The sequence below is a fragment of the Mycetocola sp. Y791 genome, from assembly GCF_059445325.1.
In genome coordinates this window covers 678,481-735,506 of record NZ_JCAIUC010000002.1, presented here as the reverse complement: position 1 = coordinate 735,506, position 57,026 = coordinate 678,481, and the positions used below count along the sequence as shown (strand labels likewise).

The following is a 57,026-nucleotide window of genomic DNA, read 5'->3' as shown; positions in this document are numbered from 1 at the left end:
CGACGACGAGGCCGCGAAACCTGCCGGTATGACCGATGTAGAGACCGAGCGATATGGCGATGAGCGCCGCAATGACCACGGTGAGCGCCGTGTAGCCGAGATGTTCCGCGACACGGTTCGGGATGCCGTTTGCCCCGGTCCAGTGCGCCGGGTCCATGATCCACCGAATGGCATCGGCAAACAGGTTCATGCCGTTGCCGCCTTTACTGTGACACCGCCGGCGCCTCGCCGGGCCGCCTCATCGACACGGGCCCACGGCAGGAGTACCCGTCCGAGGAGCACGAGGAGCACGTCGAAGACGACGGCAATCAGCACGGTTCCGACGATTCCGGTGAGGATCTCGGTCGGAAAATTGCGCTGGTACCCATCGGTGAAGAGGTAACCGAGTCCGCTCATCCCCACCAGCGCGCCGAGGGTCACGAGACTGACGGTACTCGTCGACACCACCCGGAGACCCGCGAGAAGAACCGGACCGGCAAGAGGGAGCTCGACCTGCCAGAACCGGCGCCACGCACCAAAGCCGACAGCCGTGGACGACGAAATGACGTCCCGCGACACAGCCTCGAAGGCATCCGTCGCTGTCCTCACCATCAGGGCAATCGCGTAGATCGTCAGCGTGACGATGAGGTTGAGCGGATTGAGGATTTTCGTCCCGAGAAGAGTGGGCATCGCCACAATGAGCGCGAGCGATGGAATCGTATAGAGCAGCCCGCAGACGGTGAGGACGATGCCTCGCGACACTCTGAACCGGTAGGCGAACCAGCCGATCGGCACAGCAAGCAGAAACCCACAGATGATGGGCGCGATGCTCAGCAGCACGTGGGCGACCGTGAGACTCCAGATCTGCTCGAAGTTCGCGAACACCCACGTCATGGCTGGGTGCTCGACTCTCGCTCCGGATTCCTGAGGATGCCGGCGAGCCTGCCTGTGCCGTCGAAGACGACGTCCTTTCCGTCCACGGTTCGGATCGACAGTGACCGACGCCCCCGCTCCGCCCCGATGAACGTGTCGACGAACTCATCGGCCGGGTTGGCGAGGATCTCGTCCGGCGTCCCCATCTGCGCGATTCGCCCTCCGGTCTTGAGAATGACCACCTGGTCGCCCAGCAGGAACGCTTCGTCGATGTCGTGCGTGACGAAAACTATGGTCTTCGCGAGGTCGCTCTGAATCCGGAGCAATTCCTGCTGCAACTCGCTGCGCACGAGCGGGTCGACGGCGCCGAACGGCTCGTCCATCAGCAGGATGTTCGGGTTGGTCGCGAGGCCCCTCGCCACCCCGACCCGCTGCTGCTGGCCGCCCGAGAGCTGGGATGGGTAGCGGTGAGCAATCGCACGATCGAGACCGACCGTGTCCATGAGCACAAGCGCGGCCGCACGCGCTGCGCCCTTCTTCACACCGGAGAGCAGCGGAACTGTCGCGACGTTGTCGACGACCGTCCGGTGAGGGAGGAGCCCGGAGTTTTGCATCACGTAACCGATCCGCCGACGAAGGGCGACGGGTTCGAGCGTGGAAATGTCGTCGTCGTCGATATGAATGGCGCCGGCGCTGGGGTCGACCATCCGATTGATCATGCGGAGCAGCGTGGTTTTTCCGCAACCGGATGACCCCACGAAGACCGTGGTCGTGCGCGATGGAATCGTAATACTGAAGTCATCGACCGCGAGGGTTCCGTCAGGAAACCGCTTCGATACTCCGTCAAACCTGATCATGCCGTTGGACCCCCTGAGCGCACTGTGCCGTCGGTGACTCCGGTTCAGCGTATCCAGAACTGACCTGAGCACACCAGCTACTTATGACTGATGGCCCCGGAAACCGCGACAGGTTAAGGTGCTTCGCTGGCTCAGGCCGGCGTCTGCTGGTGCGCGGCAACCTGCCACGCACCGTCGCCGTAGAGATAGGTCGTTGTCATGCGCAACTGAACCGTCTCGTCGCCGCGGGTCGCGACGGCACGATACGCGAGGATCCCGCTGTGTTCCTCCAGCCGGATGAGAGCTGGTTCGTGGATTTCGTAGGAGTCCCATGGCGTGACACCGGCAAAGGCTTTGACCACATCGTCGCGACCGAACACCGCACCTTCAACGATCATGAGCGCATCGCGGGTCATTTCGCGTGCGTAGTGCTGGCCGCCATGTCCGGCCAGGATTGCTTTCCAGCCTTCGTGTTCTTCGCGGAGGAGAATGGCGGGCAAATCATCGGTGATCAGAGTCATGGCCTCACGCTACCCCCAGGCACCGCACCCGTGTCGAGGCTTAAGTCGCGCGGCCGGTCACAGCGTCGAAGCTCACGTGCTGCATGACCCAGGAGTGCATCGCGACAGCCGCGGCCGCCGACGCGTTAATCGACCTGGTCGACCCGAACTGGCTGATCTCGAGAACGGCATCCGACGCTTCGATCGCCTCGGGTGAAAGCCCTGGACCCTCCTGACCGAAGAGCATGACGCACCGCTCAGGAAGCGCGAACGTCTCGATGAGCACCGAGCCCGGCACGTTGTCGATGCCGATCACTGGCATGTTCTCACCCCGTGCCCACTCGACCAGCGCCGCAACATCCGGGTGATGCACGACGTGCTGGTAGCGATCGGTCACCATCGCACCCCGCTTGTTCCACCGTCGGCGACCGACGATGTGCACCGTGTCTGCGGCGAAGGCGTTCGCGGTACGAACGATCGATCCGATATTCATGTCGTGCTGCCAGTTTTCAATGGCGACGTGAAACGGATGCCTGTGCTCGTCGAGGTCAGCGACGATCGCGTCGAGCTTCCAGTACCGGTATCGGTCGATGACGTTGCGGGTATCGCCGTGCGCAAGCAGTTCAGCGTCGTAGTAATCCTCGACCGGCCACTCACCGCTCCACGGACCTACTCCGTTGGTGGACAGCTCGTGGGTAGGGGTGTTCGTCGTTTCGGGCACAAAGACAGGGTAGCCGGACCGCCTGAATGGGAGAGACTGAGGTATGGAGTCCCTGCCGAAAACCCCTCATGACCCGTCGCTTGTCCCTTCTGTGGAACTGGCCAGCCAGCTCGGGGTCGACCCGACGGTGGGGCTGACCTCCGACGAAGCGGCGCGGCGCCTCGCGGCAGACGGCCCCAACGAACTTCGCGGCAAGCCCCCTGTCCCCCTCTGGCGCAAACTGCTCGCCCAGTTCGAGGACCCGCTGATCTACCTGCTGCTCGCTGCAGTCGCCATTTCACTCGTCGCCTGGTTCGTCGAAGGAGCCCACGGCGTTCCGATCGACGCGGTCGTCATCTTCGCGATCGTTCTGCTCAACGCCATCCTCGGCTTCGCGCAGGAAGCCAGGGCCGAAGACGCCGTGGCTGCGCTCAGCACCATGACGGCAGCGACGTCGACAGTGCTTCGGGACGGCAAGCTCACGACGATTCCGTCGGCCGAACTCGTTCGCGGGGACATCCTCGTGCTCGGTGAGGGAGACGCCGTCGGCGCCGACGGTCGCCTGCTCTCGGCGAGCGGGCTGAGAATCGCTGAGGCATCGCTCACGGGTGAGAGCGAAGCGGTGACGAAACATCCGCAGCAGCTCACCGCTCCAGCCCCACTGGGCGACCGCATCAACATGGTGTTCAAGGGCACCGCCGTCACCCAGGGGGTCGGCAGGGCGGTCATCACCGGCACCGGCATGAACACGGAAGTCGGATCGATCGCCGACATGCTCGATGCCACCGTTGAGGAGCCGACGCCGCTGCAAAACGAGGTGGCGCGCATCGGCAGGGTTCTCGGCATCATCGTCATTGCGATCGCGATCATCGTGATGGGCACGATCATCATCGTGAACGGGGTGTCATCAATCAGTGACCTCGTCATCGTGCTCCTGCTCGGTGTCTCCCTCGCCGTTGCTGCGGTCCCCGAGGGACTCCCGGCGATCCTCAGCGTCGTACTCTCGATCGGTGTTCGCCGCATGGCGAAACGCAACGCGGTGGTCAAGCAGCTGAGTTCCGTCGAAGCGCTCGGATCGGCATCCGTCATCTGCACAGACAAAACCGGCACGCTGACCCGCAATGAGATGACGATCGAGCGCGTTGTCACGTCCTCGGGCTCTGTCGATGTCACCGGCGTCGGCTACCGCCCGCAGGGCGCTGTGTTGCACAACGGGGCTCCTCTGTCCGACCCCGCCCTGCGGTTCGAAACCGAACTCGTACTCGCTGCCGGCTCAATCGCCAACAACGCCCAGCTGGCCGAACGTAACGGCCAGTGGGAGATTCAGGGCGACCCCACCGAAGCGGCATTCCTCGTCGCCGCGGCCAAGCTCGATGACACAGCCACCCGGATCGACAGATACGAACGAACCGCTGAGATTCCCTTCACGTCCGACCGCAAGATGATGTCGGCGGTGTGCCGCGAAAAGACAGATGACTCTCCGGTCCTGTTCAGCAAGGGTGCACCGGACGTCCTGCTCGACCGGTGTACCCGGATTCAGTCCGGCACTGAGGTCGTCGAACTCACCGATGACCTCAGGCAGCGGGCACTGGATGACGTCGAGGCGCTCTCCGCCGAGGCCTTCCGAACGCTCGGCGTTGCCTACCGCTCGATATCGGACGACGATGAACTTGCCGACGACGCCGACGAATCGATCGAGCATGGACTCATCTATGCCGGGGTCGTGGGCATCATCGATCCCCCCAGGGATGAAGCGGGCCGCGCAATCGCCCAGGCCCACCGTGCCGGCATCCGCATCATCATGATCACGGGAGACCACCCGTCAACAGCGGCGCGCATCGCTGCCGATCTGGGGATCATCGCACCGGGTGAGCGCGCTGTGACGGGTACCGAACTCGACACCCTCGACGAGAACCAGCTCAGGGAAACGGTCCGTGAGGTCTCTGTGTACGCCCGGGTGGCCCCGCAGCACAAGCTCAGGCTCGTCGATGCACTCCAGGACGATGGCCAGATCGTCGCGATGACAGGGGACGGCGTGAACGACGCCCCCGCGCTCAAGTCGGCCGACATCGGCGTCGCCATGGGAATTACAGGGACCGAAGTAACCAAGGAAGCGGCGCGGATGATCCTCGCCGACGACAACTTCGCAACCATCGTGGCTGCGGTGCGCCAGGGCAGGGTGATCTTCGACAACATCCGGAAGTTCCTGCGCTACCTGCTCTCCTCCAACATGGGCGAGGTGCTCACGGTGTTCCTGGGCGTGCTCCTCGCCGGAGCGATCGGCCTGTCCGACGCCTCCAACGAGGCCATCGTCCTCCCCCTCCTCGCCACACAGATCCTCTGGATCAACCTGCTCACCGATTCAGGCCCAGCGCTCGCGATGGGCGTCGATCCCGAAATCGATGACGTCATGGCACGCAAACCGCGGAAACTCTCCGACCGCGCCATCGACGGGCGGATGTGGGGAGGAATCCTCTCTGTTGGACTCGTGATGGCCATCGTGACCCTGTTCACCATCGATCTGTTCCTGCCCGGCGGGTTCGTGCCCGGCGAAGATTCACTCGAGGTCGCCCGCACGGCGGGGTTCACCACCCTCGTGCTCGCCCAGTTGTTCAACGCCCTCAACGCCCGTTCCGAGGTGACCTCAGCGTTCCACGGCCTGTTCACCAACCCCTGGCTCTGGGGAGCGATCGCGCTCAGCCTCGTGCTGCAGATCGCCGTCGTCAACCTCCCGTTCCTGCAGGTCGCCTTCGGAACAGCACCGCTCGCCCTGCACCACTGGCTCATCTGTACCGCCCTCGCCTCCTGCGTGCTGTGGTTCGACGAAGTGCGGAAAATCGTTCTTCGCTCGCCCCTTTTCGGCACACCGAAATAGCATTAGGGTTTCGGTATGCCGAAACCTCTAGCCGACGTGCAGCCAGCCCTGCCCGCTGCGCCGAAGCCGGCAACACGACCTCGGCTCATCTGGTTGCTTGGCCCAGCGCTCGTGGCCGGTGTCGCCTACCTCGACCCCGGAAACGTCGCGAGCAACATGACGGCCGGAGCCGAGTACGGGTACCTGCTGGTGTGGGTGGTCGTCGTCGGCAACGTGATGGCCTGGCTCATCCAATACCTCTCCGCCAAGCTCGGCATCGTCACGGGCAAGAGCCTTCCGGAGGTGCTCGGGGAACGCATCAAGAACCGGCCGGGACGCATTGCGTACTGGGTTCAGGCCGAACTCGTCGCCATGGCGACCGACCTCGCCGAGATCATCGGTGGCGCGGTTGCCCTCTATCTCCTGTTCGACCTCCCCTTGCTGGTCGGCGGCATCATCACTGGCACCGTCTCGATGGTCATGCTCGCCGTGCAGTCCCGTCGTGGACCCCGTGCGTTCGAGGGCATCATCGTCAGCCTGCTCGTCATCATCGCCGTCGGATTCAGCGCTGGCGTGTTCATCTCCCCACCGGATGCCGGTGGCGTGGCCCGGGGGTTGGTCCCACGTTTCGACGGTGCGGGTTCTGTCCTGCTCGCCGCATCCATCCTCGGCGCAACGATCATGCCGCACGCTATCTACGCCCACTCGGCGCTCACCCGTGATCGTTTCGCAGTGCGCGAGGCCGGCCTGACCACGACGCGACTGCTCCGCGTGACCCGCTGGGATGTCTCCATCGCCATGCTCATCGCCGGCAGTGTCAACCTCGCGATCCTCCTGCTCGCGGCCACCAACCTCGCAGGCGTACCGGGAACCGACAGCCTCGAGGGAGCGCACGCCGCGCTCGAGACCTCGATCGGCCCCGTCGTCGCGACGCTGTTCGCCCTGGGACTGCTCGCCTCTGGCCTCGCGTCCACGTCGGTCGGAGCGTACGCGGGCGCCGAGATCATGCAGGGACTGTTGCGTGTCCGCATTCCGCTCCTCCTCCGGCGGCTCATCTCCCTCATTCCGGCGCTGCTGCTCCTCGGGTCAGGCTTCGACCCCACCCTCGCCCTCGTGCTGAGCCAGGTCGTGCTGTCGTTCGGAATTCCGTTCGCCCTTATTCCCCTGGTGGTCATCACGGCGAAGCGGCCGATCCTCGGTGGGTTCACCAACCGCTGGTTTACGACGACCGCTGGCACCGTGGCATCCGTGCTTCTCGTCAGCCTCAATGCCCTGCTGCTGTTCCTGCTCTTCACCGGTGCCGAATAGGGTGGGTTGCCATGAAGCTGTCCAAGTCGGTGATCGAGAACTATCTCAAGACTATCTACGCGCACACCGAGTGGCAGGCTGACCCGATCACACCATCGGTCCTCGCCGAACGGCTCGGCCTGGCACCGTCGACGGTCACCGAAATGGTCAAGAAACTCGCTGCGGCCGGACTCGTCACCCACGTTCGCTACGGTGCGATCACGCTCACCGATTCCGGGAGGCTCGAAGCCGTCGGCATCGTGCGGCGACACAGGCTCGTCGAGACCTGGCTCGTCCGCGAGATGGGCTACGGCTGGGATGAGGTGCACGACGAGGCCGAAATCCTCGAGCACGCCATCAGCGACCGTCTGCTCGAGAGCATCGACGCCAGGCTCGGTCACCCCGACCGCGACCCGCACGGAGACGCTATCCCGGCCACCGATGGCGTGGTGAGACGCGAGGATGCCGTGTTGATCGGCGCAGCAGAGACCGGTCACACCGGCGTCGTGCTTCGGATCAGCGATCGTGACCCCGCACTCCTGCGCACCCTCGACGCTGCCGGTGTCGACATCGGAACACCGGTAACGGTCGTAGACGGAGGTCTTGTCGCCGCCGACGTTCGAATCCCGCTCGACGGTGCCGCGACATCCGCCATCTGGGTAAGCGCCTGATCCCGGCCCCCTCAACAGGTCACAGCCCTACACTGAAAGCACGACCGAAGGAGCCGAATGACCCGTCGCGATGAAGTTGAATGCTGGTTGACCGATATGGATGGCGTGCTCGTCCACGAGAACCGTCCACTCCCCGGCGCCGCCGAGCTGCTTCAGCAGTGGCGCGACCAGGGCAAACCGTACCTGGTGCTCACCAACAACTCGATCTTCACCCCTCGGGACCTGAGCGCGCGTCTCCGCTCGTCGGGGCTGGAAGTGCCCGAGGAGTTCATCTGGACCTCGGCGCTCGCCACCGCCGCCTTCCTCAAGGACCAGATGCCGGGAGGCTCAGCCTTCGTCATCGGCGAAGCGGGCATCACGACGGCCCTGCACGAGGCGGGGTTCATCATGACCGAGACCGCTCCCGACTATGTCGTTGTCGGCGAGACCCGCAACTACTCCTTCGAGGCGATCACCAAGGCGATCCGGCTGATCAACAACGGCGCCAGGTTCATCGCGACGAACCCGGATGCCACCGGTCCGAGTGCGGACGGCCCCATGCCCGCAACGGGAGCAATCGCCGCGCTCATCACGAAGGCAACGGGCAAGGAGCCCTACATCGTCGGCAAGCCGAACCCGATGATGTTCCGTTCGGCCCTCAACAAGATCGGTGCACACTCCGAGAACACCGGCATGATCGGTGACCGCATGGACACCGACGTCGTTGCGGGAATCGAGGCCGGACTTCACACGATTCTGGTGTTGACCGGGATTTCGGACGAGAAGGAAATCGCACGGTACCCGTTCAGGCCGTCCGAGATCCTCGGCGGCGTTGTGGACCTGCTCGAGCACAATCCGGTCGAGTCAGAGGTCGTCTAGGTCGTCTGGTCGTCGAGGTCGGCTGGTCGTCTAGGTCGCTGGCTGTGCGATGGCGAGCGTTCCGGTGAGCGCCTCGCCGGTTGAACGGCTGATGAAGCAGTAGTAGTTGCGCTCCCCCTCGGCCCACTGCTCCTCGGTGACCGGGTAGGTGCCCTGCACCTGGAGGTCGGAGTATGCTCCCGCAGCCGCCGAGTCGAGGACGCCGGGCGCACTGCACCAGAGTGAGATCTCAGACGCGATCTCGGCTTCACCGGGGTATGCCGCTGCGGGATCGGATGTGACCGGGGCGGTGAACACCATCTGCGCTGTGTGTGCCGTCGCGCAATCCACGACCGCGAACTTCTCGGCCCACGGTGTTGTGTACGGCTCGAGGCACTCCCCGCCGAGGAGGCCGTTCCACTTGTGCTCGCCGGGTGCGACCGGGCCGACAGCTGCAACCGTTTCCGTGGGCGGGGTCGTGGGAGTGGGGGTTGGGGTCTCGGTCGGCGTGGCCGCGGTCGTCGTGGCCGCGGCTGCGGGGGTTGAGCCGGCGCTTCCGAAGAGACTCGGCAAGCTCGTACCGAGGAAGAACAGGGCGACGAGCACCAGGACGACGGCAATCCCGAGCGCCACCCACTTCACGACCGGAGGAAGTGCCGACATCCGCGATCGTCCTGAGCCGCGCTCTGGACGTTCCCGCTCGCGCGATGCCGGTTTCACGCCCGACGGCGGGACCAGCCCACCGAAGGTTTCCTGGCCGAACTCGGACATCGGTAGTCCCGCCGCCGAAACAGGACTGTTGTAAGCAGAAGCGGCGCTTGCCTTGTCGGCGGCGTCGGCGTCGGCGTTCGCCTTGTCGGCGGCGTCGGCGTCGGCGTTCGCCTTGTCGGCGTCGGCGTCGGCGCGGTCTGGATTGGTGTCGGCGTCCGGCGCAGCTGATGAGGTCGCGGCTGCGGCGGCCTCGAGCTCCATCAGGAACGCGAGGCTGTCGGTGTCGTAACTGGCGGAGGCGCGCTTCGCGGGTCGGGGTTCACCGGGATCAGGTTGCGAGGGCTCTTTGGCGCGTTCGGGCTCGTCGGGCCGTTTGGGTTCGACCCCGGCGTGCGGGTCCTCGACCGGCTCGGCATCGACCGGCTCGGCATCGACCGGCTCGGCATCGACTGGCCCGGTCTCTGCTGGCTCGGTCTCTGCTGGCCCGGTCTCGGCCGGCTCGACGGCGGCGGGTTCCGTCCTGGCACGCCGCGGCACAGCGGGCACAACAGGCACAGCGGGCTCACCTGGCACAGCGGGCTCAACGTGCGGCGACGATGATGGTGGTACCGACGGGGACGTGTGGACGACGGGGTCGAGTTCATCATTGGGAGTAAGCGACCAATTGAACGGTGCGCTGTCGTTGGCGCTCGCGCTGTCGTTCTCGGTGTCGTTGTCGTTGTCGCTCGCGTTGGCACCCGAGGTGGCGCCGTCATTCGAGCCGTCGTTCCCGCTGTCAGCGCCGACGGGCTCGACCGGTACCCTGGGCGACCGTCTCAGCCAGGGCCGCTCGACATCGGGTCGCGGCTTGAAAAGCGCCGACTGGGGCAATGCCGTGACCTCGGGTGTCGCGGATGTTGATGTCGCGGATGTTGATGTCGAGGATTGTGGCGCGGGTTCTGGTGTTACGGGTTCATCCGCCCGCACAGGCTCGACGGGCGGCTCGACGGTCGGCGCGACTGTCGGCTCGACGGCAGGGTCGACAGTGGGCTCGACAGTGGGCTCGACAGTCGGCTCGGGCAGTGGCTGGAACGAGCTCCGGCGACGCGGAGCGGGCTCGTCCCGCGGCTCGTCCGACGGTTCGTCGCCACCGGAATCGCCGCTGCCAGCGTCACGGGTATCGGTATCACGGCCATCAGCACGACCGGAATCGGCAGCGCCAGCATTGCCGACGGCGTCCCTTGCGTTGCGACCCTCGGCACCTGCATCGGCGGCAGCAGCAACGTCACCAGCGTCACCAGCATCAGCAGCGGGCGGGCTGGTCCGCCACCACGGCGTCAGCTCAACAGCGGGTTCCTCGGTCTCCTCGTTCGCCGGGGACCGGTCGCCCGAGTGATCGCCCGAGCCGTCGGCAGGATCGGAACCGCGGCGGCGTCGCCGGCGGAATGACGACTCGTCGTCGACCACTATTCGAGTCCCAGGTCAGCGAGCCCGATCGCGGCAAAGTAGGGGTAACCCGCCGCTTCGATCACTTCACGTGCTCCCGTGTTGCGGTCGACAACGACGGCGACACCAGCAATCTCAGCACCGACTTTCTTGAGCGCTTCGATTGCCGCGAGGGGCGAACCACCCGTGGTCGAGGTGTCCTCGAGCACAATCACTCTCTTGCCCTCGAGGTTAGGCCCTTCGACCTGCTTGCCTCGACCGTGATCCTTGGGCTCCTTGCGAACGACGAATGCGTCATAGGCCAGTCCGCGCGCCGCACCCTGGTGCAGCACAGCTGCAGCGACGGGGTCAGCACCCATCGTCATTCCACCGACAGCGGCGACGTCGGGAACGTCGGCGATCAGGTCGATCATGACCTGGCCGATCAGCGGCGCGACCCTGTGGTCAAGGCTCACCTTTCGAAGGTCGACGTAGTAGCTCGCCTTCTTGCCGCTCGTCAGGGTGAAGTCCCCGTGGAAGACGGCCTCGGCCGAAATGTACTTGATGAGTTGCTCGCGTGCGTCGGTCACGCGCCAAGTTTAGCGATTCAGGCTTCTGTAGCCGCGGGAGGCTCGCCACATGGCACTGCCGCCGTCGCTCCCCGAACGGGGAACGACGGCGGCAGTCGGCAAAAGTTGCTTCGCGGTGTCAGTCTCAGAACGTGGCGACGAGCCGGCCGATGACCTTCCCGTTTGCGAGGCGCTCGATGCCGTCAGCGATCTCGTCGAAGCCGATTTCGGTCACCGTCGGGTTCAAATCTCCGGTGGCGAGGTAGTCGTACACTCCCTGCACGTCATCCTTCGTGCCACCAACCGAACCGACAAGCGTGACGTTGTTGGTGATGAGCACCCGGGTGTTGATGGTGGCCTCGAGGCGACCCATTCCGACCTGCACGACACGGCCGCCCGCACGCACGGTTTCGATGGCATCCGCCGTTGTGACGCCAAAACCAGCGAAATCGACGATGACATCAAGCCCAACGTCAGCGAAGTCCCGAATGCTCTTCCGAACATCGGTCACCCCTGCTGCACGCGCGTTCTCCCAGACGTCTTCATTGACCTCGGCGACATAGACCTCGGCACCGGCGAGAACGGCAACACGAGCACCGATCTGACCGAGCCCACCGAAGCCGATGATCCCGAGCTTCGTGCCCTTCGTCACCTGACCGTTCGCAATGACGGCGTGGTGGGAGGTCATGCCCGCGTCAGTTCCGGCTGCGCCGTATGCGAATGACACGGAATCCGGAATACGAACGAGCGCTTCCTGGCCGATGACGGTCTTCGCGGCGAAACCACCGTCGAAGGCATACCCCGGAGCGCCGAGTTCGGTGGTCGGGCAAATGCCGACCCGGTCGCCAACTGCCCAGTCTGTGACGCCATCGCCAATTTCGCTGACAACACCGGCCACTTCGTGCCCGATGGTAATCGGCGTCTTCGCGAGCAGGGCGAGCCAGCCTTCGTCCTCCATCAGGCCTACATCGGAGTGACAGAGTCCTGCCGCCTTCACGTCGACGACGACCTGGCCCGGCCCCGCTGTGGGCTCGGCAACCTCGGCGAGAACGAGTGGTTCGTGGGTATTGGTGAACTGCCATGCGCGCATGTGTGGTGCTCCTCTATTTCTTTGAGAACCGAAAAACGCGCCTCCCCCAGTGATCAACCGCATCTGGCGCTACGGGATCGGCCTGGGAGGGCGCGGATTTCGGCGGTGCTGCCGTTACGGCAACGGTGCCCAGGTGCGGGTTGGCACCTGGCGGTAGCCGTCACGTTTCACAACAACGAGGCTGCCGATAGCTGCGGCGGCACTCAGGACTGCAATTCCTGCGAAGAATACGAACACGAATCCGGCCCTTTCTGTGGTGAACGGCCACGGCCGTTGGATACAGCTCAATAGTGCCCGCGTCAACTATTCAGAACAAGCGAATGTTTCTTAGGCGAATCGGTAGCATAGCTACATGGACGTTCGTCGCCTGGAGCTTCTCCGCGAGTTAGCCGACCGCGGCAGCATCGCCGCCGTTGCCGCAGCCACGCACCGCACCCCGTCCGCGGTATCCCAGCAGCTGAAGGTGCTCGAACGCGAAGCCGGAGTGCCGCTCACCGAACGCAACGGTCGCGGAATCTCGCTGACGGATGCCGGACGGGCGCTCGCACACAGCGCCACCGATGTCGCCATCGCCCTCGAACGCGCACACGCGGTGTGGGACGAGTACCGCAACGACGCAACGGGCACTGTCTCTGTCGCTACATTCCCGACAGCGGGTCAGATGCTCCTACCCGGCGTGGTCTCCACGCTGGCAGAATCCCACGGTCCGACAGTGACGCTCACCGACCGCGACCCCGACAGCGGCAACTTCCCGGCACTCACGGTCGATTTCGACATCGTGCTCGCCCATTCGATGCCTGGCACCCGCGCCTGGAGCGGAAAGGGACTCCGCAATCTCCACCTGCTGACCGAACCGCTCGATGTTGCCCTGCCTGTCGGCCACCGCCTGGCCGGTGCCAACATGCTCACGCCCGACCAGCTCGTTGACGAGCCCTGGATCGGGGTGCCGCACGGTTACCCGTTCGACGGACTCATGCACCAGATCGAAGCCGCGACCGGCGCCCACTTGAACGTGGTGCAACGCGTCACCGACAACCGCGTCTCCGAAGCGCTCGTTGCAGCTGGAATCGGGATCGGCATCGTTCCGCGCTTCACCGCATCCGGATCGGAACGCGGAATCGTGACGCGCCCGCTCACGGGAGTGGAGGCATCCCGGAATATCGTCGCGCTCATGCGACCGGAAAAGGCTGAGCGGTTCGCCGTGCGGACGGTCGCTGAAGCGCTGCGCGCCGAGGCCGTCCGGCTGCAGAACGCCCACAATCCCGTCGAGGACCCTGCCGCATACACGACACCGCGCTGGACGTGATCCGACCACGAGCCGGCTGACCATGAGGCCAGCCGACTCGCCGGTCGATCAATCGTGTTCGGGAAAGCCGAGGTTGAGGCCGCCGTGGCTCGGGTCGAGCCAGCGACTCGTGATCGCCTTCTCCTGCGTGAAGAAGTGAACGCCGAGGGGTCCATACGCCTTGGAGTCACCGAACATTGACTCCTTCCAGCCACCGAAGGAGTGGTAGGCAACGGGGACAGGAATGGGCACGTTGATTCCGACCATGCCGACGGTCACCTCGCGCTGGAACCGGCGCGCAGCTCCGCCATCGTTCGTGAAGATGGCCGTGCCGTTCCCGTACCTGCTGCTGTTGATGATCTCGAGGCCCTCCGCGTAGCTCTCCACCCGGACGACGCTGAGCACAGGCCCGAAGATCTCGTCCGTGTAGACGGTGGAGCTGAGCGGCACCCGGTCGATCAGCGTCGGGCCGAGCCAGAATCCGTCGGCATCGCCGTCGACCTCGACCGTGCGCCCGTCGACGACGATGCTCGCACCATCGGCTTCGGCGACGTCGAGGTAGGACGCGACCTTGTCGCGGTGCGCCCTCGTGATGAGCGGCCCCATGTCGCAGGACCGGCGGCCGTCCCCGGTCGTGAGTGTCGACATCCGTTCGCTGATCCTCGCGACGAGGTCGTTGGCGATGCTGTCGACGACGAGCAGAACGCTGATCGCCATGCACCGTTCGCCCGCCGAACCGAAGCCCGCGTTGACTGCCGCGTCGGCGGCGAGGTCGAGGTCAGCGTCCGGGAGCACGAGCATGTGGTTCTTCGCTCCTCCGAGCGCCTGCACCCGCTTGCCGTTTTTCGCCGCCGTCTCGTAGATGTACTTCGCGATCGGCGTTGAACCGACAAACGAAATCGACCTGACCACCGGATGTTCCAGGAGTGCGTCGACGGCCTCCTTGTCGCCGTGGACCACATTGAAGACGCCGTCGGGCAGCCCGGCCTCCGTGAACAGCTCGGCGAGCCAGTTCGCTGCCGACGGATCCTTCTCACTCGGCTTGAGCACGACCGTGTTTCCGGCCGCGATGGCGATCGGGAAGAACCAGAGCGGCACCATCGCCGGGAAGTTGAACGGGCTGATGATGCCGACAACACCGAGCGGCTGTTTCACCGAGTACACGTCCACCCCCGTCGACACGTTCTCGGAGTACTCCCCCTTGAGCAGGTGCGGGATCCCCGTCGCGAAGTCGACGACTTCGAGACCGCGGGCGATCTCACCCGCCGCGTCGGAGAGGACCTTTCCGTGCTCGGAGGTGAGGATCTGGGCGAGCTCGTCCTTCCGTGAGTTGAGCAGTTCACGGAAGGCGAAGATCACCGACTGGCGCTTGGCGAGCGAGGCATCCCGCCAGGCGGGGTACGCCGCAGCGGCCGCGGCGACAGCACTGTCGACGTCGGCGACGCTGCCGAGTCGCACGTCCTTATCGCTCGTGCCCTTTGCCGGGTCGAACACCGGTGAGGTTCGCTGTGACTCCCCCTCGACGAGCGTTCCGCCGATGAAGTGGTTGATGAAGCTGGTCATGACTGTCCTTTCGAAACTTCTGTGAGCACGGCGTCGTAGCTGTCCATCGCCTCGTCGACCTCGTCCGCCGTCACCGTGCACGGCGGTACCACGTGAATACGGTTGTCCTGCACAAACGGAAGCAGCCCGCGCCCGACGAGCGCCGCCTTGATGCTTCCCATGACCGGGGCAGGAAGTGGCTCGCGGGTGGCGGCATCCGCAACCAGCTCAATCGCCCAGAACACCCCCTCACCGCGCACCTCGCCGATGACATCGTGCTTGTCGGCGAGTTCCGCGAGTGCTGGCCCGATGGCCTCGCGTCCGATTGTCGCCGCGTTCTCGACGATGCCTTCGTCGGCCATCGCATCGAGGGCGCCGACGATCGACGCCATGGCGAGCGGATGCCCGGAGTAGGTCAGTCCCCCCGGGAAGACCGTCTCGTCGAAATCGGAGGCGATCTCGTCGGAGATGATGACGCCTCCCGCTGGCACGTAACCCGAGTTCACCCCCTTGGCGAACGTGATGAGGTCAGGGACGACGTCGTATCCCTCGAACGCGAACCAGCGTCCGGCCCGGCCGAACCCCGCCATCACCTCGTCGAGGATGAGCACGATGCCGTACCGGTCGCAGAGCGCGCGCACCCCCGCGAGATAGCCGGGCGGCGGAACGAGCACACCGGCCGTGCCCGGGATGGACTCGAGCAGGATCGCGGCGATCGTCTGGGCACCCTCGCCCTGGATGACCCGTTCGAGGTGGTGAAGGGCCCGCGCCGATTCTTCCTCGGGGGTCGAGGCCCAGAACTCGGAGCGGTAAAGGTACGGGCCGAAGAAGTGCACGTGTCCGCGCGCGAATTCGTTGGGCATTCGCCGCCAGTCCCCCGTCGCGACGATGGCAGCGCCGGTGTTGCCGTGGTACGACCGGTAGGTGGAGAGGACCTTGTCTCGCCCCGTGTGCAGGCGTGCCATCCGAATGGCGTTTTCATTGGCATCCGCACCGCCGTTGGTGAAGAAGACCCGCGAGAATCCCTCGGGGGCGAGATCCGTGATGCGCCTGGCTGCTTCGCCACGCGTGAGGTTCGCCGTGGACGGTGCGACCGTCGTGAGCTGGTCAGCCTGCTCCTTGATCGCAGCGATGACCGCCGGATGCTGGTGGCCGATATTCACGTTGACCAGCTGGCTCGAAAAGTCGAGGTAGCGGTTGCCCTCGAAGTCCCATACGTGGGTGCCGAGGCCACCGGCGACGACGAGGGGTTTCAACGTTCCCTGGGCCGACCATGAGTGAAAGACGTGGGCGCGATCGAGGTCGGCTGTTGTCTGATTGCTTTCTGATGTGAGCGTGAGTGCCACGATATCTCCTTTGCGTTGGTGCGTGTGCCGGGCCCGGGCGGAAAGCGAGAGCTCCCCGCCCGGGACCGGCTTGTGGTGCTTCTAGTTGCCGCCCTCCTCGAGGGTGACCTCGATCGGAGTAAAGCTGTCGCCGGTGGTATCGACGCCGTCCTCCTCCAGGTCATCGAGCGCTTCCTGGATGTACTCGTTCGTCCAGACGCCAGCCGGCGGCTCTTCGGTGATGAGCGCAGCACCTGACTCGTTGACGGCGGAGAGCGCACCCTGCACCGTCTTGTCGAACGCCGCTTCGTCGATGATTCCTATGCCGTTCTCAGCAGGCCAGATCAGTTTGTTGGTCTCGTTGACCATCCACAGTTCGTGGCTCGGACCCCAGCCGGAACCGGCGTCGAGAGTGATCTCGGAGGCTTCCTCCGGGTTCTCGGCCGCATAGACCCAGCCCTTGATGACGGCCTTGAGGAACGAAACAGTGGTGTCCTGGTACTCCTCATCGCTCTCGAGCTTTTCGGTGTCTGCCCAGATGGCGTCCTGAAGCATCGCACCGACGGTGTCCTGGTAACTGATGACGTTGAAGTCCTCCTCGGTGTACAGCTCGCCGGTGTCCGGGTTCGGCGTCTCGAGCAACTGCGCGTACTCGTTGTAGGTCATGGCCTGCGCGGCGTCGATGTCACCCTGCAGGAAGGAGTTCATGTTGAAGTCCTGGGTGATGATCTCGACGGTTGACGAGTCGAGGCCCTCGGCGGCCATGGCCGCGAAGATCTCCCACTCGTTACCGAATCCCCATGAGCCGATCTTCTTGCCCTCGAAATCGGCGACCGATTCGATCCCGGAATCAGCCCACGAGACCTGGAGCGTTCCCGAGCGCTGGAAGATCTGGGCGACGTTCGTGACGTTCGCACCGGCCTCGATCGAGCCGAGCACCTTGGGCACCCAGGCGATCGCGTAGTCGACATCGCCGTTGGCCAGGGCATCCTGTGGGACGATGTCGCCGCCGGACGGGATGATTTCGACGTCGAGGCCCTCCTCCTCGAAGTAGCCCTGGTCGAGGGCGGCGAAGTACCCGGCGAACTGGCCCTGCGGCAGCCACTGCAGCTGCAGCTTCACCTCGGTGAGCTCGCCTGGACCGTCGGCGTCGGAGTCTGACCCTGTGTCTGCTGGTGCCGAACACGCGGAGAGTACGAGCGCCGCTGAGACGGCGAACGCACCCACCGTCGCGAGGCGACGTGTGCTGTGTTTCATGGTCTGTCCTTTCATGCGTGGTGCTTGAAGGTGGTGCAGGATAGGCCGTCAGCCCGGCGGGCTGAGGACACTCATGAGCGCTGTCTGCCCCGGGTGGCAAGCCGTTCGAGAGCGAGCGTGACGAGGAAGAAGAGCAACCCGAGCACGATCGACGCGACCACGTATGCCCAGGCTCTCGGGTAGGCGCTCGACGCCGCCGACGTCGAGATCAGTCCGCCGAGCCCGCCGCGTGGGCCGCCGAAGTATTCGGCGACGAGCGCGGAGATCACCGCGAGGCTTGAGGCGATCCGGATGCCGGTGAACACGAAGGGGACGGCGGTCGGCAACGTCACCGTGCGAACGATCTGGGTGGAGCTCGCCGCGTAGACCTTCATCAGGTCACGGTGAACCGGCAGGGTCTGCCGGAATCCGCGGAGGGTGTTGATGAACACGGGAACGAAGGACGCAAGTCCCGCAATTGCCTGCCTGCCGAACTGGCTGTCCGCGCCGAACATCGAGTTGAGCACCGGGGCGAGCGCGACGATCGGAATGACGGCGAGCGACGCAACGACCGGTGCGCTCATCCCATCGATCGGGCGCGAGGCCGCAGCGAGAGCCGCGAGCAGGATGCCGAGGATCGAGCCGACAACGAGACCGAGCAGCGCGTTCAGCCCGGTGATGCCGGTGGCGGACACCATCGACGGAAAGAACTCGACAAACTGCCCGGCGATCGCTGCAGGACTCGGCAGCAGGTAGTCGCTGACCCCGCCGACGCTGACGAGAAGCTGCCAGATCCCCAGCACAACCACACCGACGGCGACGGGCGCGACGACCCTGAGGGTGGTCTCAGCGTTTGCCGATGACCGAGACCGCTGCGGGATCGTGAGGGCCATCAGCGGTTCTCCACTCCGCGAGCGCCCGTCGGCACTGGCGACCCCGCGTGGAGTGCCTCACGGACGGCGGTGACCCCATCGAAGAATGCGCGCTCCTCGCGGAGCGCCTCGGCGTGAGCCGGGTCCCGGTTGAGCACCATCGGCACGATCTCCTGAATGCGACCGGGGCGGGGCGACATCACTACCACCCGGTCGGAGAGGTAGACCGCTTCTGGGATGGAGTGGGTGACGAACACGACGGCGGCGCCGGTCTCGGCGCAGATCCGAAGCAGTTCGGTCTGCATCCGTTCGCGGGTCATCTCATCGAGCGCACCGAACGGTTCGTCCATGAGCAGGAGGTCAGGCTTCTCCGCGAGCGACCTGGCAATTGCCACCCTCTGCTGCATCCCGCCCGAAAGCTGGTCGGGGTAGCGGTCGGCGAAGTCGGTGAGCCCAACCATCTCGAGAAGCTCGGAGATCCTGGCCGCCCGGTCAGCGCCGGACACACCGTGCAATTCGAGAGGGAGACCGACGTTCGCTGCGACGGTACGCCAGGGCAGGAGGCCGGCCTGCTGGAAGGCGATTCCGTAGTCCTGGTCGAGCCTGGCCTGTTTCGCGCTCTTGCCGAACACCGTGACGCTCCCGGCCGTCGGCTGGTCGAGATCGGCGATGAGCCGCATGAGCGTCGACTTGCCGCAGCCGGACGGCCCGATGAGCGAAACGAATTCGCCTGCAGACACTGTCAGATCGATGGCGGTGAGCGCGTCGACCCGGCCGGAGCGGGTGTCGAAGGTCTTGTCGACCGCACTCACCGCGACGGCGGCGGTTCGCCCTGCGGCATCCGTGGTGGATTCGATTGGCTGAGTCACGCTGTGATCTCCACTCGTCGGTAGTTCCTGAGGATGGCGCCGAGGATGGCGACCGAGCCTGCCGCGGCGAGCCCGAGCACGATGGAACCGAAGATGGGTCCCCACGCCTTCGCCGGGTCGCCGCTGGCCTGGCCCGCGTACTGAATGAGGATGCGTCCGATTCCGCCCTGCATTCCCGTCGAGACCTCGGCGACGACGGCGCCGACCACGGCGTTGGCCGCCCCGAGCCGGAGCGCGGGCAGGAGGTAGGGAACGGATGCCGGAATCCTCAGCTTCACGAGGGTCTTCCACCAGCCGACGCCGTAGCTGCGCATCAGCTCGGTGTGGATGGTGTCTGGCGACTGGAGCCCCTTGAGCGCGCCGACCGCGATCGGGAAGAACGCGAGGTACGACGCGATCACCGCGACGCTCATCCAGTCCTGCCACTCGAAGGCGCCGATCTCGATTCGGGAGCCCCAGCTGCGCACGACGGGGGCAAAGGCGATGAGCGGAACCGTCTGGCTGAGGATGATCCAGGGCAGGAGGCCCCACTCGGCCAGCCGCCACCGCTGCATGACCAGTGCGAGCGCGAACCCGACGACGATGCCGACGAGCCAGCCAACGGCCGCGATGCCGAGCGTTACGAGGGCGGCGAGCGCCACCTCGAGCCACAGCGGGTTTGCCGTCGACGACCGGGTGACGGGCTCGAACAGCCGCGCGAGCATGTCCCAGGTGTGCGGCATGGCGAGGTCGGTCGTGCGCGGAAGCACCCGCATCTCGCCGATGACGACGCCGTCAACCGGCCCCAGGAACTTGTACAGTTCCCACAGCGCGGCGATCACGAGGATGCCGAGCACCCCGTATCCCCAGCGCGCAGCCTCCCTGGCCGGCGCCCCGCGGCGCCGCCGGATTGCCGGGGCCAGGTTTTCGGCGGTCATGTCGTCGCCACGATCTTTTCCTTGAGCGCGGGGATGACGGTCTCACCGTAAACGCGGAGGGTCTCCTCCTTGTTGTCGTGCTGGAGGTACCCCGCAAACTGGTCGACGCCGATGCTCTTCAGTTCTTCGAGCTTCTCGATGTGGTCACTCGCCGAACCGAGCACGCAGAACCTGTCGATGATTTCGTCAGGCACAAAGGCGGCGTGGGTGTTTCCTGCCCTGCCGTGCTCGTTGTAGTCGTACGACTCCCTGCCTTCGATGTAGTCGGTCAGCGCTTGCGGCACCGCACCGCCCGTTCCGTATTTGGCGACGATGTCGGCCACGTGGTTGCCGACCATGCCACCGAACCAGCGGCACTGGTCTCGCATGTGCTCCCGGTCGTCGCCGATGTACATCGGTGCCGCGACACAGAACTTGATCGACATCGGGTCGCGGCCGACGTTTTCGGCGGCATCCCGAACCGTCTTGATCATCCATTTGGCGATGTCGATGTCGGCGAGCTGGAGGATGAACCCGTCTCCGACCTCGCCGGTGAGCTTGAGCGCGAGCGGGCCGTATGCCGCAACCCAGACATCGAGCTGGGAGCCGACGCTCCACGGGAACTGCACGGTAGCGCCCTGGTACTCGACGGGACGGGAGTTCGCCAGTTCACGGATGACGTGGATCGATTCGCGGAGCGTCTTGAGGTTGGTCGGAGCGCCGTTGGTCGTGCGCACCGCCGAGTCGCCCCGGCCGATCCCGCAGATTGTCCGGTTGCCATACATTTCGTTGAGCGTGGCGTATGTCGACGCCGTCACCGTCCAGTCACGCGTCGCCGGATTCGTGACCATCGGGCCGACGGTGATGCGCTTGGTCTCGTTGAGGATCTGGCTGTAGATCACATAGGGCTCCTGCCAGAGCAGGTGCGAATCGAAGGTCCAGACATGACTGAACCCGTACTGCTCGGCAAGCTTGGCCAGATGGACGGTTCGTGCGGCGGGCGGGTTGGTTTGAAGTACGGCTCCGAAGTCCATGGGTGCCCTCAGATCAGGTACTGGCTGAGGCCGCGGGGGACGTACTGTCCGTCACCCTTGGATCCCAGGTACTGGTTGTCGTCGACGATGACCTTCCCGCGGGAGAGGACAGTGTCGACGTGACCGTCGATCTCGTACCCTTCCCAGGCGGAGTAGTCCATGTTCATGTGGTGTGTTTTGCCGACACCGATGGAGGTGTGACCGTTCGGGTCATAGATGACGACGTCACCGTCTGCGCCCGGCTGGAGCACTCCCTTCTTGCCGTACATGCCGAACATCCGCGCCGGGGTCGTCGACGTGACCTCGACCCAGCGTTCGAGCGAGATCTTCTTGTCGACCACGCCCTGGTAGAGCAGGTCCATCCGGTGCTCGACGCTGCCGATACCGTTCGGGATCTTCGCGAAGTTGCCGAGGCCCATGTCTTTCTGGCCCTTCATGCAGAACGGGCAGTGGTCGGTGGAGACCATCTGGATGTCGTTCGTGCGCAGGCTCTGCCACATGTGGTGCTGGTGACCCTCGTGCTTCGAGCGCAGCGGAGTCGAGCACACCCACTTGGCACCCTCGAAGTCTCCCCACTCCTCGCTCGACGCGCCGAGCTGGTCCTCGAGCGAGAGATAGAGGTACTGCGGACACGTTTCGCCGAACACGTTCTGGCCGTTGTCGCGGGCCATGGCGATCTGCTCGACCGCCTGCTTCGCGCTGACGTGCACGACGTAGAGCGGTGCACCCGTGAGATTGGCGAGCATGATCGCGCGGTGGGTGGCCTCCTCCTCCGCCTGCCAGGGCCGGGTGATGCCGTGGTAGTACGGCGAGGTGTTGCCGGCGGCGAGCGACTGCTGCACGAGCAGATCGATCACGCTGCCGTTCTCGGCGTGCATCATGATCATCGAGCCGTTGTCAGCCGCACGCTGCATGGCCTTGACGATCTGGCCGTCGTCCGACAGGAAGACTCCCTTGTACGCCATGAAGAGCTTGAAGCTCGAGACGCCCTCTTTCACGAGTTCGTCCATGGCCGTCAGCGAGGAGTCCTGAACGTCACTGAGGATCTGGTGGAACCCATAATCGATGGCGCAGTTACTCCGCGCCTTGTCGTGCCACAGTGCGTACTGATCGAGGACGTTCTCACCCGCATACTGCACGACGAAATCGACGATGCTCGTTGTGCCGCCGTGTGCGGCGGCACGGGTACCCGTCTCGAAGGTGTCGCTCGCTTCGGTTCCGCCGAACGGCATCTGCATGTGGGTGTGTGCGTCGATTCCGCCGGGGATGACATACTTTCCCGCTGCATCGATCACCGTGTCGACATTGTTCTCGATGTCGAAGCCGAGCAGGGTCGAGCCTGGAGCGAGCACCGCGGCGATCGTCTCGCCGTCGATCAGCACGTCTGCCGGTGCCGATCCCGTCGAGTTCACGACGGTGCCGTTCTTGATGAGGGTCTTCATGATGCCTCCTCGCCTGGTCCGGTTACGGCTTCGGGATCGACGTGTAGGACTCGGGCCGGCGGTCGCGGTAGAACTGCCAGTCGTCGCGGACTCTCTTGATCATGTCGAGGTCGAGGTCACGGATGACGATGTCCTCGTGCTCGGCGCTGCCCCTGTCACCGACGAAGTTGCCCTGCGGGTCGGCGAACTGGCTCGTGCCGTAGAACGTCACTGCGAGGTCGCCGTACTCGTTGTCTTCCGTTCCGACCCGGTTGGGAGCCGCGACGAAGTACCCGTTCGCCGCGGCTGCGGTCGCCTGCTCGAGGTCCCAGAGCCGATTCGAGAGACCGGGCTTCGTTGCGTTCGGGTTGAAGACGATCTGTGCCCCGTTGAGGCCGAGTTCTCGCCAGCCCTCTGGAAAGTGGCGGTCGTAACAGATGTACACACCGACGGGCCCGACCGCGGTGTCGAAGACGGGGTATCCGAGGTTGCCCGGCCGGAAGTAGAACTTCTCGTAGAACTTCTCGAGGTGGGGGATGTGGTGCTTGCGGTACTTGCCGAGGATGGTGCCGTCGGAATCCACGACGACCGCTGTGTTGTAGTACACGCCGGGCATGTCCTCTTCATAGATCGGCAGAACCATCACGAGGTTCAGCTCTTTCGCGAGCTTCGCGAATCGCTGGACGATGGGACCGTCCGCCGGTTCAGCGAACTCGTAATACTTCTTGTCCTCGGTGATTCCGAAGTACGGTCCATAGAACAGCTCCTGGAAGCAGATGATCTGCGCTCCCTGGGCAGCCGCATCCCGCGCGAACTGTTCGTGCTTCGCGATCATGGATTCCTTGTCGCCGGTCCAGGTTGTCTGGGTGATAGCCGCGCGAACTACAGTCATCTCTAGCCTCCGTGTCGTCATTGAGCGGTAGGTGTTTCTGTCTGTCTGCCTCGGGTGAACCGTGGGTTTCGGTGTCAGCGTGAGGTGTGTGGTGCCGTTCCGCTCATTTGTTATTATTCGAGTTGAACATTTCTCCATTGTTTCCCTCTGTGACGCATTCGTAAATACCCAAAAACCCGGATGGGGTTCTCCCGATGCCTGAGTCGTACGCAGAACTCATCGACGATCGTTCGCCCCGAGGCATCGCGGCCGCTCTCGCCCGGCTCATCAATTCCGGGCAACTGGCACCGGGTGACCGCCTCCCGACGGTCAGGGAGCTCGGCGCAGAACTCGCAGTGAGCCCGGCGACCGTGAGTGCCGCGTGGCAGGCACTGACCACGGTCGGCCTCATCGTGTCTCGCGGCCGCAGTGGCAGCTTTGTGCGTCAGGCTGCCATGCCCTGGTTGAGTCCGCGCATGCAGCGCATGGCCGGGTACACCGAGCAAACCCGCATCGACCTCTCACGCGGCACGCCCGACGACTCCCTGCTCCCGTTGCTCGGGCCGGCTCTCTCGCGCCTGTCCGAGCATGCAACGACGTTCAGTTACACCGACCAGCCGGTGATCCCCGCCCTCGCCGAGGAACTGAGACGAACCTGGCCGTACAACGCCGACGAGATCACCGTGGTCGACGGGGCGCTCGACGGTGTTTCGCGCGCGCTGGAACAGGTCGTGAGGTTCGGCGATCGCGTGGTCATCGAAGATCCCACCTTCCCGCCGTTTTTCGACCTCCTCGATTCTCTGGGCGCCGTACCCGTGCCTGTCCCCCTCGATCACCTCGGGATGCGTCCCTCCGCGCTGGCCAGGGCCCTCACATCATCGCCACGCGCCGTGCTGCTCCAACCGCGCGCACACAATCCCACGGGCGCGTCGATGACCCAGGATCGCGCGCGCGAACTGGCCGCGGTGATCGCGGCATCCCGTCACGCCAGCGACGCCGTCGTGATCGAGGACGACCACTCGGCCGGCATCAGCACCGAACCCGACGTCAGCCTCGGTGCCTACATTCCCGGGCAGGTGCTCCACGTGCGCAGCTTCTCGAAGACGCACGGCCCCGACCTGCGCATCGCCGCGCTCGGCGGGCCGGAAGAACTCGTCAACCGCATTGTGTCGAGACGGATGCTGACGACCGGCTGGACGAGCCGGATGGTCCAGACGATCCTCACCGAGCTGCTCACCGAGAACGCATCGGTCACCGCGGTCAACGAGGCGAGAATGGTGTACTTCTCCCGGCAGAAGGAGCTCGCCGCTGCACTCGGAAGACACGGTTACTCTGCCACCCTCGCCGACGGCCTCAATACCTGGATCGCCGTCGACGACGAACGAAGCGCGCTCGTGCAGTTGTCAGCGGCAGGCATCCGTGTGGCCGGCGGGACGCCGTATCTGTCGTCGCCCGATGCCGGCTCGTTTGTTCGCGTCACGGCCGGTGTCCTCAGTGGTGAGTTCGATTTCGTCGCGGATGCCCTCGCGAACGTCGCGGTGAGGGCGTAAAACTGTCGGGAAAACCCTGACAGAAAGAGCTCGGCCATGATTGACGCACATCGAGGATCCGTCATGCGGTCGTGGCGCGGTTGGATTCGACCGGACGACCGCGAGAGCTACGCCGCATACCTGGAGAAGACCGGACTGAGCGAGTACCGCTCAACGCCGGGCAACCTCGGGGCGATCGCGGTCTTCCGGGACCTTCCCGACGGTCGATGCGAGGTCCGCACTCTGTCGTGGTGGGAAAGCCGGGAACGCATCACCGCGTTCGCCGGGAATGACATCTCGGTGGCGGTCTTCTACCCGGAGGACGACCGTTACCTCATCGACCGCGAGAGGTCCGTCGAGCACTTCGACGTGGGTTAGTCGAGCACTTCGCGACGTGGGTTAAATCATGTCGACGAAAACTCAGGTCCTCGGCGTATTATGACTCACCACTTCGATCCGAAGGATGTTGATCGTGTCGCGTAACTCTCTCAAGTGGCTTCCCGCCCTCGCAGTACCGGCGCTCGTCGCCGCGGGTATCGTCGCCGTGCCGCTCTCCGCTGGTGCAGCCGTCGACCTGCCGGACAAGACGGCGGAGGAGGTGCTCCTCCTGATCTCCGACAGCACAGAGGACTCGTTCTCCGGAACAGTGACGAAGACCGCCGAACTCGGGTTGCCCGACGTGGATGCCGCTACCGGCATGACCTCGTCCATGAGCGGGGCTTCCGGTCTTTCGGCCGAAGAGTCGAGCGAACTCGTCTCGAGCGCACTCGAACTGCTCAGCGGCACCCACGAAGGCAACGTGTACGTGTCGGGTGACAACAACGTCAGGATCCAGGTCAAGGACCAGCTCGCAGAGCGCATCGCGGTGCTGAACGGCACCGATGCCTGGTACTACGACTCCGAATCGAACATCGCGACCCACGTCGCCATCCCCGCTGACCTGGGGTCTTCGCTCCAGAACAAACTCGACGGCCGCGCCGACGAGACGATGAACCCCGCTGAATTGGCGAACCAGCTCCTGACCGAACTCGAACCGACCACGCTCGTCACGGTCGGCACCGATGCCCGCGTCGCTGGACGGACCGTGTACGAGCTCATTCTCACGCCGAAGGCATCCGGAACTCTCGCCGAGTCGGTGTCGATCGCCGTCGACTCCGAGACCGGGCTTCCGCTTCAGGTCTCCGTCGCGGCTGCGGGCCAGGACGAGCCGGCATTCCAGGTCGGCTTCTCGTCAATCGATCTCTCGGACCCAGCCGCTGACCTGTTCACGTACACACCGGGCGACGGCGTCACCGTCGAGGAACAGCCGTTCCCCTCGATGCCACCGGCATCCGACGGCGGACCGAAGCCCGACGACGGCAGTGGTCTTGTCACGACAGGAACCGGATGGGAGACCATTGTGGCCTTGCCAGCCGGTAGCGCCCCCGAAGGCTTCGAAGACAACCCGATGCTCGACCAGCTGACCACAAAGGTCAACGGCGGGCGACTTCTCTCCACGTCACTTCTCAACGTGTTCCTCACCGATGATGGCCGCGTGTTCGCCGGGTCAGTGACCGTGGACAGGCTCCAGGCGGCTGCGAACGCAGAGTGACGGCATCCGCCGGGGCCTCACCCGACCTCGCCATCGAGAGCTCGGGCCTGACCAAACGGTTCCGAACCCAGACCGCCGTCGATGCGATCGATCTCGCCGTGCCCCGCGGCTCGGTGTTCGGGTTTCTCGGCCCCAACGGATCAGGTAAAACCACGAGCATCCGGATGCTGCTCGGCCTCGTCAGTCCAAGCCAGGGGGAGGTCAGGGTGCTCGGCGAGAGCATGCCGGAACGGCTGCGCGACGTACTCCCCCGGGTCGGTGCACTGGTGGAGGGCCCGGCGTTCTATCCGTTTCTCTCGGGATACGCCAACCTGCACCGGCTCGACACTGCGGATCGGCACGCGCCACGTCGAACCCGCGGTGCGCGCATCGACGCCGCACTCGAGCGGGTCGGACTCACGAACGCCGCGACGAAAAAGGCCGGCGCATACTCCCTCGGTATGAAGCAGCGGCTCGGCATCGCCAATGCGCTCCTCTCCCCGCGGGACCTCCTGGTGCTCGACGAACCAACCAATGGACTCGACCCACAGGGAACACGCGAGGTGCGCAACCTCGTCAGTTCCTTCGCTGCGGAGGGCACCACGGTGTTCGTCTCCAGCCACCTGCTGGCCGAGGTCGAGCAGATGTGCACCCACGCCGCGATCATGAGCGCAGGCCGCATCGTGGCCCAGGGCTCGCTCGATGATCTTCGGGGCGCCGGCGAGTCCCACGTACGGGTGCGAACACCGGATGCCGAGACCGCCGAGAGCGTGCTTGCCCGTTTCGGGCTCATACCGAGACGCGAGGGCAAGGTCGACTCGCACGCCGAAGTATCCGCCCTCCTCCCGGCGACAACCGACCTCGATCCCGACCGGATCCTGCCAGCACTGCTCGAGGCGGGCGTCCGCGTCCGCGGGTACGGCCTCGAGGAAGCCAGTCTCGAGGAACGGTTCGTGGCGCTGACCGGGGAGGGCTTCGATGTCGTCTCCTGACCTCGCTCCGACCCCGCCCGCATCGAACACGAGAGCGCCGCGGAACGCCGGGGCCGCAGTCGACCCTCTGAACACAGCGCAGCCCTCCGCCGGGCGCGCACGCCCCGCCCTCGGCCTCGACCTTCTCGGAAGCGAACTCACCGTGCTGTTCCGGCGGCGACGCACCTGGGCAATGCTCGCTGCCGTCGCGCTCATTCCGATCCTTCTCGCCGTTGCCGTCCGCTTGACGGCGAGCGAGCTCGACCCGGGCGATGGGCCGCCGTTTCTCGACCGGGTGACCCAGAACGGGCTGTTCGTCGGATTCACGGCGACAGTCGTCGCTATCCCCCTCTTCCTCCCGCTCACCATCGGGGTGGTCGCCGGAGACACGATCGCCGGTGAAGCAGGGCTCGGCACGCTGCGCTACCTGCTGGTGTCGCCGGCCGGCCGACTGCGACTGCTCCTCGTCAAGTACGCCGGAGCGGCGGCGTTCTGCCTTGCGGCGACGCTGACACTCGTGGCTGTCGGAGCACTGATCGGCGCGCTCTTGTTTCCGGTCGGGCCGGTGACGCTGCTGTCGGGTGAGACCATCGGCGTCGGAGAGTCCGTGCTGAGATCGCTCCTCGTCGCGGCCTATGTCACCGTGTCGCTTCTCGGCCTGTGCGCGATCGGCCTCTTCATCTCGACGCTCACCACGGTTCCGGTCGGCGCCATGGCTGCGACGGTCGTCGTCTCGGTTGTCTCCCAGATCCTTGGTGCTCTCCCTCAGCTGGAGTGGCTGCACCCCTGGCTGTTCACCCAGCACTGGCTCGGTTTCGCCGGGATCCTGAGCCAGCCCGCTGACCTGAGCGCGTTCGGCACCAATGCGCTTCTCCAGGCCGGCTACATCGCCGTGTTCTTCGCCCTCGCGTACGGCCGGTTTTCGACCAAGGACATCCTGTCCTGAACGAAGTTCCGTCGGCTGGTGCGGGAGTTGTAGTCTGGAGAAAGACCGCCGGTTGGTTATGACCGGTCGAGCTTGCCCGGATTTGGGTGGCTGGTCGAGACGAGTACTTGTTGTGCTCTCTCACCCCGCACACTCGATCCGAGGTCACATGACTCTTCGTAACCCTGCCCCCCGTTTCTCTCGAGCTCTTGCTGCGATCGGTATTGCCGGCTCGCTCCTCGCGGTTTCCGCGTGTGCCGGCCCGGCGGCATCCGCCCCACCGTCGGAATCGGCCGCCCCCAAAGCGGCGAGCTATCCGCTCACCCTCGACAACTGCGGCACAGAGGTGACCATCGAGCAGGCGCCGGAGCGCGTGCTGACCATCAAGTCCACGACGACGGAGATGCTCCTCGCGCTCGGCCTCGAGGACAGCCTGATCGGTCGGGCATTCCCCGATGGCCCGTTGCCCGATGACCTGGGCGGTACCGACGTTCCTGTGATCAGCGACAAGGTGCCGGGTCAGGAAGCCGTCCTCGACCTCGAACCCGACTTCATCTATGCCGGCTGGGAATCGAACTTCTCAGCGGATGGCGCTGGCGATCGGCCAACGCTTCAGTCACTCGGGGTGAACACCTACGTGTCTCCTGCCGCGTGCCAGGAAGCGGAATACGCACCCGAATCGCTGAGTTTTGACGATGTGTTTGACCAGATTCTCGAGGTCGGTTCCATCTTCGACGTGAGCGATGCGGCCACCGAACTCGTGGCAGAACAGAAAGAGCAGCTCGAGAAGATCGAGCCGGTCGACGACGTCAGCGCACTCTGGTTCTCCAGCGGATCAGACACCCCGTACGTCGGTGCCGGATCCGGCGCACCGCAGATGATCATGGATGCCGTCGGCCTCACGAACATCGCGGCGGACGTCAACGAGAGCTGGACCTCGTTCAACTGGGAAGCCGTCGTCGACGCCAACCCCGATGTGATCGTGCTCGTCGTCTCCGACTGGGGCAGCGCCGAGAAGAAGATCGGCGTGCTCGAGGCCAACCCGGCAACCGCGCAGCTCGACGCCGTCGTGAACAAGCGATACGTCACTGTTCCGTTTGCGACTGGCGAGGCCGGCGTGCGGAACGCCGAAGCGGCATCCACGATCGCTGACCAGCTGGCGGACCTGAAGCTGTGACACTGGCGGCCGAGACCGGGGTACCGGCGGTGGGGAGACCCCACCGCCGGATCCGGCGCGGGCTGCCGACCGCTGTCTGGGTCGTCGCCCTCTCGGCCGTGCTCCTCGTGTCGATCGTGTTCGCCGTGACCTTCGGCCCGGCCGAGATCCGGCCGACGGAGGTGTGGGGGTCGATCCTCGGCCACCTCGGGTTCTCCCCGACGGCGCTCGGCGGCGAAGCTCTGTCACCGCTGCGCGACGGAATTGTCTGGGAACTGCGGATGCCTCGCGTCCTCACCGCTGCGGCGGTTGGCGCTGGTCTGGCCCTGTCCGGCACCGTGATGCAGGCGATCACCCGTAACCCGCTCGCCGACCCGTACCTGCTCGGGCTTTCGTCGGGGGCGTCGCTCGGTGCCGTTGCCGTGATCCTGCTCGGGCTCGGAGTGCTCCTTCCCGTCGCGGCGTTCGGCGGGGCCGTCGCAGCCCTCGTCGGCACCCTGCTGCTCGCGGGCGCGATCGGTTCGCTCACGCCGACCCGCACCGTGCTCGCCGGCCTCGCGGTGTCGAGTTTCTTCGGCGCGCTCACGAGCCTCATCATCTTCTGGTCGGCAACCGGCGACACCTACCGCGAAATCCTCAGCTGGCTGCTCGGCTCGCTCAGCGGTGCGCGCTGGCCCGCCGTCGCGATCGGACTCGGCGCCCTCCTGATCGTCGGCATCCCGCTCATGCTCACCGGCCGCACGCTCGACGCCTTCGCATTCGGTGACAACGCGGCATCCGCTTTGGGTGTCGGCGTGAATTCGACCCGGTGGACGCTCCTCATCGCCACGGCGCTGCTGACCGGTGCCATGGTCTCGATCTCCGGATCGATTGGCTTCGTCGGCCTCATCCTGCCGCACGCGGTTCGACTTGTGGTGGGGCAGCGCAATCGGGTCGTGCTGCCTCTCTCCGCGCTCGCCGGGGCCATCTTTCTGCTCTGGATCGACACCGGCGCACGCACGCTCTTCGACCCGCGAGAACTGCCCGTCGGCATCCTCACTGCCGTCGTCGGTGCCCCGGTGTTCGCCATCCTGCTACTCAGGGGCAGGAGGGTCTCGTGACCGACCTGACCGCCTCATCCTCCTCAACCGCGGATGCCACCGCCGACGTTCCCGCGCTCACGGCGAGTCGGCTCCTGTTCCGCCGCGACGGCAGGCTCATCGTCGACGGCGTCGACATCACGGTGCCCGTCGGGTCGTTCGGTGCCGTCATCGGCCCCAACGGTGCGGGAAAGTCGACGCTGCTGCACCTCCTGGTCGGTACGCTTCCCGCCGACAGCGGTGCTGTGCTGCTCGACGGCGCCGACCTGCTCGGGCTTCGACGCAGGGACCGCGCGAGGATCATTGCGCTCAGCGAGCAGCACGGCGATTCGGACACCGGCCTCGCGGTCACCGAGGTGGTCATGCTCGGCCGGACGCCGCACATCGGCAGGTTCTCGAGCGAGAGCGAGGTCGACAGGCAGATCGTCGCGGATGCCCTTGCCGCCGTCGGCATGGACTCCTTCGCCGGCCGTCCGTTCGACACGCTCTCGGGCGGCGAGCGCCAGCGGGTGCACCTCGCCAGGGCTCTCGCCCAGCAACCGCGGCTGCTGCTCCTCGACGAGCCGACCAACCACCTCGACGTGCGGGCGCAATTGAGCCTGCTCTCACTCGTCAGGGCCCAGACCGCGGCGGGGATCACCGCTGTCGCGGCACTTCACGACCTCAATATCGCCGCGGCGTACGCCGACAGCGTCATCGTGCTGAGTGCCGGGCGCGTTGTCGCCGCCGGTGATGCGGCATCCGTTCTCACGCCTGAACTCATCGGCGACGTCTACGGGGTCCGCGCCGACGTGCTCGAGCACCCGCGCACCGGGCGACCGCTGATCGCGTTCGACACGACGTAGTCGCGCTCTGCGACTCCAGCACCCCACCTCCTCGACCGCACGCCCCGCACCCCGGCCACCAGGCGTGTTTCGGGCGGAGAATCAGGGGGTCGGAGCCGGCACAGCCGATGGGCCCCCGGTATTTCCTCCCGAAGCAACAACACCGGCGGAGCTGCGCTGCGGAGACCCGGCCCCGGACATCCGCACCCCGCCGTCGACCTCCCGCAGCGCACGGCACCCGCGACGCACCGCAAGGCTTCTCGCACCACACAGCCCGACCCCCAACACCCACCCCCGGGTGTGTTTTGGGCGGAGAATCACGGGTTGGAGGCGGTACAGCCGACGGACCCTCGGTATTTCCTCCCGAAGCAGCAACACCCGCATCCGCGCCGCACCGCCGGCATCCCGCTCCGCGCTGCACCCCAACACCCACCCCCGGGTGTGTTTCGGGCGGAGAATCAGGGCGTCGGCGCCGGCACAGCCGATGGGCCCCCGGTATTTCCTCCCGCAGCAGCAACACCGGCGGCAAAACCCGCGGCGTACGCCTCATCGCTGCCGAGCCGGAACATGTCCTTCTCCGCATCGCGCACAAGGGCGCGGGCACCCGGCCCGTCCTCATCGGTCACGAACCGCGCCATTCCGCGCGCGACGGCAACGGGGCGACCGCTCGTCTTTCCCTTGACCAGGTCACCCGCCGCCGCGAGTTCGTCAGCGACAGCGGCAGCCGTGACGGTGAGTGGGCGACCAGACGCATCAGTGTGCCCGCGAAGATCGTCGACGACACGGATGCCTGCGGCCCCGATCGCGATATCCGTCTGTCCTTCGCGCCACGGCCTGCCGACCGTGTCGGTCACGATGACGCCGACCACGACACCGAGGCGTGCACGAAGCTCGGCTCGCAGTGCACGAGCCGACGCGTCAGGGTCGACGGGCAGCAGCAGAATCGTGCCGTCGGGGGTGTTGCTCGCGTCAACACCGGCCGCCGCCATCACCAGACCCAGGCGGTTCTCGACGATGCGCGTGACACCACCGGGGTGCTCACGCCGCGCGACGACGCGCACGGTTTCCGCGGTGATGGCATCTTCCCGGTCGGCAGCGCTGAGCTGCCGCCCCTCGGCCTTTGACACGATCTTCGAGGTAACGAGGAGGATGTCACCGTCCGCGAGTGCGCCCTCAGCGGCGGCAGCGATCAGGGCGGCAAGGTCGTCGCCCGACGCGACCTCGCCGATACCGTCGAGGGGAAATACTGTCAGCACTGTGCGCCTATCGCTTGAGGGACGGAAGAACGTCGCGGCCGAAGGTCTCGATCCACTCGCGCTGGTTGCGCCCGACGTTGTGGAGGTACACCCGGTCGAACCCGAGGTCGATGTAGGACTGGATGTGCCGCCGGTGCACGTCGGGATCAGAGGAGATCACCATGCGACCGTCGAAATCCTCCGCCCGCACCATGCGCGCCATCTGCTCGAACTCGAACGGTGAGCGGATGTCGGACTTCGGGAACCGCATGCCGCCGTTGGGCCATTCCAGCACGGCATTGCGACGTGCTTCCTCGTCGGTCGGCGCCCAAGAGAGGTGCAGCTGAACCACCTTGGTCATCCCGGACGGGTCCTTGCCGACCGACCGTGCACCCTCATCGAAGCGAGAGAGCAGCATTGCCACTTTCTCGCGAGGGGCCTCGACAGTGATGAGCCCGTCCACGGTCTTTCCCGCACGCTTGGCCGTGACGGGCCCCGAGGTGGCGACGAGAATCTCCGGGGCAACCTCCGGCATGGTCCACAGCCGGGAGGATTCGAGCTTGTAGAACGGGCCCGTGTGTTTGGCGTCCCGACCGGCGACGGATGCCGCGAACAACTTCTTGATCACGTCGACCGCCTCGAACATGCGGCTGATGCGCTCGTGCGCCTCTGGCCAGTACGCCCCGACGACGTGTTCGTTGAGCGCTTCGCCCGAGCCGAGTCCGAGCCAGTGCCTGCCCGGATACATGGCCGCGAGCGTGGCCGACGCCTGCGCGACTACGGCAGGGTGCATGCGGAAGGTCGGAGCCGTGACGCCAGGACCGAAGTTACCCGTCGTCCGTTCACCGAGCGCGGCAAGCACGCTCCAGACGAAAGACGACTGTCCCTGCTGCGGAACCCACGGCTGGAAGTGGTCAGCCGCCATCACACCATCGAAGCCGTGCTGTTCGGCGTACGCGCTGAGCGCGACGGCCTCTTGCGGGGCGAACTGCGAGAGCATGGCCGAGTAACCGACAGAGAGTGACGCCATTGTCCCATCTTGGCCCACAGAACCGCTTCGAGCCGAGAACCGAGAACTCGAGAGCCGAGAATTGAGAAACACGGGCGAACAGAACCGTCACAGGTCTCGGCTAGCGTTGACGCATGCGAATCGCCACCTGGAACGTCAATTCAATCCGCGCCCGCGTCGGACGCACCGTCGACTGGATGGTGCGGGAAGACATCGACGTGCTCGCAATGCAGGAGATCAAGTGCAAGCCAGAGCAGTTCCCCCTCGAGGCGTTCGAGGAGGCAGGGTACGAGGTCGCGATCCACGGCTTCAGCCAGTGGAACGGCGTTGCCATCGCCAGCAGGCTCCCGCTCGAGGATGTCACGACCACGTTTGAGGGCATGCCCGGCTTCCTCAAGGGCCAGGAAGGCCCTGACCTCCCGAAAGAGGCACGGGCAATGGGTGCGACGATCAACGGCGTGCGGCTCTGGAGCCTGTACGTCCCCAACGGCCGCTCGCTGGATGACCCGCACTACGTCTACAAGCTCGACTGGCTCGCCGCGCTGAAGAACGACACGGCGAACTGGCTCGCGAAGAACCCCGGCGTCCCGCTCGCGCTCATGGGTGACTTCAACGTCGCCCCCTTCGACAGTGACATGGGCGACCCGAGCATCGTTCCCGGCCTGTCCACACACGTTTCCCCACCTGAGCGCGAGGCCATCGCCGCTTTCGGTGAGATCGGCCTGACGGATGTCGTGCGCCCGCTCGTCCCTGAGGGATTCACCTACTGGGACTACAAGCAACTGCGTTTCCCCCGCAACGAGGGCATGCGGATCGACTTCATCCTCGGATCACCCGAGTTCGCCGAGCTCGTCACAGCAGCCTCGATCCACCGGAACGAACGCAAGGGTGAGGCCCCGAGCGATCACGTTCCCGTCATGGTCGAACTTGATCTGCCCACCGAAGACGAGGACGACCGGCCCATGATCTTCTAGCTGCAGCGTTCTTCCAGCGCGCGCAGTTTTGGTTTTTCTGTGTTTTCGCTTGCGTTCCCACACAATCGGGCATAAAGTCACTGAAACAAAGATTCGTCCGGGCGGTGGTTACCCCTGGACGGGTTCCGGTTCAGAGAAGTCCGAGGGGTCAGCGTCGACATGTATGCCATTGAACGACACGAGCGAATAACGAGACTTCTCCACAGCAGCGGACGCGTCACAGTGGCGGGGCTCGCCGACGCTCTCTCGGTCACCGCGGAAACCGTGCGTCGCGATCTCGACATCCTCGAACGCCAGGGCTCACTTCGCCGGGTGCACGGCGGAGCCGTTGCCGCCAGTAAGACCAGCCTCGTCGAATCAACGGTCGCCGACCGTTCCGGTAAAGCGCGCGAGGCGAAACTGGCGATTGCGCGTGCCGCGTTCGGACTGCTCGGCAACGACTTCCGTGGTTCGATCCTCCTCGACGCCGGCACGACAACCGGCGCCCTGGCCGAGCTCCTCGCCGAGTGGCCCGGCCACGGCCCGTCGAGCATGACGGTCATCACGAATTCCGTCCCGATCGCTGCACTGCTGCACCACAACCCGGCAATTGATCTGCACCTCCTCGGTGGCAGTGTGCGCGGGGTCACGAGCGCCGCGGTCGGCGGCAGCACCCTCGAACAGCTCGCACACCTGCGCCCGGACATCGCGTTCCTCGGAGCCAACGGCCTCTCCGCCGACTTCGGACTCAGCACCCCGGAGGAGCGCGAGGCGACCGTCAAGGCCGCCATGGTTCGCGCCGCACGGCGCACTGTCGCGCTCGTCGACTCGTCGAAGCTCGGCGATGAAGCGCTCTACCGGTTCGCCGAACTCCGGGAACTCGACACCCTCATCTCAGACACCGACCCAATCGGGACACTCTCAGCGGCGCTCGACGCCGACGACGTGGAGGTAATCGTCGCATGATTCTCACAGTCACGCTCAACCCGTCGTTTGACCGGACGGTGGAACTCACCGCACCGCTCGAACGCGGGCAGGTGCAACGAGCTGCCAGTGCCGTCCAGGAACCCGGCGGCAAAGGCGTCAACGTCTCCCGCGCGCTCCATGTGGCCGGAGTCGACACTCTCGCGGTGCTCCCCGGTGCACCCGCAGATCCGATGGTCATGGCCCTCGAGGCCGACGGCATCCCTGCCCTGACAATTCCGGTGACGAGCCCGATCCGTTCGAACACCACGCTCACCGAGCCCGACGGAACGACCACCAAAGTCAACGAGCCTGGCGCGCCTCTGACCGACGAGACGGCCGACGCCCTCCTCGAGGCGATCGTCTCGCGGTCGGCGGATGCCACGTGGCTGGTTCTCGCGGGATCGCTGCCTCCGGGGATCCCGGCGGACTTCTACGCGCGCATCGTGAGTGCCGTGCGAACGGCCGCCTCACGCAACGGCGTCCAGGCACCCCGCATCGCCGTCGACAGCTCGGGCGTACCGCTTGCCGCACTGCTCGCGTCGGCCGAAACCGTCGACCTGATCAAGCCGAACGCCGAGGAACTGTGGGAACTCGCCTCAGGGCTCGGCATCGCCGTGCCGGACGACGACCCTGAGTCGCTGGGCTTCGACGATGACGCCGTCGTCGAGGTCGCAAGCCGCGTGCTGGAACATGGCCTCGACGCTGCGCTCGTCACGCTCGGCTCCCGCGGGGCCGTTCTTGTGAGCACAACCGAGGTGGTGCGGGCGGCCGCGCCACGAATTGTCGCCCGCAGCACCGTTGGCGCAGGAGATTGCTCGCTCGCGGGCTTCCTCCTGGCATCCGAACGCGGAGACGACGCCGCGGGGTGCCTGGCCCAGGCCATCGCCCACGGCGCGGCAGCCGCCTCTCTTCCCGGTTCACAGGTTCCCACCCTTGAACAGGCGGCTTCCGGCCCTATTGCCGTGACCCGTACCCGTCGCACTCTTACCGAGTAGCGCCCTTCTTCACACGACGTTCCCGCACCACCACATTGAAGGATTCTCGTCTCATGTCATCTCTCATCACACCGGAACTGGTCATCCTCGACCAGGACCTCGGAACCGACCGTGCAACGGTCATCCGCACACTCGCGACGCTCGTCGTCCAGAACGGCAGGGCGACCGATGTCGACGCGCTCTTCGCCGACGCGTGGGCCAGGGAGTCCCAAACCGACACCGGGATTCCGGGCGGCCTCGCGATCCCCCACTGCCGTTCAGAAGCGGTCACGGTACCGACGCTCGTCATGGCCCGCCCGAACCCCGGAGTCGACTTCGGTTCGGACGATGGCCCCGCTGACATCATCTTCTTCATCGCCGCACCGGCCGGCGCCGACCAGGCCCACCTGGCACTGCTGTCGACCCTCGCGCGCTCGCTGATCCGTGAGGACTTCACCGCGGCACTCCGCAGCGCCCCGACGCCACAGGCGGTCGTCGACCTCGTCGATGAAGCCCTCGCTCCGGCGGCCCCACCCGCTGCGGAGTCGAATGCCGCGACCGGCACTGCCGCCGCCACGAGCACCGGCACCGCCGCGACCACCGGCACCGCGACATCCGCCCCCTCCACGACCCAGGACAAGCCCGTACTCATCGCGGTGACCGCATGCCCCACCGGAATCGCGCACACCTACATGGCGGCAGACGCCCTCGCCGCAGCGGCGAAACGGGCCGGCGTCGAACTGCACGTCGAGACCCAGGGCTCGTCGAGCGTCACGCCGGTTGACCCGTCGGTCATCGGGCGGGCGTCAGCGGTGATCTTCGCCGTCGACGTCGACGTCCGCGACAAGAATCGTTTCGCCGGGCTGCCGCTCGTACAGGCACCGGTGAAGCGCGGCATCGACGAACCGGACAAGATGATCGCCGAGGCACTCGACGCGGCGAAGGACCCCAACGCCCGCCGCGTCTCTGGTGGCGGCGCCGAACCCGCAACGGCCGGCGACGACACCAGGAACGAGCACATCGGCCAGAAGCTCAAGCGATACCTGCTCACCGGCGTCAGCTACATGATCCCGTTCGTCGCCGGCGGCGGTCTCCTGATCGCACTCGGCTTCCTGCTGGCCGGCTACCGGATAACCGACAACGCCGGCGAAATCGTACTCAGCAACAGCCTGCTGAACCTTCCCGATGGCGGGCTCGGCCAGTACCTCGGTGCTGTGGCATACGTCATCGGCAACGCGTCGATGGGATTCCTGGTCCCGGCACTGGCGGGCTATATCGCGTACGCCATCGCTGACCGTCCCGGCATCGCCGTCGGGTTCACCGCTGGAGCCGTCGCCCTCGTCATGAACGCGGGCTTCCTCGGCGGACTCGTCGGTGGTCTGCTCGCCGGATTCATCGCGTGGGCCATCGGGCGTATCAATGTGCCCCGCTGGCTCCGCGGCCTCATGCCCGTTGTGATCATCCCGCTCGTCGGCTCGATCTTCGCTTCAGGGCTCATGATCGTGCTGCTCGGCGGACCTATCGCTGCGCTCATGACCGGACTCAGCACCTGGCTCAACTCACTCACCGGAACCTCGGCCGTACTGCTCGGCCTGATCCTCGGCGCGATGATGGCTGTCGACCTCGGTGGCCCCGTCAACAAGGTCGCATACGCCTTCGCCGTTGCAGGACTCAGCGCCGGATCGTTCGAGAACCAGGCACCGTGGGCCATCATGGCCGCGGTGATGGGAGCCGGAATGGTCCCGCCTCTCGCCCTCGCTCTCGCGACGCTGGTCGACCGCAGGCTGTTCAGTGCCGCCGAACGCGAGAACGGCAAGGCGGCCTGGCTGCTCGGTGCCGCGTTCATCTCGGAGGGCGCGATCCCGTTTGCCGCCGCGGACCCGCTCCGGGTCATCCCGGCCGGAATCGTGGGCAGCTCGATCACCGGCGCAATCATCATGGGCACCGGAGTGACCTCACAGGCACCGCACGGCGGTTTCTTCGTCTTCTTCGCAATCGGCAACTTCGGTATGTTCGTCCTCGCGATCCTCGTCGGAACCATCGTCTCAGCGGCCCTCGTCATCCTGCTCAAGCGCTTCGTCCGGCGTCGCCCGATCGCCGATGAGACGTCGACGACGGATGCCACAGCGGTCGAGCAGGGCATCCCGGCGACGGTCTGACCCCGGCGCCATCTCCACTCGTCGTCAATCCACTCCAGTTCACCCCAGTTCAACCCGGTTCAACCCAGTAAAGGAATCTCCATGCCAGAACGCTCAGCAGTCATCGGCAGCCGTGTCGGTCTCCACGCCCGTCCCGCCTCACTGTTCATCGACGCGGTGAAGCGCCAGCCGGTCAAGGTCACCATCGCGAAGGGTGACAGCGGGCCGCTCAACGCGGCGAGCATCCTCTCCATCATCAGCCTCGGTGCGACGAACGGTGAGACGGTCACACTGGCAGCCGAAGGCGACGGAGCCGACAAGGCCCTCGACGAACTGGTCGCGCTGCTCGAGAGCGACCTCGACGCCGAGTAATCCGGTTCACGCACAATCGAGGCCAGACGCACCTGTTGCGTCTGGCCTCGGTTGTGTTTGGCCTCGGTTGCGTCTGGCCTGTGGAGTCCTGGCAGCTACCCCTTGGTCACTATGGCGAACCCGCCCGGTTTCACCGAAATCTGGGCGACACCGCTGATGGAGTGCACAGCCACAACGACACCACGCGAGTCGTAGCTGGTGAGAGTGCCAGCGCCGCCACCGGCGTTCACCGAGACCCGCTGCGTCACAGCGCTCGCTGAGTGCACGAGCTCGGTGCTCTGGCTCGGCCCGGCGAATTTCAGCCGGGAGAAGAGCGGCCGAACGATCAGTGCGTCGACCTTGACCGGCCCGGTCACCGCCGTGACAGACACCGTGGAGCTCCTGGACGGTGCCGCGATCGGCAGCGACTGCGGAAGCAGCGCACCGGGCACCGCGGTAACGCCCTGAGCGCCGACGCCATGCTTCAGCAGTCCGAGCGGGACGTAGCCGCTGCGCCACAGCGAACTCGCCTTTCCATTCGCCGCTGAGAAGACGACGGGAGCGATCAGTCGCGCTGAGGTCGAGGACCCGAGGGAGAACGTCGCTGAGCGACCTCGCGCCAGTTCCAGGTATCCGCTCCCCGAATACTGCGACTCACCGGTCCAGGTCGACTCGGGCGCGACGACTTTGCCGGTCGTGGATGTCGCCGATTCGGCCTCGACGACGGTGGCTCCCTCTCGCGAGACGACTGTGGTCAGCCCGAGTGTGCGATCTCGGAGTTCGGGATTGGCATCGAGGGCGAGCATCGACAGCTGCCCGTGGATCGTCGACTCGGCTCCGCTGTTGCGGTTGACGGTTCCGTCTGCTGCGACGCCGTCGAACGTCACACCGGTTGACGGGTTGTAGACGGGAGTGCCCGACGCGTTGGTGCCGAAGTACCAGCTGCCGACGAGCGAGGCGAGGTCGAGGAGGCCTGGCAGCCCGGCGGCCTCAGACACGGCCACAAGCGACTGCAGTCGTGAGTCGACGCCGTAGGCGATCTGGGTACGGTCGACGGGAGCGGGATTCCAGCCGTTGTCCGGCCCGCCGGCGGTGAGCAGGATCGGATCGAACACCGCTGAATCGGTGATTGCCAGTTCGAGCAGGGCAGGATCGGCCAGAACGACGGATGCCTCGGCGAGCGCCGCCGGCATCTGCGATCCCCAGGCGTGCCAGATCGAGCGCGACTCGGCCCACGGGAGCACAGCGCCGTACGGCCAGTTGCGAGCGTCGCCCGCACCCAGCGCCGCGACGCCCTCCGCCAGCTTGCTGGTCGCGTCGCGCACTCGCTCATCGCCCGGCGACGCGCTGAGATAGGCCGACAGCCCGAGCACTGCTTCGGCACTGGCATCCGCACCATTCGTGATCAGCCATGCCGGAAGCTCGACTCCGTCGACCGTGAGGTATTGGCCGTACCTCGAGAGCGTCTGCCGTTCGAGCGCGGAAACGCCGAGGGTGAGACGGTCGGAGAGGAATTCGGCGAACTCGGGATCGCTTTCCTGGAAGGCCGCGAATCCCTCACCGAATGCCCAGAGCGACCGGGCCAGCCAGTAGCTCTCTCCCGAATCGGAGGGGTCGGGCAGTTCGACGGGTTCTGCGCTCGGGTTGAGCGTCCCGTCCGGTTGCATCCACAACACGACGTTTCCGGCATTCGGCCCTGATGCCGTCTGCAGGTACGCCGTCGACCTGAGCAACTCGTACGCGCTCTGTTTCGAAGACTCGTCGCCGAATTGTGTCCAGTGCCTGAGGTAGACGACCGCCGCTCGCGCGACATCGTCCGCGTTGAATGCGCCCTGTCCCCAGTACCCGGTGGCCGGGTCGAGTGGACCGCCGCCGACCCGCTCAAAAGTTCCGCCGCCGCGGGCATCAGCGTAGGTCCACGGCATGACGAGGGCTGGTTCCTCTGCCAGGCGCCACGTGGTGTGCTCGGCCGTGTCGGCTGGCGTCACGTCGTCGAGGAGAAAGTCGAGGTGAGAGAGGTTGCTCAGCTGCGGAGTGTCGGCCGTGGCCGGAGCGGCAAGCCCGATACTCCCCGCGAGCAGTACGACACTCGCGGCCACTGCCGCCAGCCGCCGTACCAGTGAGTTCGCCACAATCCCTCCAACGCCATCGTTGTATCGGATCAAATCCCGAGTCGCCGTCATCATACGCTCTCAAGCCGTGCGACGCCGATCTTTGTATCGGCCATCCCGTAGAACACGAACCGTGCGCCGTCGATCTCCTCGATCGCCGTCGGAAAAACAACATTCGGAACGATGCCGGAACGCTCATCATCGGTCTCGGCTTCGAGCAGCGGGACCGCGGTCCTCGCGGTCACCCGCCACGGTTCCTCCGCGTCGAGAATCATGCCGCCGGTTGCGTAGTTGACGTTCTGTTGCTGGTCGAACGCCCGCGCGAGCACTCCTGTCACACCGTGGTGCAGCACCAACCAGCCCTCAGGCACCCGCACCGGCGGTGGCCCTCCCCCGATCTTGAGCGCCTCGAACGCGAATTCCGGCGCTGCGAGCAGTCGATGACCGGCCCAGTGCGTGAGAGAACGGATGTCACGGGCAACGTCGTCCGCGTGCACGAAGCTGATCCAGATCGATTGCCGTTCATCCTCGACGCCCCGCGGCACCCGAATTCCCTGGCCGGGCTTGATCTCGTCGAGATCCCACATCGGTCTGTGGAGGACCGCAAAGCTCCGGATGCCATCCGGCCCGGTCACCGCCTCGGGGAAGAACACCGTGTCCTTGTTCGGAAACAGATTGAGGTCGGTGTCGAGCGCGTCATCGTATTCGAAGTGCACTGGCCCGAGCCTGGTCCAGTCGCGGAGGTCACCAGACGTCGCGATCGCACTGCGTGGACCGAGTGGACCGTACGCAACATAGGTCATCACGTGCAGGCCGAGTTCCTCGATCCAGGTGACGCGCGGATCCTCAACGCCGGCGTTGCCAACGCCGCGCTCCCAGCCGCGGTCGGGCGCCAGCACGACGCCCTCCCGGTTCACGCCGACCGGGACCCCGTTCTCGACCACGACCCGCGCAAGACCCACCCGGGAGACGTTGCCCCTCTCCACCATTCTGGGCAGGAGATACAGCTCTCCGTCCGGTCCGCGGCCGGACCCCGGATTGAGCACGCCCTCCGCCTCGAGGTCGTTCCCCAGCTCCGGAGTCATCACGACGCCGACCCGGGAGAGCGTGTATGGGAACGAACTCGACTCGGTTGGCATGGTCACCCTTTCACGCCCGACCCGATGTCGGTCGAGACGAAGTACCGCTGGAAAACGATGAAGAGAACAACCACGGGAGCCGCGAGCACGACAGCGCCGGCGAGCATCGCGCCGAAGGGATTCGACGTTGATGACGCGACGTTCGAGATGAAGTTCGCGAGCGACACAGCGAGTGGTTGCAGGCTCGCCTCCTTGGTGATGAGGAACGGCCAGAGGAACTCGTTCCACGGGCCGATGAAAGTCAGCAGAATGACGGTGAGCAGCGCAGGACGGACCAACGGAATCGCCACCTGCCCGAGCAGTCGGAACTCTCCGGCGCCGTCGATCCGCGCGGCATCGAACAGTTCTTTCGGAACCTGCAGGAAGTACTGGCGGAAGATGATCACCGCTGTCGAGTTGATCGCGAACGGGAGGATCATGCCGAGGTGGGTGTCACCGAGTCCGTAGTCCCTCGCGATCATCACATAGAGCGGAATCATGAGCAGCTGGAACGGTACGACCTGCACGAGAAGGGCAAGGGCAAAGATAACTCCGCGCCCCCGCCACTCGAGCACCGCAAGGGCGTAGCCGACGAGGAGACCGAACACGGTTGTGCCCAGCAGAACGCCGCCCGTAAAGATGCCTGAGTTGACGAGGCCGGAGAACAGGTTGATTCGCTCGTTGATGTTCGCGTAGTTCTCGACCGTGATGTTCCCTGGGGAGGGGAAGATGCCCCCGAGTGACGTGTCTGGCGCTGCCTGCAGCGAACCGATCACCATGTAGTAGAACGGGAACAGGAAGAGCACGGCGCCGATGGCGAGCACAATTCCGCGGAGGATCGACTGCCCGCGACTGAGCTGGCCTGGAATGCGATGTCTCTGAACCATCACTTGTCATCCCTTCCACCGGCGTAGCGATACTGCAGCAGCGCGACCACGAGGACGAAAATCACGAGCACGACACCGATGGCTGCCGCGTAGCCCGGCTTTCCCTGCTGGATTCCCTGCTGGTACATGATGAGCACCGGGGATGCCGATGCTCCGTTGGGTCCACCGCCTCCGGTCAGGAGATACGGCTCGGTGAACAGGTTCGCCCCTGTCACCGTTGCGAGGAGGAGAACGAGCACCGTCGCCGATCTGACACCGGGGATGGTCACCGAGAAGAAGGATCGGACGGCCCCTGCCCCGTCGGTCGACGCGGATTCGTACAGTTCGTTCGGCACGTTCTGGAGTGCGGCGAGGTACAGCAGGATGTAGAAGCCAAGCTGCTTCCACGTGACAAACAACGCGATGGTCGGCATCGCCCAGTACGGGTTGATGAGCCAGGCCGGGTCGGGCGCGAGCGGCCCAAGGAGTGTGGACACGAGCCCGTTTCCGTTGAAGAGGAACAGCCAGACTCCAACGACGGCGACACTCGCTGTGACGTAGGGAATGTAGTACGAGACGCGCAGGAACGCCCGGAAATGCACGACCTTGTTGAGCGCGGTGGCGAGCACAAGCGACAGCACAACGGTGAGCGGCACATTGATGATGAGGAAAATACCGACGTTGAGGAAGCTGCGCAGCACGCGTGGGTCGGTCAGCGCTGTGACATAGTTTTCGATTCCGGTGAACGGCCGGTCGACGACCGCGCCCGGCGCCGAGAAGAAGTAATCGTGCACCGAAATGTAGCCGGCAAAGATGAGCGGATATGCGAAGACCAGCAGCACGAAGATCAGGTACGGCGCACTGAATAGCGCACCGAGCGGATGCTTGCCGAAGACGCGTTGCCGTACCGGTAGTTTTCGGGATGCCTTCCCTGACGTTCCCCGGGGGCTGCGAACCCCCGGAGAACGGCCGAGCGTATCGCTCGACATGGGTTAACCCTCACTCGCGAGGGCGTTGACCTTCTCGGCAGCATCATTGAGGGCATCCTCAAGGTCGCCATCACCCGAGATGACAGCCTTCGTGTACGCATCGCGGAAGTCCTGCAACATCTCTACGGTGTTCGGACCAGCCGGGACTTCGATCGTTCGGCCGGCCTGGTCACCGAACATTGTGTATGCCGGGTTCGCCTCGAAGTAGTCAGCGTAGGTTTCGGGAAGCTCGGAGCGCATGGGCATCTGGCCCGTCAGCTCGAGCAGTTGCCCGTCCTGTTCCTCGCTCGTCGCGAACTTCAGCACCTCCCACGCCGTTGCCTGGTTCTCGCACGCCGAATAGAGGCCGACGTTCTTGGCGTCGCTGAAGGTGTAGGTCTCCTCGGCCGCGGTACCGTCCTGGGTCGGAACCGGGACGGCACCCCAGTTCACGTCTTCACCGTAAACGGCGATCGCCCACGGTCCGACGATGGCCATGGCCGACTGGCCGCTGGCGAAGGCATCCCCCTGGATCTGCTCTTTGCCCGCGAGACCCTCGTCGTAGATCGTCTTCCAGAAGGTGGCGACGTCGAGCCCCTCCTCGCTGTCGAAAGTCGCCTCGCCGTCTTCGACCAGGCCGGTCCCGCCGGTCTCGGCGGCGTACAGCGGCATGAAGTCGAACTGAGCCTGGAAGAACTCGCTCGTTGGCGCCGGGTGGATCGCAAACGGTGCCGCCCCCGATTGGACGAGCGTCCTCGACGTGGCGAGGAAGTCGTCGTACGTCGACAGGGCCGGGTTCTCCGGGTCGAGTCCAGCCGCGGCAAACATGTCCTTGTTGTAGAAGATCATCACGGGGTTCGACTTCCACGGCATCTGGAAGTACCCGCCGTCGGGTGAGACGTACTGCTCGGCAGCGTCGCCCGACCGTTCTTCGACATAGGAAGCGCCATCGTCAAATGACGCCAGGTCGACGAGGCCTCCCTGCTTCTGGAACTGGCCGACCGCAGACGGAGCGGTGTTGAAGACGAGGCACGGCGCAGTCCCTGCTGTGATGGCGGCACCAATGACCTCCTCGCTCGACTTTCCAGCGGGGATCTCCTGGCCCTTGATCTGCTCATCGGGGTGGTCGGCGTTCCAGGCCTCGACCATGGCTTTTCCCCAGGCCACTTCCTGCTCGTTGTTGGAATACCAGATGGTGATGTCGCCCGTTGAGGTGAGGGCATCGGAATTGCCCGCGCCGCCAGCGGAGCAGGCGGTGAGCGCGAAGATGGTGACCGCGACTGTGGCGGTTGCCGTGGTGAGAGTGCGTCGGTGCACGGGAGTTCTCCTTATCTGTGTGCGGCGACAGCGCCGCGAGGTGCGGGGGGTGGTGCTGTGGATTCCCGGACCAGGAGTCGGGCGGGAGGGAGCGCCACGTTGGACGCGGTTCCCGTCGTGATCCGATCGAGAAGTGTTCTGGCCGCTACCCGGCCCCATTCGACCGGGTCGCTCGTGATCGTCGTGAGCGCCGGGAAGACGTACCCCGAAATATCGGTGCCGTCGAACCCTGTGATCGACAGGTCATGGGGAACGCTGAGACCGCGCTGCTGCGCCACCCCCAGTCCGGCGATCGCCATGGGATCGTTGGCGTAGACGATGGCCGTCGGTGGGTGGGGTCCGTCGAGAAGGCGACGCGTCGCATCCGCCCCGTGAGCCACCGAGAAGTTCGTCTCAACGACGAGCGATGCGTCGAGACCGGCGCTGCGCATGGCATCCGCGAACGACACGCGACGCCTGCTGCCGTGGATCATCGCTGGGTCGCCGGCCACGTGGCCGATGCGGGTGTGCCCGAGTGAGACCAGGTGCCTGACGGCGGACTGGATTCCCGAGGTGTCGTCGAGTTCGACGAACGGGAGCTGCACGTCTCGTGCCGGGTGCCCGAGTGCAACGGCGGGCAGACCCAGCTCGTCCAGGAGTGCGAACCGCTTGTCGTCGTGGCGGAGATCCGTGAGAAACACCCCGTCGACGCGGTTGTCCGCGGCGAGGGTGCGGTAGGTGGTCAGCTCGGCGCCCTCATCGGGAACCACGCTGAGCACGAGCGCCCTGCCCTCTTCGGAAAGCACTGATTCGACACCGGCGATGAAGGACGGGAAGAAGGGATCTGCGCTGATCACCTCGGCCGCGCGACGGATGACGAGGCCGAGGGCGAAGGAGGTGCGGGTGGAGAGCGACCGCGCGGTGACGCTGGGACGCCAGCCCAGGTCGTCAGCCACGGCGAGGATGCGATCGCGGGTGCCTGGAGCGACGCCAGGCCTGTCGTTGAGGGCGAACGAGACGAGGCCCTTGCTGACTCCGGCCGCGCTGGCCACGTCAGAGATGGTGGGCTTTCGAGCGCTCATCGTGCCTCCGCGGTGAGGTTACGACCGGGGCAGTCGAGGCGAATTCACCGACTGAACCGGTTTAGAACGCTCACGGTAGACCCGATTCTGGCCCCCGTCAAGGGACCGGCGGGCGAGGCCACCAGAGCAGCGCAATACGATCGAGCGCTCTGCTCTGGGTGGACCCGTCACAAACCGGCGCTGAAGCGGCTACCAGGTGGAGTCCCCACGGATCACTGCGTCGGAACCGCCGTCGATGAAGATGACTTGCCCGCAGAGGTGACCGTTCTCCTCGCTTGACAGCCAGGCGAGGAGTTGGGCGACGGACTCGGGTCCGAAGAACCCGTTGAGCGGCATCGGAACCATCCCGGCCAGTTGGGTGCGGGCTTCCTCGGTGCCTGTCAGGGATGCGGTCATCGGCGTGAGGACGACCCCGGGTGCAACGGCGTTGAGCGGAATGCTTGCGCCCGCCCAGTCCGCCGCTGGCGCCTGACGGCGGACCCAGCGGGAGAGCGCCTGCTTGCTCGAGCCGTAGATGAGGCTTCCCTGCTCCGGCGACCCTGCAGCCAGCTCGGCCGCCCGAGCGAGCGCTGCCTCCTCGTTCCCGTCGAGGAACGCGTCAAGCAATGCGTCGTCGTGTGGCATGAGTGACGCCATGGAGGTCACGGCCACCGCGCGCGGAGAATCCGACTTCGCGAGTAACGGCCGAAGCCCCTCGAGCGTGGCGACAGCGCCGAAGTAATTGACCGCGGCGGTCGCGACGGTAGGAGACGAGAGCCCGGCCACGGCGAGAACCGCGTCGATCCTGCCGTCGCTCAGTCGCTCGACCTCGGTCACGAGGGTCTCCCGGCCCTGAAGGGTCGTCAGGTCGACATTCACATCACTCCCGGCGATGTCAGCGCCGATGACCCGAGCACCCCTGGCCTCGAGCAACTCCTTCGTCGCCTTCCCGATTCCGCTTGCTGCTCCGGTGATGACATAGGTTCGTTCCACGAGGATCTCCATTGGTCGATTGAGCTGGATCCAGCTCTGCTCCGCCAGCATGGCAGGGTCGGGCGGCGAGGACAGCAACGTCGCCGGACGACTCCCTGTATTGGGGGGGCTGCTAGGTCAGGAGCAGGGATGCAATCAGCAGCACGCCGACCGAACCAACCGTCGTGAGGAGCACGGTGTCTCGGGCGAGGATGACGCCGCGGGAATAGCGCTGCGCGTAGTTGAAGACGTTCTGGGCGGACGGCAACCCGGCAAGAACAACGACGGCGAACAGTTCGTGGCCGGTCATGCCGAAACCGAACCGCCCGATGAGCCATGCGGCCACGGGCATGATCGCGAGCTTGATCGTCGTCGCGAGCAGGACGTCCTTCCGGCCGGAACCCGGCTCGAGAACTCGCGTCCCCGACAGCGACATCCCGAAGCTGATGAGCATGATCGGCAGCGCCGCCGCACCGATGAGGCGGAACGGCTCGATCACCGGGTCAGGCAGTTCGACGCGGGTGAGCGAGACAACGAGCCCGAGAAGGGACCCGATGATGATGGGGTTGCGGAACGGCTGGGTGAGAATGCGGCCGACGGATGCCTTCCCTCCGGTTCCGACGTCAAGCAGGGTGAGCGCGACGGGCGTGAAGATCAACAGCTGAAGGAGCACGACGGGTGCCGAGTACGTGGCGTCACCGAGAACGTATACCGAAACGGGAATGCCTATGTTGTTGGCGTTGACGTAGCCGGCCGCAAGGGCACCGATCGTCGCCTCCGGCAGAGCCCGACGCCAGAGCAGGGCAGCAACAGCGATGAAAATCCCGAACGCCGAGACCGCGGCGAGGAGCGAGACGACGAGAAGCGGCGAGAAGAGGCGGCTCACCTCTGCCTCGGCAAGAACCGTGAACAACAGGCACGGTGAGAGCACAAAGAAGATTGCACGCGCCAGCACCGGTTGCCCGTGTGGGCCGAGCAGACTGGTGCGACCAACGACGTACCCAACGGCGATGATCACGCCGATCACGAGAAACCCCGTCAGGACCCCAGACATTCGTCCATTGTGTCAGCACCGGTGGCATCCGTTCGTCGCTGCCCACCACCTCTAGCCGCAGGCCATGCTCATCGGTAGTGTCAGAGCATGCCCCACCTGGATGTGCCGGGAGCCCGGCTGTATTACGAGACCGACGGTCACGCGTCGGACGAGCCGTTGCTCCTGATCCACGCGGGAATAGCCACTCTTCGCATGTGGGACCCCATCGTCGACGCTCTCGCGTCAGACCACTACGTGATCCGATACGACGCGAGGGGCTTCGGCGCGACGACCTGCGGACCTGACCCCTATTCCGATCGCGACGACGCGAGGGCGTGTCTCAACCATCTTGGCGTCTTGCGGGCGACGGTCATCGGCGCATCGCGCGGCGGGCGCATCGGTCTCGATGTCGCTGTGGAGACTCCCGACCGTGTCGCCGGGATCGTCACCATTGGATCGGGTCCAAGCGGTTTCCCCGAGATCGAACTCACCGACGCCGAGGAGGAGCTCTGCACCCAGCTGGACCGGGCGTCGGAGGCGAACGACCATGCCAGGTTTGCCGACCTCGAGGTTCGCCTCTGGTCGATTGGTCCACTTCGGAACGAAGCGGACCTCGACCCGGATTTCGTTCGGACCGCTTATGAACTCAACCGGCTGAATCTCCGTCACCGGTCAGCCACGGTCGGCGCAGCGGCCGACCTGGAACCACCGGCGTACGACCGGGTGGTTGATCTCGACATTCCCGCCCTGGTCACCGTGGGTGAGTTCGATATCACCCCGGCTCTCATCCAGTTCGAGTACCTGGCCGAGACGATCCCGCACGCGAGCCGCCACATCTTCGCGGACTCGGCACACTTGCCGAGCGTCGAGCATCCGCGGCAGTTTCTCGAGGTGCTGAAACCGTGGCTGACTGAGCACGGGTTGTGAACCATGGCGGCGGAACCCAGCTCTTCGGCGGTCTCTTCAACGGAGAACACGGTGCGCGAGCTGCTCACGGTCGCCCGCAACTGGGCCGACGCGATCGTCGCCAACGACGCGGCGCGGATTCGCGAGTTCGTGACGGAGGATTGGGCGATCGTCTCGGCGTCGGGGATCTCCCCCGGCTCACGCCTGCTCGACCTCGTCGCGTCCGGCGACCTGAGCCACACGGCCATGACGACCGTCGGTGACACCCGGGTCAGCGTCTTCGGAGACACGGCGGTACTCACCGCTCGCATCACCAATACCGCCCTCTACCGCGGTGCGCGAACCGACGCAGACGAGTGGACCAGCGACGTGTTCGTCCGTCGGGGCGACCGCTGGGTGTGCGCGCTCACGCACTACACGGCGACCGCTCTGCCCGGCAGCGAGTGAGCCCTCAGGTCGGCTGGCCCGATCGTTTGACGACGTCGTATGCGGCGAGCGCGGCCTTCCTCGTGACCGCAAGGTCGACGATCGGCTCTGGATAGGCATCCGTTCCCCACTCCGGAACGTTCTGCCGGATGTACTCGCCGTGCGGATCGAACTTTTTCGCCTGCAGCTCAGGGTTGAAGATGCGGAAATACGGAGCGGCATCCGCCCCCGAACCGGCCACCCACTGCCAGTTGAACGCGTTGGCAGCCTGATCGGCGTCGACGAGGGTGTCCCAGAACCAGCGCTCACCCTCCCGCCAGTCGATGAGGAGATTCTTGGCGAGAAACGACGCGACGACCATGCGGATGCGGTTATGCATGCTGCCGGTTCGCCAGAGTTCGCGCATTCCGGCGTCGACGATCGGGATGCCTGTTTCACCCCGCTGCCATGCCGACAGCGCGTCCGCGTCGAGCGGCGGCCAGGGAAATGCATCGAATTCGCGACGCCAGTTCGTCGTCGCCAGGTCCGGAGCGGCGAACAGCACGTGGTAGCAGAACTCCCGCCAGCCGAGCTCGGTAAGAAAGCGGGAGGCACTCGCCGCCTCACGAGCCGGGGCGCCACGGCGAGCCAGATCGGCCTGGGCCCAGACCCGGTGCGGGCTGATCTCACCCCAGCGCAGGTGTGGGGACAGCCGCGAGGTGGCCTGCTGCGCCGGCAGGTCGCGTTCCTCGTCGTACGCGGCGAGGTTGTGAGCGAGAAACTCGTCGAGGAGTCGATGAGCGGATGCCTCACCCGGCTGCCACGCCTCCCTGAGACCGGTCGCCCAATCGGGGTGCGTCGGCTCGAGTTGCCATTCGTCCAGCAGGTCGGTGGGCACGTCGCCGTCCCAGCCCTCTATTGTCTCCGGTTCGTCGAGCGGAGCTCGCGGCGGCGGACTCGACAGGCACGCCCGCCAGAACGGCGTGAACACCGAGTACGGCGTTCCCGACCCCGTTGTGATCGTCCATGGCTCGAAGAGCAGTGAAGCGGCGAAGCTGGCGACCTCGAGCCCATCCTGCCGAAGTCCGGTTTTCAGCGCGGCATCCACGGCGCGTTCTGCAGCCCCGTAGCGACGGTTCCAGAACACCGCCCCGGCACCGGTCTCCCGCGCCAGGCGCGGAATCTCGATCCCCGCCGCCCCCTGTCGGAGCACGAGCCGCACGCCGAGGTCGGCGAGAGACGCGGACAGCGATTCGAGGCTCGAGTGCAGCCACCAGCGCGCGGCCCCGCCGAGCGGACGAATTTCTGGCGACGATTCGTCAAGAAGGTAGACAGCAACGACGGGCCGCCCCGAGTCGGCCGCGGCCCTGAGCGCCGGGTTGTCGTCGATCCGGAGGTCGTCGCGGAACCAGACGAGAGCGGGCGCTGTTACAGCCATTTGTTCTTCTTGAAGACGATGTAGAGCGCGACGGCCCCGCCGAACATGAGCAGCAGGGAGAAGGGGTATCCCCACTCCCAGCCGAGCTCAGGCATGTACTCGAAGTTCATCCCGTAGATCGAGGCAACGAGCGATGGCGCGAAGAAGATCGCCGCCCAGCTCGAGATGCGCTTGACCTGCTCACTCTGCGCAAAGCTCGCCTCGTTCTGACGTTGACCGACGAGGGCTGTGTTCACCATTAGTGCGTTCTGGAGGAGCGCGCGGAAAGCGTCTGCACGCTCGACCACCCTGAGCACGTGGTCGTGAACGTCGCGGAGGTACCGCCGCAGTTCGACCGGAACGCCGTACTTGTCAGCTCCTTCGCCGAGCGCTTCGAAAATCCCGACGAGCGGCTGGGTGGCCCGCTGAAACTCGATCACCTCACGACTGAGCGCATAGATCCGCTGGGATGACTCCTGCCCCTCGGTGAACAGAGCGTCCTGGATCTCGTCGATGTCATTCTCGAGGCCGGCGATGACCGGGGCGTACCCGTCGACGATCTCATCGATCACCGCGTACAGCACGGATTCGGGGCCCATTCCGAGCAGGGCGGGATCACCCTCGAGTCGCCTGCGGATGGCCGCGATGTCCGGTGTCTCCGCGTGGCGGATGGTAATCGCGAAGTCTGATCCAAGCACCACGTGCACCTCACCGAACTCGACGCGCTCGTCGGCATCGACGTATCGGGCAGCTTTGAAGACCGCAAACAGCGTGTCGCCGTATCGCTCGATCTTGGGTCTCTGGTGTCCGGACAGTGCGTCTTCGATCATCAGGTCGTGCAGGTCGAACTCGGCCGCGACCGACCGAATCTCTTCCTTATCCGGCCGGTACAGCCCGATCCACGCCATGCCGCCCTTCTCGTGGAGAACCTCATAGGTCGCGTCGAGGCTTGGCGGGCTGGCCACCCGGTTGCCCCTGAGATACACGGCGTTGTCGACGACGACCATTTCCAGTTCCTTTGTTTCAGCCCGGTGTTGCAGCGGGTCTTGCGGCGGGGTGGTGCGGCGAGTGTTACGGAGTGTTTCGGTGCACCTGCTCTCACTCGGCCCTTGTCAGTACCGTGAGATCACCCCGATTACTCGCTCTGAGGAGCAACCGTATGTCATCTTCCCAAGGGAACGCCGGTCCGCCCGGGGCCTTGCGCGCCGTGTCGGGGTCCGCAACGCGACCGGCAGCGGGGTCCGCAGCCGTCGGGTCGGATGCCGTGGGGTCGGATGCCGCATTCGGTGTATCGGTTCGGAGCATCCGTCGGGACTTTCCCGGCGAACGCGGCGCGACCCGTCGGGTCCTTCGCGACATCACCATCGACGTCAGCGCCGGCGAAGTTCTCGCCATTCTCGGCACGAGCGGCTGCGGAAAGTCGACCCTGCTCCGCCTCGCCGGCGGTCTCGACTCCGCAACAGCGGGATCGATCCTCATCGACGGCTCCCCCGTCACCCCGTTCGACGCCCGCACCGCGGTCGGATTTCAGGAGCCGCGGCTCTTGCCATGGCGGAGTGTCACCCAGAACGTCGCACTCGGCCTCCCACGAGGCACCCCGAAGGCCGAGGGCGATGCTCGCGTTGCAACCCTCATTGACCTCGTCGGCCTCGGTGCGTTCGCCAGCAACCGACCGCGCGAGATCTCCGGCGGAATGGCCCAGCGCGCATCTCTCGCCCGAGCCCTCGCACGCAACCCCGGCGTCCTGCTGCTCGACGAACCGTTCGGTGCGCTCGACGCCCTGACCCGCCTGAAGATGCAGGACCTCCTGCTCGACGTGCACGCCGCGGCCCCGACGACAGTGCTCCTCGTCACGCACGACGTCGACGAGGCGCTTCAACTCGCCGACCGGATCATCCTGCTCGGCCGCGAAGACGGTCTCGAGGGGTCGACGATCATTCAGGAGATCGTCGTTCCCGGTCGGCGCCCGCGTGATCGCGGATCCGCCGAGCTCGCCGAACTGCGCGGTCGCCTCCTCGCCGGTCTCGGCATCGACCGCCACGGCGAGGCACGCGGCGTCGAGAAAACCACGGCGATGCCCACCTTCCCGTACTGAGTACCGAATACCCCGCTCTCCCCCACAACCGCCCACAGCACGTACAGCACCTCTTTCAGCAAAGGACGTCACCATGAACCGCAAGCGCTTCTCCCTCGCGACACTCGTCGCGGGTGCTGCCACCGCAGCGCTGCTCCTGACCGGCTGCGTCGCCGGCGAAGGCCAGGCAGCATCCCCTGCGAAAGAAGACAGCGACTCGGCGACGGTGACAGAGGGCGGAACCCTCAACATTGACTTCGCGACCTATAACCCGCTTTCTCTCATCATCAAGGAGAAGGGCTGGCTCGAGGACGCCCTCGCCGACCAGGACGTCACGGTCAACTGGGTCCAGTCCGCCGGGTCAAACAAGGCCAACGAAGCGCTCAGGGCCAACGCGATCGACGTCGGGTCGACCGCAGGTTCGGCTGCACTGCTCGCACGGTCGAACGGTTCACCGATCCAGGTCATCGACCTCTTCTCCCAGCCCGAGTGGGCGGCGCTCGTCGTCGGGCCCGATTCGACGATCACGGATGTCGCCGAGCTCAAGGGTAAGAAGATTGCCGCGACCAAGGGCACCGACCCCTACTTCTTCCTGCTCCAGGCGCTCGAGGACGCCGGGCTCACCCCCGAGGACGTCACCATCGAGAACCTTCAGCATGCCGACGGCTGGGCCGCGCTGCAGAACGGCGCGGTCGACGCGTGGAGCGGACTCGACCCGATCATGGCCAACGCCGAAGAGGCGGGCGCCAAGCTCATCTACCGCAACGTCGACTTCAACACCTACGGCTTCCTCAACGCCACGGAGACCTTCGTCGAGGAGAAGCCTGACCTCGCCCAGGCCGTCGTCAACGCCTACGAGCACGCTCGCGAATGGGCCGCGGAGAACGAGGAAGAAGCAGCCGAGATCCTCGCGGAGGTCGCAGGGCTCGACATCGCGGTTGCCACGAAGGTGATCGCCGAACGCTCGAACCTCGACGTCGACCCGGTTCCGGGGGACGCGCAGATCGACGTGCTTTCGATCGTCGGCCCCATCTTCGTCGAGACGGGTGACGTACCCAGCCAGGATGTGGTCGACGACGCACTCGACACCATCATCAACGACGAATTCATCACCAAGGCCGACCCCGACGCAATCGGCTAGCCCACCCGGGAGGGGTGCGGCATCCGTTCCCCTCCCGTCCCTTTCCGCAGGCTTCCCAGGCAGGACCGCTCATGAGCAACACCGACAAGCTCACCACCAGTGACGAGGTGCGTACCGGCGCCGCGTCATCTGCGGGTCTGTCCGGGCAGCCTGTTGCGGTGCGGGCCAGGCCCGCTGCTGCCGCTCGCACCGAGGCATCCGCTCGCCGTGACGACTCTGCTCGCGGACGCGTGCCGCTGACCCGCCGCACCTGGTTCGTGATCGTCGGTGGCTCGCTGCTGCCGCTCCTGGTGCTCGCGATCTGGCAGCTGGTGACGTCGCTCGGCCTCGTCAGCGCCTCGCAACTGCCGTCGCCCGCGTCCGTCTGGCTCGCGGGCATTGACCTGTTGCAGCGCGGCCTGCTCGGCCAGTACGTCGCAATCTCCACCCAGCGGGTGCTCATCGGCTTCGCCATCGGCGCTCTACTTGGACTCGTCCTCGGGGCATTCGTCGGACTGTCGCGGCTCGTTGACATCCTGATTGCGCCGACCCTCGGCGCAATCAGGGCTGTGCCATCGCTCGCGTGGATTCCGCTGCTCATCCTCTGGCTGAAGATCGGCGAGGAGTCGAAGATCACGCTCATCGCGATCGGCGCGTTCTTCCCCGTCTACACGACCGTCTCTGCAGCGCTTCGCCACGTCGACCGGCAGCTCGTTGAAGCCGGTCGCGCGTTCGGTTACAACGGCGTCCGACTGTTCACCACGGTGCAGCTTCCCGCCGTTCTTCCCTCTGTCGTCTCGGGCCTGCGGCTCGCCCTCGCGCAGTCCTGGCTGTTCCTCGTCGCTGCCGAGTTGATCGCGTCGTCGATGGGCCTCGGCTTCCTGCTGACCGATTCGCAATACAACGGGCGGATCGACCGCATCCTGCTCGCCATCGTTCTGCTCGCTGTGCTCGGCAAGGTGACCGACTCCCTCGTTGGGCTCTTCGAACGCTGGGTCAACAAGCGCTGGAGCTAGCTTTCTCCGTTGTCGCGCGCCGTTGTGCCGCGCCGGTGTTGCCTGACCTTTGTGGGCTCTTGTCACGGGTCAGTTGGGCTGGTGTGATTGATGCACCACGACTTTTTTGCGCTACCCGCGCTGTGAGTCGTTGCCCTGACCCGGGCGACCCGCATCACCCACAAGGAGATCCGACAATGACGTCATTTCACGCCGACGCGTCCTTCGACGCCCTGCATGCAGCAGCACTCGACCACGAGACAGTACTGATCACCCACGGAGAGCGATCCGGGCTCACGATCAGCGTCGCGGTCCACTCCACCCGGCTCGGCCCCGCATTAGGCGGCGCTCGCGTGTGGCACTATCCAACCTGGCGCGACGCCGTCGAGGATTCCCTCCGGCTCTCGGCGGGGATGACCCTCAAGAACGCCGCAGCGGGGCTGAATCGCGGCGGCGGCAAATCCGTCGTGTTCGTACCCGACGGCGAGAGTCTCGATCCCGAACGCAAACGGCTCGCCATGCTCGACCTCGGCGATGCGGTCGAGAGCCTCGACGGGCGCTATCAAACGGCAGAGGATGTCGGCACGAACGCCGCCGATATGGCGATTGTCGCCGAGCGCACCAGCCATGTCTCGGGACTGCCCGCCGACCGCGGCGGGGTGGGTGAGCCCAGCGACGCCACGGCGCAGGGCGTGTACGCGAGCATCGTTGCCACCCTCGAGACGGTGACGGGCAGCCCGCTGCTCGCGGGCAGGCACGCGACGATCTCGGGACTCGGCCAGGTGGGTTCGCGACTCGCCCGCCGATTGAGCGACGAAGACATGTCGCTCATCGTCACGGACGTGAATCCGGAACGGCGCAGGTTCGCCGAGGAGATTCACGCCAGCTGGATCGACCCGGGCGACGAGCACCTCTTCGAAACCGACGTGTTCGTGCCGTGCGGAGTCGGCGGCGCGCTGACGGCGAAGGTCATCTCCGAACTGCGCTGCACGGCCGTCGTCGGTGCGGCGAACAACCAGCTCGCCGACCAGGGCGGTGCGGAGCAACTCGCCGACCGCGGCATCCTCTGGGCACCCGATTTCATCGTCAACGCGGGTGGCGTGATCTACCTCGACATGGCCTCTCGGCCCGGCGCGGATCTGGCCGACATCCTCACCCGCGTCGACGGCATCGGCGGCACCCTTTCGGCGGTGTACAGGGATGCCGCCGCGCGGTCGGTGACGACGCTGGCGGCAGCGGAGAAGCTCGCGGCAGACCGGCTCGATGCCGCCGTGCCGTGGACAGCGGAGGGGCAGCTCCTGCAGTCGGTGTAATTCCGCAGCCGGACCCCAGCGCCCGGCGG

53 protein-coding genes (1 of these 53 running past the window's edge) are annotated in these 57,026 nt (G+C 65.6%); 24 read left to right on the top strand and 29 right to left on the bottom strand.

Translation table 11 applies throughout. The features are described 5' to 3' along the window. The 5 genes from AC1C2N_RS08365 to AC1C2N_RS08345 all read right to left on the bottom strand — a co-directional run. A protein-coding gene (locus AC1C2N_RS08365; protein WP_483406041.1) for an ABC transporter permease crosses the window boundary here: on the bottom strand, positions 1-190 show its beginning. Its footprint begins 548 nt before the window's first position; 190 of the gene's 738 nt are visible here — the first part of the coding sequence; it begins with the start codon at positions 188-190; the stop codon falls past the left edge of the window. Then, a complete protein-coding gene (locus tag AC1C2N_RS08360; RefSeq protein ID WP_483406042.1) occupies positions 187-873 on the bottom strand; it encodes an ABC transporter permease in 687 nt (228 codons plus the stop codon). The genes AC1C2N_RS08365 and AC1C2N_RS08360 overlap by 4 nt, the downstream gene beginning before the upstream one ends. Beyond that, positions 870-1,709 carry an ABC transporter ATP-binding protein gene (locus AC1C2N_RS08355; RefSeq protein ID WP_495433611.1) on the bottom strand — a complete coding sequence of 280 codons (840 nt, stop codon included), beginning with the start codon at positions 1,707-1,709 and terminating at the stop codon, positions 870-872. Before AC1C2N_RS08355 ends, AC1C2N_RS08360 begins: the two co-directional genes overlap by 4 nt. 131 nt (positions 1,710-1,840) lie before the next feature. Then, a complete protein-coding gene (locus tag AC1C2N_RS08350; protein ID WP_483406044.1) occupies positions 1,841-2,209 on the bottom strand; it encodes a DUF4440 domain-containing protein in 369 nt (122 codons plus the stop codon). 40 nt (positions 2,210-2,249) lie between these two features. After that, a complete protein-coding gene (locus tag AC1C2N_RS08345; protein WP_483406045.1) occupies positions 2,250-2,909 on the bottom strand; it encodes a TrmH family RNA methyltransferase in 660 nt (219 codons plus the stop codon). A 43-nt stretch (positions 2,910-2,952) separates the two neighbouring features. Between AC1C2N_RS08345 and AC1C2N_RS08340 the strand changes: the two genes are divergently transcribed. Genes AC1C2N_RS08340 through AC1C2N_RS08325 form a run of 4 tightly spaced genes read left to right on the top strand, consistent with a single transcriptional unit; the run spans position 2,953 to position 8,558 of the window. Beyond that, a complete protein-coding gene (locus AC1C2N_RS08340; RefSeq protein ID WP_495433610.1) occupies positions 2,953-5,763 on the top strand; it encodes a cation-translocating P-type ATPase in 2,811 nt (936 codons plus the stop codon). Between the two features lie 15 nt (positions 5,764-5,778). Next, complete coding sequence (locus tag AC1C2N_RS08335) at positions 5,779-7,050, top strand: Nramp family divalent metal transporter (protein WP_495433609.1); 1,272 nt, start codon at positions 5,779-5,781, stop codon at positions 7,048-7,050. Positions 7,051-7,061: 11 nt separating this feature from the next. Continuing rightward, positions 7,062-7,700 (top strand): metal-dependent transcriptional regulator, encoded by a 639-nt coding sequence (locus AC1C2N_RS08330; protein ID WP_495433608.1) that lies wholly within the window; start codon positions 7,062-7,064, stop codon positions 7,698-7,700. 57 nt (positions 7,701-7,757) lie between these two features. Continuing rightward, entirely contained in the window at positions 7,758-8,558 is an 801-nt protein-coding gene (locus tag AC1C2N_RS08325) for an HAD-IIA family hydrolase (RefSeq protein WP_495433607.1), read from the top strand. 30 nt (positions 8,559-8,588) lie between these two features. Here the strand turns inward: AC1C2N_RS08325 and AC1C2N_RS08320 are convergent, their stop codons facing one another. The 3 genes from AC1C2N_RS08320 to AC1C2N_RS08310 form a co-directional block, all read right to left on the bottom strand. Then, complete coding sequence (locus tag AC1C2N_RS08320) at positions 8,589-10,694, bottom strand: hypothetical protein (RefSeq protein ID WP_495433606.1); 2,106 nt, start codon at positions 10,692-10,694, stop codon at positions 8,589-8,591. Continuing rightward, positions 10,694-11,242, bottom strand: coding sequence for an orotate phosphoribosyltransferase (gene pyrE, locus AC1C2N_RS08315; protein ID WP_495433605.1), 549 nt, complete (start codon positions 11,240-11,242; stop codon positions 10,694-10,696). Before pyrE ends, AC1C2N_RS08320 begins: the two co-directional genes overlap by 1 nt. A gap of 124 nt (positions 11,243-11,366) precedes the next feature. Continuing rightward, positions 11,367-12,311 carry a zinc-binding dehydrogenase gene (locus tag AC1C2N_RS08310; protein WP_483406051.1) on the bottom strand — a complete coding sequence of 315 codons (945 nt, stop codon included), beginning with the start codon at positions 12,309-12,311 and terminating at the stop codon, positions 11,367-11,369. A 352-nt stretch (positions 12,312-12,663) separates the two neighbouring features. Between AC1C2N_RS08310 and AC1C2N_RS08305 the strand changes: the two genes are divergently transcribed. Next, complete coding sequence (locus tag AC1C2N_RS08305; protein WP_495433604.1) at positions 12,664-13,617, top strand: LysR family transcriptional regulator; 954 nt, start codon at positions 12,664-12,666, stop codon at positions 13,615-13,617. A 48-nt stretch (positions 13,618-13,665) separates the two neighbouring features. Here the strand turns inward: AC1C2N_RS08305 and AC1C2N_RS08300 are convergent, their stop codons facing one another. From AC1C2N_RS08300 to AC1C2N_RS08260, 9 genes are all read right to left on the bottom strand, one after another. Continuing rightward, entirely contained in the window at positions 13,666-15,159 is a 1,494-nt protein-coding gene (locus AC1C2N_RS08300; RefSeq protein ID WP_495433603.1) for a CoA-acylating methylmalonate-semialdehyde dehydrogenase, read from the bottom strand. Next, on the bottom strand, positions 15,156-16,484 hold the full coding sequence (locus tag AC1C2N_RS08295; protein ID WP_495433602.1) for an aspartate aminotransferase family protein: 1,329 nt from the start codon (positions 16,482-16,484) through the stop codon (positions 15,156-15,158). The genes AC1C2N_RS08300 and AC1C2N_RS08295 overlap by 4 nt, the downstream gene beginning before the upstream one ends. 81 nt (positions 16,485-16,565) lie before the next feature. Then, on the bottom strand, positions 16,566-17,720 hold the full coding sequence (locus AC1C2N_RS08290) for an ABC transporter substrate-binding protein (RefSeq protein ID WP_495433601.1): 1,155 nt from the start codon (positions 17,718-17,720) through the stop codon (positions 16,566-16,568). A 71-nt stretch (positions 17,721-17,791) separates the two neighbouring features. After that, positions 17,792-18,592 (bottom strand): ABC transporter permease, encoded by an 801-nt coding sequence (locus tag AC1C2N_RS08285; RefSeq protein ID WP_483406056.1) that lies wholly within the window; start codon positions 18,590-18,592, stop codon positions 17,792-17,794. Then, positions 18,592-19,440, bottom strand: coding sequence for an ABC transporter ATP-binding protein (locus AC1C2N_RS08280; RefSeq protein WP_483406057.1), 849 nt, complete (start codon positions 19,438-19,440; stop codon positions 18,592-18,594). The genes AC1C2N_RS08285 and AC1C2N_RS08280 overlap by 1 nt, the downstream gene beginning before the upstream one ends. Continuing rightward, positions 19,437-20,357: an ABC transporter permease gene (locus AC1C2N_RS08275; protein WP_483406058.1), complete on the bottom strand. Its 921-nt coding sequence runs from the start codon at positions 20,355-20,357 to the stop codon at positions 19,437-19,439. The genes AC1C2N_RS08280 and AC1C2N_RS08275 overlap by 4 nt, the downstream gene beginning before the upstream one ends. Next, on the bottom strand, positions 20,354-21,370 hold the full coding sequence (locus tag AC1C2N_RS08270; protein WP_483406059.1) for a TIGR03842 family LLM class F420-dependent oxidoreductase: 1,017 nt from the start codon (positions 21,368-21,370) through the stop codon (positions 20,354-20,356). The genes AC1C2N_RS08275 and AC1C2N_RS08270 overlap by 4 nt, the downstream gene beginning before the upstream one ends. A gap of 8 nt (positions 21,371-21,378) precedes the next feature. Beyond that, positions 21,379-22,815, bottom strand: a complete 1,437-nt coding sequence (gene hydA, locus AC1C2N_RS08265; protein ID WP_108963498.1) for a dihydropyrimidinase — start codon at positions 22,813-22,815, stop codon at positions 21,379-21,381. Positions 22,816-22,834: 19 nt separating this feature from the next. Beyond that, the gene (locus AC1C2N_RS08260; RefSeq protein ID WP_495433600.1) at positions 22,835-23,683 is read right to left on the bottom strand and encodes a nitrilase-related carbon-nitrogen hydrolase; all 849 of its coding nucleotides are present in this window, start codon (positions 23,681-23,683) and stop codon (positions 22,835-22,837) included. A gap of 194 nt (positions 23,684-23,877) precedes the next feature. On the opposite strand from AC1C2N_RS08260, the gene AC1C2N_RS08255 reads away from it, so the two are divergent. From AC1C2N_RS08255 to AC1C2N_RS08220, 8 genes are all read left to right on the top strand, one after another. Continuing rightward, a complete protein-coding gene (locus AC1C2N_RS08255; protein WP_483406061.1) occupies positions 23,878-25,212 on the top strand; it encodes an aminotransferase-like domain-containing protein in 1,335 nt (444 codons plus the stop codon). A gap of 36 nt (positions 25,213-25,248) precedes the next feature. Then, positions 25,249-25,569 carry a hypothetical protein gene (locus AC1C2N_RS08250; RefSeq protein WP_483406062.1) on the top strand — a complete coding sequence of 107 codons (321 nt, stop codon included), beginning with the start codon at positions 25,249-25,251 and terminating at the stop codon, positions 25,567-25,569. Positions 25,570-25,663: 94 nt separating this feature from the next. Beyond that, a complete protein-coding gene (locus AC1C2N_RS08245) occupies positions 25,664-26,782 on the top strand; it encodes a LolA family protein (RefSeq protein WP_483406063.1) in 1,119 nt (372 codons plus the stop codon). Beyond that, positions 26,779-27,753: an ABC transporter ATP-binding protein gene (locus AC1C2N_RS08240; protein ID WP_483406064.1), complete on the top strand. Its 975-nt coding sequence runs from the start codon at positions 26,779-26,781 to the stop codon at positions 27,751-27,753. The genes AC1C2N_RS08245 and AC1C2N_RS08240 overlap by 4 nt, the downstream gene beginning before the upstream one ends. Next, on the top strand, positions 27,740-28,678 hold the full coding sequence (locus AC1C2N_RS08235) for an ABC transporter permease (protein ID WP_495433599.1): 939 nt from the start codon (positions 27,740-27,742) through the stop codon (positions 28,676-28,678). The genes AC1C2N_RS08240 and AC1C2N_RS08235 overlap by 14 nt, the downstream gene beginning before the upstream one ends. 148 nt (positions 28,679-28,826) lie before the next feature. After that, complete coding sequence (locus tag AC1C2N_RS08230) at positions 28,827-29,834, top strand: putative F420-0 ABC transporter substrate-binding protein (RefSeq protein ID WP_495433598.1); 1,008 nt, start codon at positions 28,827-28,829, stop codon at positions 29,832-29,834. Next, a complete protein-coding gene (locus AC1C2N_RS08225; protein WP_495433596.1) occupies positions 29,831-30,913 on the top strand; it encodes a putative F420-0 ABC transporter permease subunit in 1,083 nt (360 codons plus the stop codon). The genes AC1C2N_RS08230 and AC1C2N_RS08225 overlap by 4 nt, the downstream gene beginning before the upstream one ends. Next, the gene (locus tag AC1C2N_RS08220; protein ID WP_495433595.1) at positions 30,910-31,737 is read left to right on the top strand and encodes an ABC transporter ATP-binding protein; all 828 of its coding nucleotides are present in this window, start codon (positions 30,910-30,912) and stop codon (positions 31,735-31,737) included. The genes AC1C2N_RS08225 and AC1C2N_RS08220 overlap by 4 nt, the downstream gene beginning before the upstream one ends. A 437-nt stretch (positions 31,738-32,174) precedes the next feature. Here AC1C2N_RS08220 and AC1C2N_RS08215 read toward each other — a convergent pair whose 3' ends face one another. Beyond that, complete coding sequence (locus AC1C2N_RS08215) at positions 32,175-32,969, bottom strand: coenzyme F420-0:L-glutamate ligase (RefSeq protein WP_495433742.1); 795 nt, start codon at positions 32,967-32,969, stop codon at positions 32,175-32,177. 10 nt (positions 32,970-32,979) lie between these two features. Beyond that, positions 32,980-33,981, bottom strand: a complete 1,002-nt coding sequence (locus tag AC1C2N_RS08210) for a TIGR03557 family F420-dependent LLM class oxidoreductase (RefSeq protein ID WP_495433594.1) — start codon at positions 33,979-33,981, stop codon at positions 32,980-32,982. Between the two features lie 113 nt (positions 33,982-34,094). Between AC1C2N_RS08210 and AC1C2N_RS08205 the strand changes: the two genes are divergently transcribed. From AC1C2N_RS08205 to AC1C2N_RS08185, 5 genes are all read left to right on the top strand, one after another. Further along, positions 34,095-34,934: an exodeoxyribonuclease III gene (locus AC1C2N_RS08205; RefSeq protein ID WP_495433593.1), complete on the top strand. Its 840-nt coding sequence runs from the start codon at positions 34,095-34,097 to the stop codon at positions 34,932-34,934. A 159-nt stretch (positions 34,935-35,093) separates the two neighbouring features. Further along, positions 35,094-35,879 (top strand): DeoR/GlpR family DNA-binding transcription regulator, encoded by a 786-nt coding sequence (locus AC1C2N_RS08200; RefSeq protein ID WP_495433592.1) that lies wholly within the window; start codon positions 35,094-35,096, stop codon positions 35,877-35,879. Next, positions 35,876-36,874: a 1-phosphofructokinase family hexose kinase gene (locus AC1C2N_RS08195; RefSeq protein ID WP_495433590.1), complete on the top strand. Its 999-nt coding sequence runs from the start codon at positions 35,876-35,878 to the stop codon at positions 36,872-36,874. The genes AC1C2N_RS08200 and AC1C2N_RS08195 overlap by 4 nt, the downstream gene beginning before the upstream one ends. Positions 36,875-36,927: 53 nt before the next feature. After that, on the top strand, positions 36,928-39,012 hold the full coding sequence (locus tag AC1C2N_RS08190) for a PTS fructose transporter subunit IIABC (protein WP_483406073.1): 2,085 nt from the start codon (positions 36,928-36,930) through the stop codon (positions 39,010-39,012). Positions 39,013-39,093: 81 nt separating this feature from the next. Next, positions 39,094-39,363, top strand: coding sequence for an HPr family phosphocarrier protein (locus AC1C2N_RS08185; protein ID WP_483406074.1), 270 nt, complete (start codon positions 39,094-39,096; stop codon positions 39,361-39,363). 95 nt (positions 39,364-39,458) lie between these two features. Here the strand turns inward: AC1C2N_RS08185 and AC1C2N_RS08180 are convergent, their stop codons facing one another. The 8 genes from AC1C2N_RS08180 to AC1C2N_RS08145 all read right to left on the bottom strand — a co-directional run bounded on the left by AC1C2N_RS08180 (position 39,459) and on the right by AC1C2N_RS08145 (position 48,788). Beyond that, a complete protein-coding gene (locus AC1C2N_RS08180; RefSeq protein ID WP_495433589.1) occupies positions 39,459-41,474 on the bottom strand; it encodes a hypothetical protein in 2,016 nt (671 codons plus the stop codon). A gap of 50 nt (positions 41,475-41,524) precedes the next feature. Continuing rightward, entirely contained in the window at positions 41,525-42,592 is a 1,068-nt protein-coding gene (locus AC1C2N_RS08175; RefSeq protein ID WP_483406076.1) for a glycoside hydrolase family 130 protein, read from the bottom strand. Between the two features lie 2 nt (positions 42,593-42,594). After that, a complete protein-coding gene (locus AC1C2N_RS08170) occupies positions 42,595-43,458 on the bottom strand; it encodes a carbohydrate ABC transporter permease (protein ID WP_483406077.1) in 864 nt (287 codons plus the stop codon). After that, positions 43,458-44,426, bottom strand: a complete 969-nt coding sequence (locus AC1C2N_RS08165) for a carbohydrate ABC transporter permease (RefSeq protein WP_483406078.1) — start codon at positions 44,424-44,426, stop codon at positions 43,458-43,460. Before AC1C2N_RS08165 ends, AC1C2N_RS08170 begins: the two co-directional genes overlap by 1 nt. Positions 44,427-44,429: 3 nt before the next feature. Beyond that, positions 44,430-45,722, bottom strand: coding sequence for an extracellular solute-binding protein (locus AC1C2N_RS08160; protein WP_483406079.1), 1,293 nt, complete (start codon positions 45,720-45,722; stop codon positions 44,430-44,432). A gap of 11 nt (positions 45,723-45,733) precedes the next feature. Continuing rightward, a complete protein-coding gene (locus AC1C2N_RS08155) occupies positions 45,734-46,783 on the bottom strand; it encodes a LacI family DNA-binding transcriptional regulator (protein ID WP_483406080.1) in 1,050 nt (349 codons plus the stop codon). A 189-nt stretch (positions 46,784-46,972) separates the two neighbouring features. After that, on the bottom strand, positions 46,973-47,755 hold the full coding sequence (locus AC1C2N_RS08150) for an SDR family oxidoreductase (RefSeq protein WP_483406081.1): 783 nt from the start codon (positions 47,753-47,755) through the stop codon (positions 46,973-46,975). Between the two features lie 112 nt (positions 47,756-47,867). Next, complete coding sequence (locus tag AC1C2N_RS08145; RefSeq protein WP_483406082.1) at positions 47,868-48,788, bottom strand: AEC family transporter; 921 nt, start codon at positions 48,786-48,788, stop codon at positions 47,868-47,870. 87 nt (positions 48,789-48,875) lie between these two features. Here AC1C2N_RS08145 and AC1C2N_RS08140 point away from each other — a divergent pair, with 87 nt between their 5' ends. After that, on the top strand, positions 48,876-49,694 hold the full coding sequence (locus AC1C2N_RS08140) for an alpha/beta fold hydrolase (protein WP_483406083.1): 819 nt from the start codon (positions 48,876-48,878) through the stop codon (positions 49,692-49,694). 51 nt (positions 49,695-49,745) lie between these two features. Continuing rightward, the gene (locus AC1C2N_RS08135) at positions 49,746-50,120 is read left to right on the top strand and encodes a nuclear transport factor 2 family protein (RefSeq protein WP_483406084.1); all 375 of its coding nucleotides are present in this window, start codon (positions 49,746-49,748) and stop codon (positions 50,118-50,120) included. Positions 50,121-50,124: 4 nt separating this feature from the next. Here the strand turns inward: AC1C2N_RS08135 and AC1C2N_RS08130 are convergent, their stop codons facing one another. Both AC1C2N_RS08130 and AC1C2N_RS08125 read right to left on the bottom strand, forming a co-directional pair. Further along, complete coding sequence (locus tag AC1C2N_RS08130) at positions 50,125-51,516, bottom strand: cryptochrome/photolyase family protein (RefSeq protein WP_495433587.1); 1,392 nt, start codon at positions 51,514-51,516, stop codon at positions 50,125-50,127. Further along, positions 51,507-52,502 (bottom strand): magnesium and cobalt transport protein CorA, encoded by a 996-nt coding sequence (locus AC1C2N_RS08125; protein WP_483406086.1) that lies wholly within the window; start codon positions 52,500-52,502, stop codon positions 51,507-51,509. Before AC1C2N_RS08125 ends, AC1C2N_RS08130 begins: the two co-directional genes overlap by 10 nt. Positions 52,503-52,654: 152 nt before the next feature. Here AC1C2N_RS08125 and AC1C2N_RS08120 point away from each other — a divergent pair, with 152 nt between their 5' ends. From AC1C2N_RS08120 to AC1C2N_RS08105, 4 genes are all read left to right on the top strand, one after another. Further along, the gene (locus AC1C2N_RS08120; protein ID WP_483406087.1) at positions 52,655-53,590 is read left to right on the top strand and encodes an ABC transporter ATP-binding protein; all 936 of its coding nucleotides are present in this window, start codon (positions 52,655-52,657) and stop codon (positions 53,588-53,590) included. 73 nt (positions 53,591-53,663) lie between these two features. After that, positions 53,664-54,710 carry an aliphatic sulfonate ABC transporter substrate-binding protein gene (locus AC1C2N_RS08115; RefSeq protein ID WP_495433586.1) on the top strand — a complete coding sequence of 349 codons (1,047 nt, stop codon included), beginning with the start codon at positions 53,664-53,666 and terminating at the stop codon, positions 54,708-54,710. Positions 54,711-54,781: 71 nt separating this feature from the next. Then, complete coding sequence (locus AC1C2N_RS08110; protein WP_483406089.1) at positions 54,782-55,705, top strand: ABC transporter permease; 924 nt, start codon at positions 54,782-54,784, stop codon at positions 55,703-55,705. A 176-nt stretch (positions 55,706-55,881) separates the two neighbouring features. After that, on the top strand, positions 55,882-56,997 hold the full coding sequence (locus AC1C2N_RS08105) for a Glu/Leu/Phe/Val dehydrogenase family protein (RefSeq protein ID WP_483406090.1): 1,116 nt from the start codon (positions 55,882-55,884) through the stop codon (positions 56,995-56,997). Positions 56,998-57,026: the final 29 nt, after the last annotated feature.

What these genes read in the sequence shown, in the direction of transcription:
- AC1C2N_RS08360 (WP_483406042.1), bottom strand. Translation starts at nt 873, where the DNA reads ATGACGTGGGTGTTCGCGAACTTCGAGCAGATCTGGAGTCTCACGGTC.
- AC1C2N_RS08355 (WP_495433611.1), bottom strand. Translation starts at nt 1,709, where the DNA reads ATGATCAGGTTTGACGGAGTATCGAAGCGGTTTCCTGACGGAACCCTC.
- AC1C2N_RS08350 (WP_483406044.1), bottom strand. Translation starts at nt 2,209, where the DNA reads ATGACTCTGATCACCGATGATTTGCCCGCCATTCTCCTCCGCGAAGAA.
- AC1C2N_RS08340 (WP_495433610.1), top strand. Translation starts at nt 2,953, where the DNA reads ATGGAGTCCCTGCCGAAAACCCCTCATGACCCGTCGCTTGTCCCTTCT.
- AC1C2N_RS08335 (WP_495433609.1), top strand. Translation starts at nt 5,779, where the DNA reads ATGCCGAAACCTCTAGCCGACGTGCAGCCAGCCCTGCCCGCTGCGCCG.
- AC1C2N_RS08330 (WP_495433608.1), top strand. Translation starts at nt 7,062, where the DNA reads ATGAAGCTGTCCAAGTCGGTGATCGAGAACTATCTCAAGACTATCTAC.
- AC1C2N_RS08325 (WP_495433607.1), top strand. Translation starts at nt 7,758, where the DNA reads ATGACCCGTCGCGATGAAGTTGAATGCTGGTTGACCGATATGGATGGC.
- AC1C2N_RS08310 (WP_483406051.1), bottom strand. Translation starts at nt 12,311, where the DNA reads ATGCGCGCATGGCAGTTCACCAATACCCACGAACCACTCGTTCTCGCC.
- AC1C2N_RS08305 (WP_495433604.1), top strand. Translation starts at nt 12,664, where the DNA reads ATGGACGTTCGTCGCCTGGAGCTTCTCCGCGAGTTAGCCGACCGCGGC.
- AC1C2N_RS08300 (WP_495433603.1), bottom strand. Translation starts at nt 15,159, where the DNA reads ATGACCAGCTTCATCAACCACTTCATCGGCGGAACGCTCGTCGAGGGG.
- AC1C2N_RS08290 (WP_495433601.1), bottom strand. Translation starts at nt 17,720, where the DNA reads ATGAAACACAGCACACGTCGCCTCGCGACGGTGGGTGCGTTCGCCGTC.
- AC1C2N_RS08285 (WP_483406056.1), bottom strand. Translation starts at nt 18,592, where the DNA reads ATGGCCCTCACGATCCCGCAGCGGTCTCGGTCATCGGCAAACGCTGAG.
- AC1C2N_RS08275 (WP_483406058.1), bottom strand. Translation starts at nt 20,357, where the DNA reads ATGACCGCCGAAAACCTGGCCCCGGCAATCCGGCGGCGCCGCGGGGCG.
- AC1C2N_RS08270 (WP_483406059.1), bottom strand. Translation starts at nt 21,370, where the DNA reads ATGGACTTCGGAGCCGTACTTCAAACCAACCCGCCCGCCGCACGAACC.
- AC1C2N_RS08260 (WP_495433600.1), bottom strand. Translation starts at nt 23,683, where the DNA reads ATGACTGTAGTTCGCGCGGCTATCACCCAGACAACCTGGACCGGCGAC.
- AC1C2N_RS08255 (WP_483406061.1), top strand. Translation starts at nt 23,878, where the DNA reads ATGCCTGAGTCGTACGCAGAACTCATCGACGATCGTTCGCCCCGAGGC.
- AC1C2N_RS08250 (WP_483406062.1), top strand. Translation starts at nt 25,249, where the DNA reads ATGATTGACGCACATCGAGGATCCGTCATGCGGTCGTGGCGCGGTTGG.
- AC1C2N_RS08235 (WP_495433599.1), top strand. Translation starts at nt 27,740, where the DNA reads ATGTCGTCTCCTGACCTCGCTCCGACCCCGCCCGCATCGAACACGAGA.
- AC1C2N_RS08230 (WP_495433598.1), top strand. Translation starts at nt 28,827, where the DNA reads ATGACTCTTCGTAACCCTGCCCCCCGTTTCTCTCGAGCTCTTGCTGCG.
- AC1C2N_RS08210 (WP_495433594.1), bottom strand. Translation starts at nt 33,981, where the DNA reads ATGGCGTCACTCTCTGTCGGTTACTCGGCCATGCTCTCGCAGTTCGCC.
- AC1C2N_RS08205 (WP_495433593.1), top strand. Translation starts at nt 34,095, where the DNA reads ATGCGAATCGCCACCTGGAACGTCAATTCAATCCGCGCCCGCGTCGGA.
- AC1C2N_RS08200 (WP_495433592.1), top strand. Translation starts at nt 35,094, where the DNA reads ATGTATGCCATTGAACGACACGAGCGAATAACGAGACTTCTCCACAGC.
- AC1C2N_RS08195 (WP_495433590.1), top strand. Translation starts at nt 35,876, where the DNA reads ATGATTCTCACAGTCACGCTCAACCCGTCGTTTGACCGGACGGTGGAA.
- AC1C2N_RS08190 (WP_483406073.1), top strand. Translation starts at nt 36,928, where the DNA reads ATGTCATCTCTCATCACACCGGAACTGGTCATCCTCGACCAGGACCTC.
- AC1C2N_RS08185 (WP_483406074.1), top strand. Translation starts at nt 39,094, where the DNA reads ATGCCAGAACGCTCAGCAGTCATCGGCAGCCGTGTCGGTCTCCACGCC.
- AC1C2N_RS08175 (WP_483406076.1), bottom strand. Translation starts at nt 42,592, where the DNA reads ATGCCAACCGAGTCGAGTTCGTTCCCATACACGCTCTCCCGGGTCGGC.
- AC1C2N_RS08170 (WP_483406077.1), bottom strand. Translation starts at nt 43,458, where the DNA reads ATGGTTCAGAGACATCGCATTCCAGGCCAGCTCAGTCGCGGGCAGTCG.
- AC1C2N_RS08165 (WP_483406078.1), bottom strand. Translation starts at nt 44,426, where the DNA reads ATGTCGAGCGATACGCTCGGCCGTTCTCCGGGGGTTCGCAGCCCCCGG.
- AC1C2N_RS08155 (WP_483406080.1), bottom strand. Translation starts at nt 46,783, where the DNA reads ATGAGCGCTCGAAAGCCCACCATCTCTGACGTGGCCAGCGCGGCCGGA.
- AC1C2N_RS08145 (WP_483406082.1), bottom strand. Translation starts at nt 48,788, where the DNA reads ATGTCTGGGGTCCTGACGGGGTTTCTCGTGATCGGCGTGATCATCGCC.
- AC1C2N_RS08140 (WP_483406083.1), top strand. Translation starts at nt 48,876, where the DNA reads ATGCCCCACCTGGATGTGCCGGGAGCCCGGCTGTATTACGAGACCGAC.
- AC1C2N_RS08130 (WP_495433587.1), bottom strand. Translation starts at nt 51,516, where the DNA reads ATGGCTGTAACAGCGCCCGCTCTCGTCTGGTTCCGCGACGACCTCCGG.
- AC1C2N_RS08125 (WP_483406086.1), bottom strand. Translation starts at nt 52,502, where the DNA reads ATGGTCGTCGTCGACAACGCCGTGTATCTCAGGGGCAACCGGGTGGCC.
- AC1C2N_RS08120 (WP_483406087.1), top strand. Translation starts at nt 52,655, where the DNA reads ATGTCATCTTCCCAAGGGAACGCCGGTCCGCCCGGGGCCTTGCGCGCC.
- AC1C2N_RS08115 (WP_495433586.1), top strand. Translation starts at nt 53,664, where the DNA reads ATGAACCGCAAGCGCTTCTCCCTCGCGACACTCGTCGCGGGTGCTGCC.
- AC1C2N_RS08110 (WP_483406089.1), top strand. Translation starts at nt 54,782, where the DNA reads ATGAGCAACACCGACAAGCTCACCACCAGTGACGAGGTGCGTACCGGC.
- AC1C2N_RS08105 (WP_483406090.1), top strand. Translation starts at nt 55,882, where the DNA reads ATGACGTCATTTCACGCCGACGCGTCCTTCGACGCCCTGCATGCAGCA.